The sequence below is a fragment of the Pirellulales bacterium genome, assembly GCA_035656635.1.
Taxonomy (GTDB): Bacteria; Planctomycetota; Planctomycetia; order Pirellulales; family JADZDJ01; genus DATJYL01.
The window spans coordinates 1-57,671 of the sequence record DASRSD010000145.1; the positions used below are offsets into that span (position 1 = coordinate 1).

Genomic DNA, 57,671 nt, shown 5'->3' on the forward strand with positions numbered 1-57,671 from the left:
GCTCCGCGATGGTGCCCAGCGAACCACCGACAAACTTTGGCAACTCTGCGGCAAAGTACTCGATCTATTCACCGAAAGCGAATGCCGCAACTACCTCCAACACTGTGGATGCCGCTACAATTAACCGACGACGGCACTAGATGCTGAGCTCAAGCACGAAATGATTTCCCGCGGCATGTCAGCGGAAGAAATCGAGCGGGTGTTAGCCGCCAAAAGCTCGTCCAGCAAGAAAGCCTGAGTGTGATCAGACAGGTGCGATTCTTACGGCGACAGTTGGAATTTATTTTCGCCGCTGCCGACGTCGTCGATCCACAGCGTACTGTCTTCGAGCGTCCCTTTTTGCGGCTTCCCGTTGACGAGCATCTGTTCTGATTTTCCGCTCGCTGGCAATCCCACCCGCGCCGTCATGTTGGCGGGAAGCGAAACCTGCAACGTCATTCCACCATGTTCGGCCTTGTCGATGCGTACGTGAATCGGCCCGCGAATCGTGGGCACGGTGGCCTCGGCCCATTTCAGCGGTCCCAATTGCGGCTGTATCATCACCTTTTCAAAGCCCGGCGCTACCGGCCGGACGCCAATCAAATAGCGCGAAATAATATTCGCCGGCGCCGCGCCCCAGGCATGGTTCCAATCCAAATTCGGCTTGAATTGCATGTCCCACGCTTCCAACGTCATCGTCGAGCCCAAGTCGAGCATGTGTAGCCAGCCGCGTGGGCCGGGATCGGTCATCAATTGGCAGGCGTAATCGGCCTGCCCCGCTTCGTACAACGCTTCCAGCAAATATTGGGCACCGTAAACACTGCAAGCCATACCGCGGGTTTTGATGAAATCGACGACCGTTGCCTGATGTTCCTGGGGCACCAATCCAAAATCTAGCGCGAACATATTGGTGTGCAGCGACGCGTGATCGGTCCCTTCCCCATCCACATACACGCCGCGCTGCGCATTGAAGAACATCTTATTGAACGCATCGTAAACCTGCTGCGCCATCGCTTTGTAATGCGCCGCATCGTCCGTTTTTCCCAAGGCTTCGGCAATTTGGCCCATCAACACCAGCGAGCGGTAGTAAAAGGCGTTCACGACCGCATTCACCGGCGTGTGCACAAAGCCATCGCGCTCGCCTGTTGGCCAATCGACAATATCGTCGTGGCTGACCTGCTGCTTATTGCTGCCGAGTAAACCGTCGGGCCGGGCCCGGTCTTGGAGAGTTTTCTTTTGCAGCGAGGCATAATTGTGGGCCAGTGATTCGCAGTTGCCGGTGTACAGGTAGTCGGCCCAGGCCATGAAAATTGAATGGAATTTCCACTCCGTGGGCCAGGTGGGGTGCTCCAGCAAATACTCATGGCTATGCCGGGCCAGTGCGTATTCGCGGTCCAGCACATAATGATCGATCTGATTAATGTACGCATCGGCCTCGTAGGGAATTCGCTCTCGATCGCCGTCAATGTACGTTCCCGCAAACGTGGTGGCTTCAATGGTGTGCTTGCACAACTCCCAAATTTTGTTCAGCCGCTCGTCGCTGCAAGAAAACTGCGCCGCCTGCTCATCGAAGGGGTAGGCCACCATCACTTGCCGCACATTCGCCGTGATTAACTCCACCGGGCAATCTTCAATTTCCACATACCGAAACGGCGTAAGCACCCCGGTGGCGGCAGGCAATTTGATTGCGGCGCCTGTGGTGTTTCGCTTGTCGGCCTGCGGATGCACGTCGTACGATTTTTTTTTAGGCGACAATTCCACTTTCGCTTCGGAATATCGAATCGTGCCGCCGGGTTTGCGGTCAATTTCATTCGGCGATTTCAGCTTTTCTCCAAAACGCACCGTCAGCGTTTGTTCCGCCGCTGGAACATCAATATTCAACCGCAAAAAACCGAATGCCGCCTGGCCGAAATCGATGAAATAGCTGTGCGGCCCGGTCGATTCCACCTTCACTGCGGCAATTTCCCGCGGCAGCGGCTCGAAGGTGGGCGTTTTATACCGATCAAGATTCGATCCGGTGCGAAATATCTGCGATGCTGACCAGGTGCTGGGCGCATCGTCATGATTCCAAGTCCGCACCTTCCAAAAATAATTCGTGTTGGCCGCCAGCGGCTTGCCGGCAAACTCGACACTAAGTGAAGCCGACGAATCAACCTTGCCGCTATCCCATACATCGCCTTGATTGCGGTCGAGCAAATCTTGACTGGATGCGACCAAAATCTGGTAGGCAGTTTGTCGATCGTTGGGCTTGGTCAGCGGCACAATCCAGCCCAGTTGCGGCTTCGGATTGTCAATACCGGTGACATCTTGCGCTCCGGCCAAATCTCGCTTCGAAAGCAATTCGCACATCAGGCCCGTCGGAGCCAGCTGTTTTTCCGATGCGATCGCGCAGCAACACGCCACGATTATCCCAATCCAGGCCAGGGCAATACGTTTCATGTCGCCTTTCCCACTCACTTTCCGTTTGGAGCGGCCACATCGGTTTTCGCCGCAGCGGAATCATTTTTCGCATCGGCCGATTGTGCAGGCACTGCCGCGTCATTGCTTACGGCCTGATTGAACGACCGTTCCAATTTGTCGGTGGCGTCGGTCGATACCGCATGATCGCGCCACAGCCAGCGCAGCATGTCGGGCAAAATGGCGCCTCCTTGTTTCTGCCCGTGCAATCCAATGCCCCAGGCATAATTTACGTCGTACCCTTTTTTTGTGAGCGCTTCGGCCAACCGCACATTTTGATAAAACCAATCTCTGCTTTGATCGTATGGGCCTCCATTGCGCCCCTCGCCTCGGTGATCGTTGCGGCCATCCTGCATAAAAATGCGAATCGGCTTTTTCTCGCTGGCCAAAACCTTGTCCGCATAACTACTGCCGCTGCCGGGACCGCGCAAATCGGTGAAGCTCCCCACGATAGTAATCACTTTGTGGAACACTTCCGGGCGCTCCCAGGCCACGGTGAATGCCGCAATGCCGCCGGAACTGGCGCCGGCGATGCCGTGCTGATCGGGATCGCGCGATAGGTTGTATTCCTTGTACAGCACCGGCAGTAGTTCATCGACAATCGCCCGCGCATATTTGTCGTTCAAATCGTTATATTCGGCCGGGCGATTTGTGTTCCGGTCTCCCCAATCTTTGGGCGTGGGCTCGGGCTGCTCCGGCGTGTGGCCGGGATTGATGAACACGGCAATCATCACCGGCAGCTCGCGCCGAAAAATCAAGTTGTCCAGCACGTTGGGCGCCCGAACACTGGCCTTTTCGCCCATGTCGACCATCGCCTGCCCGTCGTTAAAAATCATCAGACTGGCCGGCTTCGTCGGATCGTATTGGGCTGGCACATACACCCAGTACGTGTGGCTGGTGCCGGGAAACACTTCGCTGGGAAGCTTTAGCGGCCCAACCAGTTTTCCCTTCGGCACGCCTTCCTGCGGCGATGAATCGGGTCCCAGCTTGTAATAATCGTCTTCCCCTGCCGCGCCTGCCTTTCCGCACACGCCAATCACCAACAACGCCGCCAAGCCAAGCGAAAAATATTTCATGGCCGACTCCCCAAATAAAATGCGCCACATTAGTTGCTGCCTAACTCTCGGATTGTACAAGCGATGCATCCGCGTTGAAACCGTCTAGACACAATTCTCTCGCATGCAGCTGGGTTCAATACCCTACGGGCTGGCGCTCGCGCAGAGTTTGCCACAAAGAGCGCAAATGCTCCACGCTCGCAGCCGGCAGTGTGCCCGGGGCATAAGCGGCACGGCTGTACAATTCGGCCAACGCGCGGGCCGGCTTCGCGACTTCTTCCGCATGGCCCCCCACTTTCCGCGCGAACTCGTAGGCGGTTTGGTCGGCGTCGCGTGGCCAGCCGTTGTCTCGGGCCCAGGCTTCAAAGGCTTCGAATGTGTAACGCACAAGCTCGGCGGGAGAAAACTGTCCGGCCTGGCCGGAAGCAAACGGATCGGTGTAATCGTAAAAAGATTTATGCCGCGGGGCCGGCGGAATCACCTCTGCTTGTTTGCGATCTCGCCGTCGGCCCAACAGCCCCCACAAATCGCGCCAGCCTGTGAGAAACGCCAGCAGCCAGGCCAGCAATTCCTCTCGATGCTGCCAGGCCCACCACGCCGCAGTCAGAATGACCGCACCGTAAAATATCCATTTAAAAAGCGCCGCCAGCGAATCGCTAACGAACGAAACATCGGGCGTGGACGGCGTTTCCGGCGGCGAAGTTTCCCCTTGTGATTGGCTCGATTCCTGCTTCGATTGATCCGACTTTTGCTCCTGCAGATTTTGCGATTGGGCCGTCTGCGAGCTGTTCGATTTTTCTGCGCTGGACTGGTTTTCTGAGCTGGACTGGGCTTGTGAACTTTTCGCTTTCTCGCCGCTGGAGGCGGTCGACTGACTCTCTTTTGACGCTTCGCTCTTGCCGCTTCCGCCGTCAGATTTTCCCGATTGCGAGTCGCCTTTTTTACCATCGCCCGATTTACCACCGGCAAGTTTCGACTCGCCATTAGCCGGCGCGCCCGATTGATTTTTGCTCGTGCTGCTAGTTCCCGAGCCACTTTGCTTTTGCTCGCTGGCTTGCTCATCGTTTTCGGGCCGGCTGCGCTCGCCGGAGGCGTTTTTCGCCTGATCATCGCGCGTGCCTTCTTTTCCGACGGCCATTCGCGACGAATCGTGCTCCGTCGATCCAGCAGCGAGCGGCATTTGCGAAATGGCATATTCCGCATTCGGCCGTGGCAGCAACATCGTGATCACGAGTAGGCAGATAATTAACACGGTGCCTGTAATTAACCACGTGTTCGCCATGGCCAGCGGCATCTCCAGGCGCCGCTGCCGTAAATATCGCCGCAAGCCCAAGAAGCTGGTGGTCATCAGCAATCCCAGGCCGGTGGCCACGTACACGCACAACAACACGAACGTATATCTGCGGCTGCCGGTGTTGGTCGTGGGAATGAAAACCTGACCGATGCCGAAAATCGGCAGCGCCGCTAATGAGAAATACACAACCCACACGCCCGGCGCATGAGGGCGGCGGCGGCGTTCCAGAAATTTATCCCACCACGATTTTTCATCACTGGATTTTTTAGCAGGTTTTTTTGCGGGCTTTTTCTCGGTCGACCAGGCCATGTCGTCGTCGAACGGGCGATCCGTTGGCTGACCGTGGGCTTTCTTTTCAGCTTCGGCTGGCGCGACCACCGGTCGCGGCTTTGTAGATTCGCTTCCCGCGGTTTCATTTGTTTTTTCCGCAACGTCGGTTTCAGCTTGATCACCGCGGCTCTCCCGATCCAATCCCACGGCTTGCAGCAGCCCTTCGCCGGAAGCGTCCTGCGTTTCGTCAATCAGCGTGCAGTCCCACGTGAGTTGAATGGCGCACCACCAAATAATGGCAATCAGCCCGTAATTAATGAGCCAGCCGATCGTTTCGAAGCGGCTTCCGTCGTAACTCACAAACCGGTGCATTGCCAAACAAATAACGATGGCCAAGGCCGCGCCAAACGGGGCCGCATGATCCCACCCTTCTTCCATCGAAATTCGCGAGACAAGCACTGCGGCAAAGATGAACAGCGTCAAACAATAGTGCAGCCGCCCGGGATATTGCCCTTGGTAAAACATTTCCAGCAGAAAATAAATCAGGCTGCCAATCAGCATCATGATGAGCGCCGGGTTAATGGCGATCACCATGTAATCGAACAGCGTTGGTTTGAAGCGGCGAACCATGGCAATTTCTCAGCGGAGTGCAAACTGTCGGCAAACATCGGTGACCGAAACTTCATCTTTCAAATGCTGTACGCTGATGCCGCTAGCCGTCAGTGTGGCGGCGGCTACGCCAAATTCGTAATCGTCGTAAAAATTCAAAATCGCCGAAACGGCAAAGCCGCGGCGATGCAGCATTTGCAGCGCCAAAATGGTCGCTGCGCTGGCCGTGGGCAAAATCGCCACCACCGTGGCGTCACGCGGCATGCGGCTGATGGTTTCCGTGACCAGATGCGCAAAATCAAATCCGTCGGTCAATTCCGCCCGAGCCAAGGTTTGCAAAATCTGCATCAATTGTTCGGGCCCGCGCCGTGTGGGAATCACCAGCGGCTGCAAGCGATCGCTCTTTTCGAGCATGCCCGCGGCCTTTCGAGCAGCGCTGCGAGTACGGTAATCGTCCGCGGACCAGCCTTCTTGCCGAATGCGGTCGGCGGCGTCACGCCCATTGCAAATGAAGCCGATTTGCTGCCCCATTTCGTACACCGAATTGGCTAGCGAAGCGGTCGCCGTAATCGCCAGTTCCGATCGATACGGTTCATCTTTGGCAGCGTAGGAATCTTTATGAAAATCCAAAAGCAACGTCGCCCCGGCAATGGTCGATGCCTCGTACACCTTGCTGTGCAGCACACCGGTTCGGGCGGTGGCGCGCCAATGAACACGGTTCATCGGATCGCCCGCCTCATATCGCCGTACACCGCCAATCCGCGTTGGGTCCTCGTACAGCCGATGCTGCAAGCGAATTTCGCCAATCGGCCGGCGCGAAGCAATGTCGTAACCCGAAAGTGGAATCACTTGCGGATACACGAGCAAAAAATGCGGCTCGGTGGCTACCCGATACCGCCGGTGCAGGCCGAACAAATCTCCCGTTTCCAGCACGAGCGGTCCAATTTGATAATATCCGCGGCGATTGCACTGGAGCGTATAGAGCAAGATGCCCCGACCACGGCTACGGAGCATCAGCAGTTGCAAGCGGCGTCCTTCGACGCCCAAGTTGGGCGGCTTGTAAATTAGCGCTGCGATGGGAAGCAAATCTTCCATCAGCAGCCACGCAATGGGTATCGCGCCCCGATTTTGCACGCTGATGTTCACGGCCACCCGATCGCCAATGCTGGCCGAAAGGCGATTGCACTCTCTCTGCGCCGCCAGACTTTCAATCCACACCCGGCTAAGCACGCGGCTGACTAACATAATGCCCAATAGCGCGTACATGGCATAAGTCAGCAGGCCCAGGCCGAAAGCCAGCGAAAACAGCAAGATCAATACGGCGCCGGCAAACCAACGCATGGCAATTGCCTTGTCGATTCGATTTCAAACTACGGCTCAAACACCGCGCGCCCGGTTTGGGGCTGCATGGTCGGTACAGGCGTTTCGCTAATGGTCTCTTCGATGACTTTGGCCGCGGTGATTTTTCTGAGCCGGCTTTCGGGACGCAAAATCACACGGTGCACCAAAATGGCCGTGGCCACGCGCTTGATGTCATCGGGCTGAACAAAATTCCTTCCCAGCATAGCCGCCATGGCTTGCGATGCGCGAAACAGCGCCAGCGATGCCCGGGGACTGGCTCCCAGTGCTAAATCTTCGTTCTGCCTGGTGCGGTGGATGATTTCCACAATGTACCGCCGCACTTTGTCGTCGACATGAATTTGCCGCACGGCTTGTTGGCAGGCAATTATTTCCTCGGCTGACGTCACCGCTTTCAATTGTGAGAGCGGATGCACCTGCTTCAACATATCCAACATTTTGATTTCTTCTTCCGGCGTGGGGTAACCCAGGCTGAACCGTATCAGAAACCGGTCCAATTGTGCTTCGGGCAGGGGAAATGTCCCCTCATGATCGATGGGATTTTGCGTGCCGATGACCAAAAACGGCGGCGCAAGTGTGTGGGTTTGGCCGTCCACCGTGACGCGGCTTTCGGCCATCGCTTCCAGCAATGCCGCCTGCGTGCGGGGCGTGGCGCGATTGATTTCGTCGGCCAGCACCAGTTGCGCGAAAATGGGGCCCGGCCGGAATTCAAACTCCGTCGATTTCTGGTTGAACACCGAAACGCCCGTCACGTCGGTTGGCAACAGGTCGGGCGTACACTGAATACGCTTGAACGAGCAGCCAATGCTCGCCGCCAACGCCCGGGCTAGCATGGTTTTGGCGACACCGGGGACATCTTCCAGCAGAATATGCCCTTCGGAAAACCAGGCGACAAGCGAAAGCACAATTTGTTGCCGCTTGCCGACAATCGCTTGTTCGACATTGGCGATAATTTTTTTCGCCGTCGTAGTGACTTCTACCATGCTGCGGCCGGTGAATGAGTTGAGTTCCAGGTCGCCGAAAGGCGAACTTCAAGAGACCCACTCATTGTAACCGCGGCCCTGCTGCCAAGAAACCGGCCGTTAGCAATGGACAAGGCATTTCGCCAAGGTCAGCAGCCGAAACTGCTTCCTGGCAATGAGCAGCAGGCCCACGCCAATCGTGCCAAGCAGCCAGGTTGCGGGCTCCGGCACGGTGGCGGTTCCGTCAAATGTGCCGGCACCGCTGGCATTGGCGGAGGCGAAGAAACCACTGATAAGGTCTTGCGCTAGACCGTTGCCATCGCCAGTGTTGGTCCAGGAGCTGAACGTCAGCGAAAAATCTTTCTCCGCCGAATTATTGAATGTTAAAAAGTCGGAACTGTAAGTCACTGTGAATGCAGCTCCTAATCCGGTGTCGCTGCTGAGCTGCGGCGTACGGCCGTTAATCACCCCCAGCAGTTGCCCGGTGAAAGTTAACGTGAGCAAGTTGGTGCGCGTGTTGTTGCCTTCCGCCGCCGGCAAGTTGCGGGTAATGGTAATGGTGTCGCTTAGTGTTCCGGCCCCGGTAAGCATTTGATTTCCAACAATTCCGCCCAGCAGCGTGGTCGCGCCTTTGGTGCTGGAAGTCATGCTCAGTGTGGCATTCTGATTTCCCAACAAATCGGCCGGCAGCGAGCCCCCGACAGTCAGATAAGTGAAGTTCACAGGAACGGTGGCGCCCAGCGGTCCGCCAGTGCTGGTGCCAAATTGCGCCTCGGTGCTGTTATCCAGATAGGAAAATAAATTTCCGCCCGGATTCGCTTCCGCAAATTGGGCGAAGCTGATCGATGACGCCTGAACCCACGTCGGCGCCAGAACAGCCGCCAACAAAACAATTCCCGCGGTAAACAACCGCCGGGCTGTGCGCAAAGAAAGAAAATATGCGCGGACAGAGTACGATCCGACACGGTGCCTCTTCACAGTTGCCTCCATCTGTTGCGCCGCGGGTTCCAGCCGCAGCTAATCCGATTAGGCAATACAGTAACACATTCTGGTGGGGAAAGAAAGAACTTTTTTCGCGACGATTTTGCATAGTAGCTTCGGCAGCGATTTGCCGGGCGATGCCTGCCAATTCGACGGCGTTTCCACGCATTTTAATCGAGGAATATCGAGGGCAATGCTTGAAAACCATTCTAACGGTGGGGTAGATTGAATCGCTGCTGTCACCCGCTCTTCATCGCACATTCCGGTGCCATCATGGGCCCCTCCATCGTCCATTTCTGCAATTTTGGCCTGTGTGCGCGACGGTGGTTGCACGCCGCCTTGCTGTTGGCGGTTAGTTTGGCACTGTGCGCACAATCGGCAGCTCAATCGCCAGCCGAGTTTTTAGAACCCGCGCCGGCCCCACCACACGAATTCAATGTCGACAAGCAAGCCAAGAAAAATATCAAGCCGCTGCGCGAACTGGTGGGGCATCACGATCGCATCAACAGCGTGCAATTTGTTCCTCCTGATGGCAAACAAGCGGTTTCCTGCTCCGATGACGGAACTTTGCGGCTGTGGCAATTGGAAGACGGTCGCGAAGTGCGCAGCATCACGGGCCTGGAGGGCCAATTAAAAGCGTTGGTCGTTCTCGCAGGCAGCAAACAAGTCATCACGGCCGGATCCAGTAAAGTTCTGTATGTTTGCAATTTGGAAACGGGAACCGTGGAGCAATCGTTAGCAGGCCCAACGAGCTGCATCGTTCATTTGGGCGTCACGGTCGACCGCAACTACGTCGTGGCGCTGGACGACGCGGGCAACGCTTATACCTGGAAGCTGACCGATGCATCGCCGCAATGCACGCCGCTGCCAAAACATCCGGCCGCAACCGGCCCTCTGTTTTCCATTCGGTTCAGCCCTGATGGAAAAACATTGTGGGCCACCGGCGATTTTCTTGATGTCTGCCGCTGGTCGGTCGGCGATTGGACGCCGCTGGAAAAAGTTACTCTGCAAAGCGCCAGCCCGAACCGGAATTTCGCCATTTCCACTAACGGCAAGTTCCTGCTGACGGCCACCCATCACACCTTTTGCACGGCGGCACAAATTCCCGATTCTGATAAGTTCGACACCTCCATCCGTGTGATGCACGTCAGCAGCTTGTCCAACATCGAACGAGTGCTGCCGATCGGCAGCGATTACTTTGCGCTGCTCGGCGGCGACGGTGCCATTGAATTCTGGCGCGCTAAGGACGAGCAATTCGCCGGACAATTTCCCATGCCGGTTTCCGCCGTAACGGCAACCACGTTTGCGCTTCGGCAGCACCAATCGCTGACGGGGCACGTCAACGGTAAATTGTATTTGTGGGACGTGAATTGCCTGCGCGAACGGCCGGAAGATGACGTGTGGACCGCCGCGAACGAAACGCGCCAATGGCTGCAAGACAAGCAATTCGACAAACTCACAGCCAAGGCCGACGAATATCGCAAAACGCGCGGCTGCTTTGCCAGTGGCGAATCGACGCTGTCGGCGTTCTACATCAACCTCAACCTGCCGAAAGATAACGATTGGGCCGCTTTTCAGGCTCTGCTGGACGAGTGGCACACTGCAAAGCCCGATTCTATTGCGCCACTGGTCGAGAAAGCCGAGGCTTTGGTGAGCGAAGGCTGGGCGGCGCGAGGCAGCGGCTGGGCGAGCACGGTTACTCAGGAAGGGTGGCGCACTTTTCACGAAAAGTTGAATGCGGCGCTGGACGTCATTGCAGACGCCGAAAAACTGGACGAGAAAGATCCGGAACTGTATCGCATTCAAATGATCATTTGCATGGGCATTAGTCTTCCCCGCGAGCAAATGGATGCGGCTTTCAAAAAGGGAACCGACATCGACCCGTTTTACTTCCCATTGTACGAGCAGGCGGCTTCCGCTCGGCTGCCGCGCTGGAGTGGCGCAAATGGTGAATTGGCCGACTGGGCCAGCGACACGTGCGATACGCTTTTGGACCGCGGCGACGAAGTGTATGCCCGCATTGCCTTATCGCTGGCAGGCTATAACACGACCGATTACTTTGCCGAAATGCAGCTCGATTGGAATCGCATCAAGCGCGGCCTGAAACCGCTGTTGGAAACATACGACGATTCCAGTTACATCGCCGGTCGGGCAGGCATGCTGGCCCTGCTGAAGTACGATCACGAAATCGCCGCCAAAGCGCTGCCGATTTTGGGGTTCCATCGGCAAGAGGTCAACCTATTGGGTTCGGGAATACAATTGCGCCGTTGGCAAAAGTGGGCCGAGGCCGACGAGGCTGCTGGCGACGAGGAAAAGTTGATTGTCGTCGATCCCAAGGGCGTTTCTTGTGCGGCGCTGTCGGCGGACGGACGTTATTTGGTGACCGAAGGGGATGGTTACGGAATTCAATTCCGCTTCTGGGACACCAGTACGTGGCAGCCGTTCCGCCAGGAGCCGACGTTCGGTCGCGATTCAACCGTCATGGCGCTGCATCCCAGCGAGCCCATGATTGCCGTAGCCGGCGGACCCATTGCTCAGGCGCAAGCGGGCGTGCGGGCCGGTCTTTCGTTTGGCCTGGAATTGTGCGATTTTTCCAAAGGCCAGCAAGATTTCGCGGCCCTGCTGGGACATAACGACGTGATTCAAGCATTGGCGTTTTCTCCCGATGGCGCGCTGCTGGCCAGCGGCGGGAAAGATCGCCTCGTCTGCTTGCGAAAAATTCCGCTGGAAGCGCACGCCGACACGCTCAATCTGCCTTCTGAAGTTATGGGCGTTGTTTTCACCGCCGACGGAAAAACTTTGGCGGTGGCCACAAAAAACGACGGCGTCACGCTATGGGACGTCCCCTCGAGAAAACAAATCGACAAGCTGCCGGACGCCGCCGCCAAATACGTCAGCGGCAAGGCCCTGGCCACCTCCCACAATGGCTTGAAATTCGCTTACCTGAATGCGGACCGCCGTGTGACCATTTACGATTGGCAAGCGAAAGCGAACATCTCTACCCTCCGGCATGTCGGCGGCGAAACATTGGTCATCGCTTTTTCGTCCGACGATAAACTATTGGCCACCGCCGGCGATTCCGCCAAAGTGCAACTCTGGGATGTCGCCACCGGCAAGGAGTTGCACGGCTTTTTCGGCCACTTCCAGCCCATCCGCAATCTCTTCTTTTTACCCGATGGAAACAAATTGGTTTCCGTGGCCGACGACGCCACGCTGCGTGTCTGGGATATTTCCGCCTATGCCGGAAACTAGCTCGCAGGTTGGTGTTGATTTCTGCCGTGCATGCTACGAGCCCAGGAATTCGTAGGCCAACAAAAGCGTCCCCGGAATTGCAAGATCGAGGGCGATCAACAGAGAATTCCGGTAAAAACCCTGCCCTGGGGCGCCGCATGGCAATGTGCATGTAGATTTTCCCGCGACCATGCGCTTTCCGGAACGGCAGCCAGCATCAGTGCCAGGCTCAGGAGAAAATGCCCAGCACCCAGCGAATAATTCGTGCCACCACGCTCCCTCCCAAGTCAAAATTTCGGGAGGGACGAGCAGGCTGAATATTGCTTTCAATCAATTCCGCCTCCGCCTTGGCCTGGGATTGCTGTCGGGCTTGCTCTGCGGCCTGCCGCTGCGCCGCTTGGTTGTTCATCCACACCAGTCCGCCGGCATGAATCCAATCGATAATCCGCGGCAAGGCATCCGCATCAAGCCATACTCCGTGCTTGCCGCACACATCAACGAGTACGCCGCTATGGCTGTAATTTTGCTTCAACATCAGTTGATGGCACATCACGCACGGTCGGTAATGTACGCCATCGTGGGGAAGGGGCACGTCGACTTGCGGCGCGCGAGCCAGCGCTGGCGTCCAACGCGGATCGTTCTGCACGCCTTCCTTCGCTGCCTGGTCGGTGAGCTGCTTGAATGCTTCGTTGCTCAGCCACAAACCGGCACAGCGCTGGCACTCCAGGGCAGAAACGTTGCCGTAGGCCCGGCTGGTAAGGGTGTGCCCTTCGCCGCAGGCTGGACAAATCAACTGCGAAGTTTCGCCCGCCGACATTTCCGGATGAATCGCCGTTCCGCAAAACTCGCAAAACCGAGCCTGGTTGCTCACCCGCGCAAAGCAGTGCGGGCAAACGGTATCCAAATCGCGATCGTGCAGTGTAAACTCGGCCCCGCAATAGGCGCAGCTCAGCGCGCCTTCTGGCCGTGGGGCACCGCAGTGCGAACAGCACGTCACCGCCGCGGCATGGGCCTGCGGCGATTGCACCGTGAGTACTTGCCCACAACGGCAATGGAAGCGCGTGCCCACCCCGAGTTGGGTTGCATCATACTGGCGCTTGCATTGCGGACAGGCGACAAGCAGACGCATAAATCATTCGCCGTGAGACTTGCGAATTGTCAACATTCCGTCATCAAGAAAATGAGGATGCCAATGCTTCTGGAGCGACCACTCTCTTGCTGTTCGCTATTTCCGAAGCAATCTTGCCCTTTGGGGAAGTACGCGGGATAAACTATTTCGTTCGTTCATCATAAGCTAGCGATCGCTGCATGGCAGGCCCCTCAACCGCCGCCACGCAGTGGAATATTTCAACCCAGGGCTGATCTCAACGAACATTGTATTCTCGCCGCCGGCCGCAAACTCAGGGCTTTTGTGTCGGATGCGGAAGCGGAGCCATCGATGATGGAGCCGGCACGCCGTCAATCGTTTGCGGCTCCATCAATTCCACTCTCGTGCCGTCGGGATCGTAAATATTCATTTGCCGCTTGCGATTCACGCCCGTCTGAATTTGCATGGGCCGCGTGTAATTGATTTTTTCGGCCCGCCCTTCCAAAGTTTTCTGCGCCGCTTCCACGTCGGGAACTTCCAGACACAAATGGTGCTGGCCGCCGCGCTTATCGGCATCGGGTAGCTGCGCGTACAGCATCAGTTCCAAATATCCAGTGCCCTCGGGCACTCGTTCGTTCACCCACGACAAAGCGTCCGGGCTTTTCGCTCCCCGCCAAAATTCTTTGCAGCCCAGAGTTCCCTCGTAAAATTGCTTGGCGGCTTCCAGGTTCCCCTCCAAAATGCCACGTGCGCCAGAGTTTTCGAAATGCGCGTGTCGGGCAAAAACTTGCCTTTGTTTTGCACCGTCATGCCGTCCGGCAAGTACTGCACAATTTCCACCGTGCGACCGTCCGGATCGGTAATGAAATAATTCGCATTGCCGATTCTCCCCTTGGGCGTTTGGTCCGGTACTTTGACGCCTTGCGCGGCGAGATACTGCCGCATTGCTTCGGCATCGTCGGTCTCCAGCGCAATATGATACAGCCGATCGGTATTCGGCTCCTTTTCCGGAAATAGCTCGATGCTTTGTCGATCGTTGATTTTGATGAACGTTAGGTGCAGCGTGCCGTCGGGGTTTTTCAACGAATACGGTTCGTCAAATCCCAAGAAGTCTTTATAAAACGCCCGCGACTGATCGAGGTCGTGGCAGTACAATGCAATGTGCGAGAGGCCCGTAATTGGTGGCCTTGTGGGCATTGCCGTTTGGGCAGCCACCGATGTCACGGTCAACAAAACCGTCAACACAGCGGTCAATCTCATACTCATCTCCCAATAAATCGCTCATGCCAAAATGCACCAAAGCAGGTGAATTATACTAGATCCTTTAAGACGGTCGAAAGGATCGGTATTCGTCGCAGCGCACATCCGCCTGGTTAGAATTGATCAATTAGGAGAAGTTACAATGGCTGGCAAAACGTCCAAAAAGCTGTCACCAAAGCAATGCGAGGAACTCCTCCGAGCATTGAAAGCCCGATTTGAGAAAAACATGAACCGTCATCAAGGTCTCAAGTGGGCTAATGTCGAGGCAAAGCTGGAAGCCAATACCGAAAAACTCTGGTCGCTCCATGAAATGGAACGTACTGGCGGTGAACCGGACGTCGTTGGTCGTGAAAAAAAGACGAGCGAATTCATTTTTTATGATTGTTCAGCGGAAAGTCCCCAAGGCCGTAGAAATGTTTGTTACGACCGAGAGGCCCAGAAGGCGAACATTAAAGGAAGACCGGATGCATCAGCCAACGTAATTGACATGGCAGCCGCGATGGGCATCGAGCTGTTGACGGAAGAAGAATATCGTCAACTGCAGAAGCTTGGCGTCTTCGATGCGAAAACATCGAGCTGGGTAAAAACACCTTCTGCTATTAGAAAACTTGGCGGCGCCCTGTTTTGTGATCGCCGCTACGACCACGTCTTCGTGTGTCATAACGGACCGCAGTCTTACTACTCAGGCAGAGGCTTCCGCGGCTGGCTCCGGGTCTAAGAAAATGACCTTTCGGCAATTTACTGTCAGTCGGGGCGAAAGGATTTGAACCTTCGGCCTCTTGGTCCCAAATGTCAAACTCTAGGCGACCTGCGGAAGAGGATAACGCTTTAACAGATAAATAGTTGCGTTAATTCTTGCCGATTTTGCGTCTCATTCCTTCGTCACTCTAAGTGCTTATTCGTCACTGTTCGTCACAACCAAGCTCTGACATTCTCTGACGTCGCGTATATCGTACTCAACTTCAAACGCGATGCAACTAGAGCGCTTGGTCAGGAATCAAGCGCTCTCCGTAGCTGGTTTGGTGCTACGGAGCTTCGTTGTCTGGAACCCACTGTATCCATTTCGCGTAGTCCTCGTTGGGCAGGAAAACGTCATAATTCTGAGTCACGTTTCTCACGCAACCACGACCGAGTAGCGCCACGATCAAATCCGAATTTGCGCGAGTCACGCCCCATATTTGGCCGGTAATTTGCCAGTTGTTCGTGACGTTGAAATGCGCCGGTGTGCCCGGACTCGCCGCTAGATTTTCGATTTCCAACTCAAATACTCGACTATTTGCATACTGAATGTTGTTCTGAACGTCATTGTTGTTAGACCAGCCGACCGTGACGCGAAGTATCGTTTCACCAGTTACGTAGACTGCCATCGGTGTATACGGCACGCCGCCAATTGGTTGTAGGCCGAGTTCAATGCCAGTAATACCACGCATCAAGTCGCCCACGTTCAATCGGTTAGTCCCATTCGTCCGAACAAACCTTAACGTATCGCTGTCACAGGAGACGAGAACGCCTGCGCGGTAATACAATTCATTGGGTCCGCCTGCTCCGTTAGGTTGCTTTATCGGACTGTAGTCACCTTGGCTAAGTTGCTGGTTCCATACCAAGTTCCAAAGACTGCTGTTCCCGGAAGCCCATAGCACTCCGTCAAGCGTCGCAGCAATCCCAGCCTGTGGTCCAGAATTCCCACCTGGTCCAATCAACGATGTTAGAATCGGTGTGAGCGGACAACCGTTCTGACTCCAAAAGAAAAGACCCTCCCCATTGGTCACGAAGATGCGCTTCGACGCGATGGTGAAACCCCACCTGTTCGGATCACCTGCGGCCTTGGCGACGTATGGAAACTGAGGAAGAACGAATCCATTTGCGGGATTGAAATTGTCGGGCAATTTCCAGATGCCAGTATTTGGACCTGCGACATACAGCATTGGATTATCTCCGTTGACGTGAGAAGCCAGGGCTTTCAGCCGTATTTTTGCGGACTCAGCCTTCCACTGCAATATCCTAAACGGGCCTCGGAATGGTTAGCCGGAATTGTTGCCTCCTCTTTTGGCTACTGTTAGAATGCCGGGCTGCCGTGCGGTTTGTCGTTTCCTGGCAGTTCTCTTGTCCCCAAACGTCTCGTCACGTAACTGGAGATTCGACCATGTTCGGTTCGCCTCGCTACTTAATTGTTCTGGCGGTCGGATTTGTACTAGGACTTCTTGCGTCGAATCTCAGTATCATCTCTCTCGCTTTCGCTTTCACACGGCACTCGGAATGCGTCTGGACTGAAAATAGCCCGCAGTACCTTGTAACGTTCGGCCAAAAGTGTCCGCATTGCGGGGAAAAGCAACCCGACCGCTGCTTCATCATGGGGCAAATTAAGGGAACTAGGGACCTAGACGGCGCGGTCTTTTACACTTTTTTGGTTGACGAATTCTATGATAAAAAAATTCCTCATGATCTCGCCGCTAATCCAAATCGAACATGGGACCATTGGAACCAAGTGAGTCCAACCGTGAACTTTTGGGATGAAGCTAAATTCAACACTTGGTGCAAGACCGGGAAAAACCCCACCGAAGATTTGGAAAAAAAGTGAAACTGTATCATGCAATCCAATATCTACTGAGGAACATCAATGCGACACCGCAAGTTTTGCATTTACTTTTTAGCGATTTCCGTATCGTCCCTATTTTCGGCAGCCGCATATGCTCAGACCTACAAACCTGGCGACAAGGTAATGGTCAAAACCTGGGACGCCAAGCTGGCCGAGAGCGGCAAGGATGTGAACACGCACATTGAACTTGGCGACATATTCACCGTTACCAAAACCAACGGCGACTGGCTTTGGGTGAGCCACGGTTGGATTCAGAAAGCAGATGTGGTGCCGCTGGCTCAAGCCATCGCATACTTTACCGCAAAAATCCAAAATGATCCCAATGACTATCGCAATTATCACAACAGGGCTTGGGCTTGCAAAAAAATGGGTGAATTAGATAAAGCCATCGCCGATGAAGGGGAAGCAATTCGGCTCTATCCCACGTGGGCCTATTTCTATAACAACCGAGGCATGATGTGGAATGCCAAGGGCGAGTACGACATTGCAATCACCGACTACAATGAAGCGATCCGGCGTGCTCCGGGCGATGCGCTGTGCCGCAATGATCGTGGAGAAGCCTATCGCCACAAAGGAAGCTACGAAAAAGCGATAGCGGATTATAATGAAGCGATTCGTCTCGATCCAAAGCACTACTGGGCGTACGCCAACCGCGCTTGGATTTTGGCGACCTGCCCGGATGAGCAATTTCGTGATGGAGTAAAAGCCATCGAATCCGGCTCCAAGGCTTGTGACTTGAGCGATTGGCGATTTGCCGATCCAATTGACACTCTCGCCGCAGCCTACGCAGCAAAAGGAGACTACGATTCTGCCATCAGATGGGAAACTAAGGCGATTGATTTGGGGCTTGAGTCCGAAAGCGACAAAAAGCCCGAGGACCTCCGCGCCCGGCTGGAACTCTACAAAGCGGGCAAACCGTACCGTGAAGAACCTAAAGCGAAGTGAGACGTTGAAATGAAGGCAGCCATTTCATGTGGGCACTCAATCCTATGCAATACCAAGCCCTTTGATTTCACGTATGCTTGTAGCTCATCGCGACGCCGCTTTTTCACCTGAAACGGAGTGAAATATCATGCCAAGAACCCTAACAACCGACGACTTGGACTATCTAAACAGTGAATACTTTTTGGTTCGCAAACAAACCAAAATCCTCTTGGTTTGGCTATTCGGAATTGCCGGTTTAATCGTAACGCCAGCCGCCGCTTTTACAGCGGCGTTCGCGGCCGCCAAGTTAGCGATCAATAATGGTGCTGCCGCGATAGCGACCAATGAGATCGAGAAGATGAGACAAACTGCAAAGACAGACTGTGATAAGATTCGAGACAGCCTCGATCAGCTCACTCTTCCAATTGTTACTACGGGTGCGGTGAGGGCGGGCAATTTCCAAACTGGAAGCCCCAGTGTGACCACGAATGCAGGCACACGGACGGGCGAGACAAACGTAAAGTTCGACCCTACCCCATTTACAAAACCGCCGCAGGTTGTCGTGACGCCGCGCGTTTCCGATTACATTGCGAACTACGCGGTATCGATTTACAACGTCTCGAACAAAGGTTTCTCTGTTTGTACAGTGGACATGGCAAATCATCCCACCAACATAGACTTCGACTTTGTTGCCATCCAACCAAAATGAAGTTCCCTGCTTGACAGGCCACTGCTCTAATGGCTGGCCTAGCCATCAAGTTTCTTCGGCCACATCGACCCCCCCTGGAGAGAAAAGAGGACATTATGGCTTTCCGTAGAATGTCCCCCGTGGTCGGGGAGACAGGATTTTAACCTGCGACTTCCAGCTCCCAAAGCTGGCGCTCTGCCAGGCTGCAAAGTGCCCGCTTCCGGCTAATCTCTGACGAACTCTGACAGGCATCGTCGTAAGTAGTCGGGGCGAAAGGATTTGAACCTTCGGCCTCTTGGTCCCAAACCAAGCGCTCTGCCAGGCTGAGCTACGCCCCGGAGGAAACTGCAATCTTATCTGATTGACCCAGAAATGACAACGGCCATTAAGTGTTCATGTGAACACTTAATGGCCGATTAAACAATCGCATGAACTGAAGCGATCCAGCGAATGACCGCTCCGCTTGCGCGTCGCGGCTAAACGGCTCTCCGAAAATCTTTTCCGCTCCGTGGCCTCTGTGCCTCCGTGGTGAAATTAGCGGTTCACCCCGTTTGCGCTTGCGGCTGAACGCCATGCGTCAACTGCCCGCGGAGGCGTTCAAATTCGTCGTGGTTGGCAAAGTGGATCACAATTTTCCCTTTGCCTTTGGCCGTTTGGCTAATTTGCACTTTGGTGCCCAACGCCCCTTTGAACTCCTGCTCCAACGACGCCGTTTGCCGGCTGCGGGTTCGTCGGCGCGAAGCTGCGGCCGGATGCGATTCGCCGTTTTCATCCACTACCGTCAACTGCACCTCGCCGGCTTGGTCCAACGTTTCCTGCACCAATTGCTCGGTGGTGCGGACACTCAATTCCTCATTTTTAATTTTTTCACAAAATTCTGCTTGGCGCTGCTGATCGCCCAACGGCAGCAAAGCCCGGGCGTGCCCAGCACTGATGGCGCCTTTGCACACGGCTTCCTGCACCACTTCGGGCAATTCCAACAAACGGATCAGATTGGCCACGGTGGAACGGTCGACCGCCAATCGGCCGGCCAGCTCTTCCTGCGTGCAGCCGTAGTTGTTGAGATATTGCTGGAACGAAGCCGCTTTTTCAATGGCGTTCAAATCCTTGCGCTGCAAGTTTTCGATGATGGCCAGCTCGGCCACTTGCCGATCGTCGGCCTCGCGAATTTGGGCCGGCACCTGCGACCAACCGGCTTTAATGGCCGCGCGTAAACGACGTTCGCCGGCAATGAGTTGATACCGATCGCCCAACCGGCGAACCACAATCGGCTGGATCAGCCCATGATCGCGCAAGCTTTGGGTTAGCGATTCCAAGTCGGCATCGTTAAAATCGTCGCGCGGCTGGTGTGGGCTGCCGTCGATATCGTACACGCTAAGCTGCGTCATGCCGCTGGGCAGTTGCGTATCGGCAATGGCTTCGGGCTGCACGGCAACCAGCGCTTCGACAGAAATTGGCGTGGATGACTCGGCCGGTGCATTTTCGTTGTTTTCTCCCGTGCTGCCAAAGGGATGGCCCAGCAGCGCTTCCAATCCGCGGCCCAGTCGACGTGTGGTGCTCATGAAAAAACCTCCGGGTTAGTTTGATTTAGTGATTCGCTGTTTTGAAAATCCCGCTCCGCTAGCGCGTCGCGGCTAAACTTTTATTTGGCAATCTGCTTTCTGCCGGCCGCCTGCCGCCCACTGCATTTCCCTACGCCGCTTCCAGCACTTCGCGGCAAAGTTCCACGTAAGCCCAGGCGCCGCGGGATCGAGGGGCGTATTCAATCACGGCCAACCCGTGGCTGGGGGCTTCGCAAACCGCCACGTCGCGGGGAATGACCGTGCGGTACACAATTTCTCCAAAAAAATCGCGCACCTGATCCTCCACCTCACGGGTCAATTCCAAGCTGTCATCGACCATCGTCAGCACGATGCCGCCAAACTGCAGGCGCTGGTCTTTTTCTTTCATCACCTGGCGAATCACTTCAATCATTTGGGCCAAGCCTTCCATGGCGAAGTATTCGCATTGAATGGGCATGACCACTTCGGTGCTGTTGGCCAAAGCCGTGCGCGTCAGTTGCCCCAAGGATGGTGGACAATCGATCAGCACAAAATCGTACGAACTCAACCCGCTGGCCATGTGCTGCCGCAAAGTAGCCGCCTGGCTGTTGGGACCGGCCAAAGCTTCCACATCTTGAAAGCTGCGACTGCCCGGCAGCAGCTCCAATTTCGCCAACTTCGTTGGCAGCAGCGATTCCTTCCAGGGCGCTTGCGAAACCAGCGGGTGCCGTGCGACCGGTTTTTGCCCGACGCCGCTAGTGGCGTTGCACTGCGGGTCTAAATCGATCAGCAAGGTCTGCCTCCCTCCGAGCGCCAGCCCGACGGCCAGGTTTACCGCGGTGGTCGTTTTGCCGACGCCACCCTTTTGATTTGCCACACACAAAATTCGGCCCACGTGGGAATTCCTTTTCCAACTGATAAAGCCGTGACCCAGCAGTGGCGCTGTAACGCTGGAGTGACAAGAAGGTGTCAGCCCCGCCGTAATGCTTTTCGGACCGCCGCGGGGTCAGGTTATAACGAGCTTGCCGAAGGCAGCGGATATCCCATAACCGGACGTTTCACGTGAAACCCTACGGTTCCACAAAAGCGCCTGTTCCACGTGAAACACCCAAAATATGCAAGCATTGCTGGCGTGATAGCCGGTTCCACGTGAAACAGGGGGGAAATGCAGAAGGCAGAAAGCTGAATGCAGAAAGCAGAAGACGGAAGATAGAAGGTAGAAGGCGGAGCCAAACCAGTAGCTTTTGAATTCTGCCCTCTGCCTTCTGCTTTCTGCCTTTTATTCACTCCAGCGGATTAATCACCAGGCCGCTGACCAGTTTCGGATAGAAATATGTGCTTTTCGCTGGCATCCGTTCGCCGTGCTGGCTGATCTGCCGAATATGCTCGACCGTGGCGGGCATCACTAGGGCCGCGAATTCAAACCGGCCCCCCTGCCCCATCACCCCGGTGGCATCGCGCGTAGCGGCATCTCCCTGTTCCAAACTTTGCACGACTTCGTCCACCGTGTGCACGTACTTGGGCTTGGGCAAATCCTTGGCGGCCAGCAGCGTGTCTACGACCAAGCGATGCAGCAGCGATACGCCCAGGCCTTGCCAATCGGCCGAATGCTCGGCGGCAATTTCCGCCATCCGCTTGCGGCCCGCTTCGGTTACTTTGGCCACGGTCCAACGTTCATCCTGGCCGGTGAAGAAACCCAACGTGCCTTGCTGCTCGGCCGCTTCGATTTCGTCCCACACGGTCGGCGCTAAATCGGCCCCTTCCCCGGCCACCCTGGTTGTGAAGTGCGGGCCAAGTTTGTCCGCCAACTGTTTGGAATCCATTGCCGCCAGTCCGCGAAACAGCCTGTGCGTGGGGAGCACCAACAGGCCGGAGTCGTTCATGCCCACGCACATCATCAGCACGTAGTTGGCCGGATGATCGGGCGTCAGCTTGCCGGCGGTCTCCAGTTCGTCTCGATAGTTGCATGCCGTTTCGTAGCGATGATGCCCATCGGCAATGAACATCGGCTTGGGTTCCATCAGGTCCGTGAGCCGCTTGATCACGGCCTCATCGGTCACCGTCCACATGCGGTGCACCAAGCCCAAGTGATCGGTCGCCTCCACCGGTGTCTGCTCGGCCACGGCCTGTTCCAGCAATTCCTGTGCGGCATTTTCTGCATCCGGATACAGGCCAAAAATTTGGCTCAGGTTGGCACGACAGGCGCGCGTCAGCAACAGCCGATCGGCCTTCGGCCCAGAGAGCGTTTCCTCGTGCGGATAAATTTCCCCCTCGCCAAACCGTTCCAGCCGACAGCGCACCATGAAGCCCCGCCGGGTGTGCTTTTTCCCGGCGTACTCAAACGATTGATGATACACATACACCGCCGGCTTGGGCTCCTCGTACAGCACGCCTTCGCTCCGCCAATTCTTTAGGAACTTCGCCGCCCGAGAATAGCGCTGGTTGGCATCCGGGTTGTTGATGTCCCCATCCCCCGGCTCATCGCGATTCAATTCCATGCGAACAACATTCGCCGGATGCAGCTTGTAGAGTTTGTTTTGCAAATCGGAATCGATCACGTCGTACGGTGGGCAGATGACGTTCGACAGCGAATCGACCTGCTTCAGGTCGTAGCGAAGTGCGCGGAACGGAGCGATGGTGGGCATGGCATGTAGTGATTGGTGGTCAGTGGTCAGTGCACTGAGGTTGAAATCAGTTTTCGCGGTCAGTAATCCGCTTGCGGTTTCGTCCTCTTGCGCCACGTTTATCTCCCAACCCTGCCCCTCTGTCAAACCCCCGCCGATGCTGCCAAACTCTTGATTTTCTGTTACAATGCCATTGTGCGATAACAATGGAGGCTGCCGTGGGAATTGACACAATGGGCCGAGTAACGGTTACGGCGTTGATTGAAAACTTGGAAGACCTCACGCTGGCCGATAATGGCAAACTTGCGGGTGCTGACATCCGACGAATTGAAGTTTCCGATGCACTTGTCGACACAGGCGCATCGACTCTCTCCATGCCGATCAGCATGATCCAGAAACTCGGGCTCAAACTTCACCGTAAGAGACGTACCATGACAGCCGGAGGAGCACGAGAGATAGGCGTATTTAGCGGTGTTCGCGTTACGATTCAAGATCGGGATTGCATCGTCGAAGTGAACGAATTACCAGACGGATGTCCTGTCCTAATTGGACAGATACCATTGGAAGCCATGGATTGGGTTGTCGATCCAAATCGTCAACGGCTAATTGGCAATCCAGCCCATGGCGGAGTATGGACGACTGAACAGTATTAGTCGAACGAGAGTTTCAGGCAGAAGTATGTACTTGGCGATTGCGAGAGATAATTTTAAATCTCAATTGCAACCCTGCACTAGTACCGGTAATACTCCGGCTTGAACGGCCCTTCTTGCGGAATGCCCAGGTAGTCGGCCTGCTTGGTCGAAAGCTTCGTGAGCTTCACGCCCAGCTTGTCCAGATGCAGCCGGGCTACTTCCTCATCCATTTTCTTGGGCAGCACGTGCACGCCCAGCGGGAATTTTTCCGGCTCGGTCCACAGGGCAATTTGAGCAATCACTTGGTTCGTGAAGCTGTTGCTCATCACGAATGACGGATGCCCCGTCGCGCACCCCAGGTTCACCAACCGCCCTTCGGCCAACACCAAAATCGATTTGCCGCTGGGCAGCGTGTACCGATCGACCTGCGGTTTAATCTCCAGCTTCTTCACGTTCTTCTGGCCGTTCAGCCAGGCCATGTCAATTTCCAAATCGAAGTGCCCAATGTTGCACACAATGGCGTCGTTGGGCATGGCTTCCATGTGATGGCCCAAAATCACGTCGCGGCAGCCGGTGGCCGTCACAAAAATATTTCCCCGCGAAGCGGCTTCGTCCATGGTGGTCACTTCGTAACCTTCCATCGCTGCTTGCAACGCACAGATGGGATCGATCTCGGTGACGATCACCCGGGCGCCCAGTGAACGCATGGCATGGGCACACCCTTTGCCGACGTCGCCATAGCCGGCCACCACGACTACCTTGCCGGCCACCATGATGTCGGTTGCCCGCTTGATGCCGTCGGCCAGCGATTCGCGGCAGCCGTAGAGGTTGTCGAACTTGCTCTTGGTGACCGAGTCGTTCACGTTGATGGCGGGCACTTTCAGCTCGCCCCGTTCGTGCATTTGGTACAGCCGATGCACGCCGGTCGTGGTTTCTTCGCTCAGCCCTTTGATGCCCGACAACAGCTCCGGATATTTTTGATGCACCATCGCGGTCAGGTCGCCGCCGTCGTCCAAAATTAAATTCAGCGGTTGGCCATCGGGGAAGAACAGCGTTTGCTCAATGCACCAATCGAACTCCTCGTTCGTCTCGCCTTTCCAAGCGAACACCGGGCAAGTTCCTCTCTTGGTGATGGCCGCCGCCGCATGGTCTTGCGTGGAGAAAATGTTGCAACTGCTCCAGGTCACTTTCGCGCCCAGTTCTTCCAGCGTTTCGATCAGCACCGCCGTCTGAATGGTCATGTGCAGGCAGCCGGCAATCCGGGCACCGGCCAGCGGCTTACTCTTGCCGTATTTTTTCCGCAGCGACATCAGGCCTGGCATTTCGTTCTCGGCCAGCATAATTTCCTTGCGCCCCCAATCGGCCAGGGCGAGATCGGCAACTTTATACGGCAGTTTTTTGGCTTCGACAGTGGCCACAGTGAACTCCTGAAATCGGTTCGAGTGCAAAATCGATGCTAACTCTTTACGGTGCAAGTGCTTCCGAAATTGCGTAAACGATCCATTCTAAACGCGGACAGGCATTTTCGCAAGCGTGGCGATTGAACGCTGCGTCCTAACCCACGGCCGTTTAAGACACTGCAGCGAAAGCGCGTTTGGCTTCCTCGATGAATGCTTTCACCCGCGCCGGATCTTTTTTGCCCGGAGTGTTTTCACGTAGCCGAGTTTCTCCGAAACTCGGGTCCGCGTCTCGGAGAGGCGCGGCTACACTAAATTCCACGCCGCTGGCGGTGTCCACCGCATCGGGCTTCACGATCCGAATTGCCTCGGCCACATTTTCCGGCGTCAATCCGCCGGCCAGCACCAGCGGAACATCGAACTGTTTTTTTTCGCGCCATCGGGCAATCGCTTCCCAATCGGCGGTCTCGCCCGTGCCACCATATTCGCCCGGCTTGTGCGCATCGATCAGCACCGCATCGGGCAAACAATTCAGCGCCGCACACTGCTTCAGATATTCATCAATGGGCGTGCTTCCTTCCGGCCCCCAACGCAAGGCGCGCATGATTGGCAAATCCACCGCCTCCTTCACATGCTTGATTACCTTAGGCAATTCATCCCCATGCAGTTGCACCCACGTGGGTTCGACGTGGGTCACAATGCTGGCGATCTCGCTGACCGTGTGGTTCACAAACACGCCAACAACTGCTAGCTCGTGGGAATCGACCCGCGCGATATTTTGCGCCTCCAATGGATCGATGTGTCGCCGGCTGCCAGTAAAAAAATTCAAACCGATCGCGCCGGCCCCATGTTCAATCGCGACCGCCGCATCTTCCGACGACGTCACCCCGCAAATTTTGATTTGAAACGGCAATCGGCTCATCAATACACCCGGCGAAATTCACAAAGCATGGCGTCCAAAAATCGGCAGCCCACAATTATACGCTAGCACTCCCCTTTCGTTAGCCCGGGCGGCCACGCCGGGCGGCGTTACAACGCGGCCAGGGCAAAACCCTTTCATGCTGTCTGGATTGACCGGCCGATACCGAACGATGTGTGATAGCGTTCGCCTATCGATCCCGTTCCGAATGACACCCTGCCCGTCTGACACAGTCGGGCTATGTAATATCTGCCCGCTGTCTACCGCCAGCCGCCTGCAATGCCTACTACAACCCAAACCGCTTGGCGACGCCTGTACGTGTTTGTGGCCGTGGCGCTGGCGGTGTTTTTGTTGGCGCTGGTTGGCGTGGGATTCATCTGCCATGGTTTCGCCATGCCAGCTGAAGGCACGCCCACGATCTCCACCGGCGCGGATTCCTCGGCCGATGCAATCGCAGAGAACGATTCACAACCGCTATCCATTCCGGCGAAATTGATCTCCGCCGTTGCCGCCGCCAACGAGGAGGGATCGACCGCCTACCGTGCCGCGCAGCAAGCGGTCGATCATTACCAAACGACCGAAATTGAATTGCAAGATTTGCTCAGCCAGCATTTCGACGACTTGCTGCGCACAGCCGCTCAATACAGTGCCCCGCCCGCCGAGGCGCAACCGGCCAGCTCGGGCGAGGAAATTCCTCAACCGCCGCTGGCACTCGAACGGGCTGCTGCTCCTGCCGCTACAGCACAGCCCGCTGCGTCAGCAATTTCACAGCCTGCCGACAAAGTGACCGATCAACCGGCTAATGAAAACTCCTCCGGGCCGCTTGTGGCCATCAACCCGCAGTGGCAGGACTTGCACGACAAGCTGGATGATCTGGAAGCGCAACATACCAAGCTCGCCGCCAACATGCTGCCAACCCACCCGGCATTGCAGGCGTTGGAACAATCGATCGCCGATCTGCAGGAGCGGCTGAAAAACGTGCCCAAGGAAGTGGCGATGAAACAGGATCCATCTGCCGCTATGCCAGCCGCGGAGCAAAAGGCCGTCACCCAGACAGCCCCGCCGCAAATTTCACCGACGCTGCCTACAACTGCCACGCCTAAGACGCCCGCGACGGCGAGCATTTTCACGATGCTACTCCCCGAATGGAAAAGCACCGCCGATCAATACCGAGAGCTAACCGCTCGTCTGCAAAACGAGAAGGGAATCTGCTACCAGGCGCTGAACACCGAAAGCGCCGCCTGGCAGCGCAAAGCGCAAATTCCGGTCGATTATTTGGCCACGCTTAAGGTGCCCAACCCCGTTATCATCTCGTCGCCCACGACGACCATGATCGGCGCCAGTCCGCAGTTGGCAATTTACTGGTGCGGCGCGCTGGCATTCATCGCGGCGGCGCTTGTTGCCCGGTCGGCGCGCGTTTCCGAAGCCGTGTTCAACACCGCCGCCGAAGTAGGGCAACGGCTGGCGATTTCGATTCTGGGTTTTCTGCCAACCAGGCCGGCGAGTGCTGCCCGCGAAAATCGAGGCCGCGAGCCCCGCTGGATTGCCCGCACGCTGCTCTTGGCGGAACTATCTCTGGTAGCGATGGTGGCAATGTTGACGATTGTTTCGCTGATGGATCAGCAATTTTTCAATCATTTGCTGGCCAATCCGCTGGCCGCTTGCTCGCAGAAATTCTTTTGCTAGCACGACCCTGCTGTCCGGCCCTAATCTGCCCTGCTGCCAAACGCCGAAGCTATCTAACAGCGCCCCGGTGAGAATGACCAAGCACCAATTGACCAATCGCAGGTACATCATTTTTGGCCATTGGGATTTGGTCATTGGTTATTGATTCGCCAGTCGCCCATACCATCACTTAAGAAGAGACTTCATGTACGAAGCGTGTTTTGGTTTCAACGAGCGTCCGTTTGCCGCGGCGGTTTCGGCGAAGCGCTATTTTCCGGGCGATTCCATCGACGCGGCCCGCGAAAATTTGGCCCGCTGCATCGATCGGGCCGAAGGGGTGGGTCTGCTCGTGGGTCCGGCCGGAACGGGCAAATCGCTGTTGTGCCAGGTGTTGGCGGAACAGTTTCGCCGCGCGCTGCAGGTGGCGCTCTTGGCCAGCGGTCAACTGTGCACCCGCCGGGCGCTGTTGCAAGCCATTTCGTTTGAGTTGGGGCTGCCATACCGTGGCATGGAAGAAGGTGATTTGCGGCTAGCGCTGGTCGATCATCTTTCGCCGCGCAGCAAGGCAGGCGAAACGACAAGTCCGGATCAGGCTTCATTGGCCGGCGCGCCGCTGTTGCTTATCGTTGACGAAGCGCACACGCTTCCCATGCGGCTGCTGGAAGAGTTGCGACTCATTACCAATTTGATTCGCAATGGCCAGCCGCGCGTCAGGCTGGTGCTCGCCGGCAGCCCGCAATTGGAAGATCGCTTTGCGCATCCGAAAATGGAATCCTTCAATCAGCGCGTGGCCACGCGCTGTTATTTGGAAGCGCTCGATCGGCAGCAAACGATCGAATACGTTCGGCACCAAATACGCCAGGTGGGAGGCGAGCCGGAGCGCATTTTCACCCCCGACGCGCTGGAAGCCATTCCCAAAGCCACCGACGGCATTCCGCGGCTCATCAACCAAGTGTGCGATCACGTGCTGCTGTTGGCGTTTGCTGGCGGCATGCAACAAATTACCGCTTTGGGCATCGAAGAAGCCTGGGCCGATTTGCAGCAGTTGCCCACTCCCTGGAATGCGGCGCAGGGCGCGCCGGCGCCAGTCGATGGAAAAAATGTCGTCGAGTTCGGCACGCTGGATGACGAGCTGCTGGACGATTTGCCCGCAGCGGTTCCATTTCGCTCCGCCACACAACCGGACGATGCGCCCGCCGCCACGGAAACCGATGCGCTCGCCAGCCTGCGGGAAGTAATTGCCCCGCCGCACGAATATCACGACGATTTCCACCCGGCCGGCAGCATTGGGCCCGAAGTAGAATTAATATTTCCGCAAGGGTCGAATCCGTTTCGGAACGATTTCCGCGAAGAAGAAGTGGTCCTCGATCGCTATACCAGCCTGGAAACCAATGCGCTGGCCAATCGGCCGCTGGTCCGTAGCCCCGAAAGCCGAGATTTGGCCGCGCTGTTGAAAGCCGCCAACGCCACGGTGAAAGAGCTCGCCTCGCCACGTCCCGCGATGGCCGTGGCGCCCGCCACCTGGCCGGGCGGAGTTCCCACTGCGGCCGAACAACCATCGGCCGCGTCGCAGGCGGCGGCAGCTTCTGGCTTCGAGCCAATGAGCGATTCGGCAGCGAGTTTACCGCAAGTGCCGGCGGCCAATGAAAGTGTCGCAGCGGCAATTGCCAATTCGAGCGAATCGCCGGCAGCGACGCCGAAAGTCTTGGCGCAACTTTCCACCACTTCCATCAACGACGACGATTTAATCGTCATCGAAGATCCCCCGGAAATGAGACCGCCGGTGCAGCAACCACCGGCGCGCGTGCGTCGCCAGGAGTATCGTCAATTGTTTGCCAAACTGCGGCGCGGGTAAAATTTCGCTGGCGTCTTGCGCACCTAAGGAATTCCGACTTCTGCCATGGGCCTGTTCCTCAATTCGTTGACGCGAATCGAATCTCGCTCGCCGAATGCGCTGGGCGAGGCCAACTCGGCTTCTCCCGTTGCGCCTGCTGCTAGTAGTGAGAATGCGCCAAACATGGCGTTGCCGCCCGAAACCACGACGCCGCAGTTGCCACAGAGCCCAGTGCCGGCGGAATTGGCCGGCACAACGGCGGATCATCCCTTCCCGCTCGAAGAATTGACGCCGCTGCCGGACATTTTGTCGGCGCTCGATGAGCCGGCTGCGCCCCAGCCAAGCAGCGAAGTGCGCGCCCCCGTCGAACTCGGTGGCGAGCAATCGGCCGCGGACCTCGATTGGCGCCGCCTGGAAGAACTGCAGAAAATGGTGCTGGCCGACCTGGCAGATCTCAAGTCGCCAAAATTCGATTTCGCAGCATCGAAAGCCGATTGCGACCCGCCCGGCGCGCCGCCACCAGCCGCGGCCTCGCAGCTTAGCGACAGCACAGCGGCGCCAGCGGAATTTAGCCCCAGCGTCGAAATCGTTTCTTCACTCGGGTCTGAAGTTACACGGTTGGATGTCGCAGCGTCGGCGGAAGAAGATCCCTCTCCGCTGTTGCAGCCCTGTTGCACGGTGATTGAACCGCCCCCGCCGCTGGCCGACCTGCCGTGCGAACAAGCTTCCCGCCCAAAGCCACCGGAAACGGCGCCCATTGTTAGCCCCGCGCCGGCAGTTGCGCCGAAAACGTGGCCCAGCGGCACACCCTTGCCTCCGGTGGTTCCGCCAGCGGAGGCAGCACCAGCGATGGCAACATTCGCTGCTGCCTCGCCCACGCCAACAATACAACCGCCGTTGAATCTCCAGCCGGAATTTCGAGAACTGCGCGATCAATTGCTCGCCCAGCTCGATTTAACCACACACCCCACGCTGCTGCTGGTAGATGCTGGCCGTGAAACAAACAACGCGGCTTGGCTATGGCCGCTGGCCACGGGCGTGGTCGACAAACTGAACGCCGCCCGTCGCGATGCTGAATCGCGCATATTGCTGGTGGAAGCGGCCGGCCCAAATTGCGGATTGGCCAACACCCTGGGCATCGACACGCATGTGGGATTGAACTACGTGCTCAACGGCCGATCCGAATGGCCGGGGGCCATTCAATCCACATTGCATCCGCAAATCAAATTGCTAACCCGCGGATCGGAAGCGCTCGAGCCGGGCGCAATGCAGCGGATGAAAGCTGCCTGGGCGGAATTATCGCGCCAGTTTGATTTGCTGTTGGTGGCCGTGGGATCGATCATCGCCGAGGCGCACTCCGACCATTCGACTGGGCCAAAAAACCTCGCCTGCGATTTGTTTCTGCCGCTGGCGACCGCAGCCATGCTGTACGTGGAGCTTGGCTGCACCTCACCGGAAGCGGCCGACCACGCCAAACGACTGCTCGACGCGCAGGGCATCAAGCTGCTAGGCTGTGTCATTCAATCGGAGTAGGCTTACGTTCTTTTCCTCCGCTTCGGCGCAGGGAAATATAGTTCGCTCGGACCGCCTGCACAAGTCGTAGGTCATCTTCCATCGCATGGCATCGGTAGTTCCAAAGCAGCCTGTTGCGCAAGCCCCTGTCGATGAGCCGCGTGCGCCGTCTGGCAAAACGCTGGTGATGTGCGCCACTTATAACGAGATTGAAAACTTGCCGCAGTTGATCGCGGAAATTTTCGCGGCCGCTCCGCAGGTCGATTTTTTGGCCATTGACGACAACTCCCCGGACGGCACCGGCCAATGGTGCGATGCCCAGGCCGCCGCCGATCGCCGCATTCACTGCCTGCACCGGACCGGCAAACAGGGCCTGGGAACCGCGATTGTCGCCGGCATGCAGTACGCCATGCAGCACGGCTACGATTACGTGCTGAACATGGATGGCGATTTCAGCCACCACCCGCGCTACTTGCCAGCCATGCTGGCCGGCATGGAAGGAAAGCATCTTCCTCGCCCTTTGGGAGAGGGTCGGGGTAAGGGTGCTGTGCCCGTCGATGTGATGATTGGCTCGCGCTACATTCCCGGCGGCGGCACGGTCGGCTGGCCGCTGAAGCGGAAGCTGATGAGTCGGGCTGTCAATTTATACGCACGGTGGATGCTCTGGCTTATGCCCAAAGACGTCAGCGGCGGTTATCGCTGTTATCGTGTGGCGAAGCTGCGGGAGTTGCCCTTCGATCAAATTCGTTCCCGCGGTTATTCATTTCAGGAGGAAGTGCTTTGGCTGTTGCGCCGCCGCCGGGCGCGCTTCGGCGAAACGCCCATTTTGTTTGCCGATCGTGAACGCGGCCAATCGAAAATCAACCGCGGCGAAGCCTGGGAAGCGCTGCGGATTATTTTACAGCTGGGTCTGGCGAACCTCTGCGGCCGTTCAGCGTGAAATTGTCGTTCACGCTCGGTGCTTCCGAACCGCAAACAGCGCGAGCATTGCCAGACCCAGCAAAGTTGCTCCGGATGGCTCGGGAACCAAGATGTCGTAAATCGCCACGTCGTTGCCGCCGGTCAGTGTGCTGGTGGCCTGGTTGCCGGTCCAATTCGCGTGATAGGTGACCTTTCCCGTAATCCCATTGCCGAGGCTGATGGTCGTGCCTTCGTTGATGGCGTCAAACGGCTGATTCTCTTGAAATATACCTGCGTCCGACCGTGTCAAAATGTAAAACACGTCATGGAAAGCGGGCAGAAAGCCGTTCACCAAGCTCACACTCAGCCGCGCCGTTTGCAAGGTTACTTTGCCGGCGTCGACCTGATCGTAAAACCCCGCGCCATCGCCGGGTGTTGTGCCACCCAATTCCGCGACCAGCCGTCCGGTTGTGGCAAACGTCAACGATCCGTTGATATTCAATACGCCCGAACCGTTGTCGCCGGCCGCCAATATGCCGGAGCTGACGGTGACTATCTGATTAGCATTGGCCAAATTAATTGTGCCAATGCCACCTAACACGGCGGCGCTGGTGGTCACAATGTAGCTGCCCGCCGAGTTGTGCGTGCCATCGACCAGCAGCGTGCCCCCGGAAATGGTCGTCGTGCCGCGATAGCTGTCCGTGCCCGACAGCGTTTGTGTGCCGGTGCCCGTTTTCAAGATGCTCAATGTGCCCGCATTGGTGGGATTCGTAATTGACCCGGCAAATGCGGCCGTGGCGTTGTTGCCGCCCAGCATCAACGTCGTAGCAAATTGTCCCGATGAATTCGTCACGACGGCCGTTGTGGAAGTGGCGGATAGCCCGTTAATGGTTTCGGCCGTGGCCGCACCAATCTGCAACAACCCATTGCCTTGCAAAACCACATTGCCGGCGGTGCTGCCGCTGGGAAGCACGTTGTTCAAATCAAGCTTGAGAATCCCGCCATTTCCAATCGTGGTATCGCCGCCGTAGATTTCCGGGGTGGTGGTAAAGTCAACGATGCCTTGACTGTTGCCCACAATTTGCACGCCCCAGGTTTGTCCCAGCGGCGACTGCGAGATTCCCCCGCTAATCGTAAACGTCGAATCCAAACTATTGATCACCGCCGCCAGCGATCCGCTCACACCGTTGCCCAAAACCAGTGGGGCGGTAATCGCATTGCCACTACCGGATTTCACGTTGATCGACACAAACTTCGTGACGCCGTCGGCGGTGGCCGGGTCGGCGCTAAGCAACGTCAGGCTGTTGGTTAATGCGGCGCCCGAATTGACGTGAATGGTTTTGCCGCTCCCGGGATCCAGCGTTAATCCGTATGCCGTTTGATTCGCATCCAATGTCACGGATGCCGGCGAACTGGGCTGCGTGGCGGGTTGGCCAATCGTGGCATCTTCCAAAATGGTTGGCGTGTGTCCGTTTTCCCAATTGACCACACTGTTCCAACTACCACCTTCTGGAAGATCCCAGCCATTTACCGTCGGAGTGACCGCCAATGCGCCTGATGCAGCGACAGATAAAAAACCGGCGGCCAAATAGGCTACGGCCCAAGACAATTTCAGTCCCCTAGGCGACGCGCCTTCCGCTCGCCGCAAAACGTATTTCAGCCAACACTGCCGATCAACCACTGAATACATCCGCGCGCTCCAAAGAAAAGAGTGCTCGTCCGTTGCGATGTCGGACTTGGTATCTATTGCCGGCGCGGCCGGTTACTATCACCCTTAGACGCTAGTGGGAAGCGGATCGTTGGCGCATTTTTTTTTCAAAATTTGCGCCAACACTCGGCGTGTGCCCTGCGTCTAAACCCATAGCTGGCTGGAAAGCAACCGGTGACACAACCGTCAGAAAACGCTCTTGTGAAGCGCATCCTAGCGGGCAACCGCGAGGCATGCGCTGAATTGATTGGGCAATACCATGCGCCCATCTATCGGCTGTTGGTCCATCTGTGCCGCGATGCCCACCTGGCCGAAGACTTGGCCCAAGAAAGCTTTCTGGCGGCCTGGGCGAAAATCGGCAGCTTCAACGCCGCCAGCTCGCTCAACACTTGGTTGCACACCATTGCCTACCGTAAATTCGTCGACAACCATCGCCGCCAGGAGCGCGCGGTCGCCGCGCACTCCGACACGCCACTGGAACAGGTACAATCCAACACACCAAATCCCTATGACAGTGCGATGTTCAACGATCAAAGCCGCCGGCTGTATCAAGCGCTCGATGGTCTGGCGCCGGCCGAGCGCGATGCGGTCATTCTGCACTACTTGCAGGACCTAAGTTACGAAGAAATGGCCGCGGTCCTCGGCCAACCCAGCGGCACGATAAAGTGGCGCACCCACCAGGCATTGGAAAATTTGCGAAGCATTTTAACCGGCAAACGAAATTCACTCGAACCATGAGCCAGGCCGTGCCCCCCTCGCCGCAGCCCGATCTACACCAGCGTCCTCTGGAATCACTGGAGGAGCAATTGCGCGCACTGCCGCCTCCCACGGTGCCCGCGGCACTGCCTGCCAAGCTCATCGCCGCCCTGCCTGCCACGGCGGCCACGGCCACTTTCGCCGCTGGCTCAGCCAAACTTTGGCTTTGGCTCGTCGGCATTGGCGCGGCAGTCGTGTTGTTAGCGGCATTGATGATTACTGGGCTGACGCATTCCGGTTCCAACGCTCCGCCAGAACCCAAACCCGCCGCCGCTAATTCAGCCGCCACAGCGAATTCAACGCTGGTCCCCGCTGCAGTTTCTAAAACAATCGAAAATTACCAGCAGGCCGTGACCGTCGATCCCTACAACGCCGATGCCTGGTTCAATCTGGCCAAAGCGCAGGCTGCGGCACAGCTTTCCGCCGATGCCATTTCGTCGGCCAAAAAGGCCATCGACATTGCCCATTCCCGTAACCAAACAACATTCGTTAGCACTATCGAAGCGTGGCTCCGATCCTATCGTGCCACATTGCCGGGGCAATCTGCAAAATAAATTGCCACGCTGACCGGATTCGCCAATGTTGCTTGCAATGTTCCCCGGTGCAATGCAAAATCAACTGCGCCATGCCAGCCTTCACACGCCATCATCGCGCTTGTTATCGTGCAGCGACATTCCACCGCCTGCCCAGAGCATTTACGCTGGTGGAATTGCTCGTCGTCATTGCCGTCATCGGCATTTTAATTGCAATGCTGCTGCCGGCGGTGCAATCGGCGCGCGAAGCGGCTCGGAATGTCGAATGTAAAAATCACCTCAAGCAAATTGGTCTGGCCTGGGAAAACCATCATACGGCTCAAAAGTTTTACCCGACCGGCGGCTGGGGATCGAACTGGGCCGGCGATCCCGATCAAGGCTTCGATAAGCACCAACCCGGCGGTTGGGCATACAATATCTTGCCTTATCTGGAAGAACGTTACATTCATGACGTGGGCAAAGCCATGCGCTATGGCGGCACGCCCGACAAAAAAGACGCTCTGTCCGCAGCGGCCCAATCCGTGGCCGCAATTTTTCTGTGCCCTTCGCGCCGGCCGCAAGCCAGCCTGTTTGCGTTCACCCAGCAAGCAAATTCTTACGCCAACATCAACCTCCGCAATGTGTCGACCGTTTGGCGCGGTGATTACTGCGCCAACGCGGGCGATCAGGCCTTTAATGGTGAATTGGCCAGCCCCCCCACCGCCAATCAAATTGACGATTCGCAGTTCCCTTTCGATCGCACCGATAATCCCGCGCTGCGCGGCTATTCCAACGGCGTATCGTACTATCAAAGCACGATTTCGCTGCGGCAAATCACCGATGGCGCTTCGCACAAATACATGGTGGGCGAAAAATTCCTCTACACCGATAAATATTTCACCGGTGACGATCCTGGCGACAACGCTTGGCTGTGGACCGGATGGGATGATGATCTGTATCGCACCGCTGGCATCAATTACCACGGCAGCACAGGGCCCAGCCCTAGCACGCCCTCCCCCATTCCGCCGCAGGCCGATATGCCTTCCACGCACGCCGATCCAACCACAAAAACTTATGAAGCCGACATGTGGGGCAGCCCGCATCCGACCGCCTTCAACATGGTGTTTTGCGATGGTTCGGTTCACTCACTCCCCTACGGCATCGATTTGCTCACCCACCGCCGCCTGCACAACCGTGCCTCGGGATATTCGGACTCTCCACCCGAGTGACTCTCTTACCGCGACATGGGCTGCCCGGACAGTTTCCAGTGCCTGAACATCATCCACTTGCCGCCGATTCGAATTGGCAGGTGGTGGTCATTGGCGCCGGCGCTGCCGGACTGGTGGCGGCGGAACGGGCGGCTTCGCGCGGGCTGAAAACCCTGCTGCTCGAGCGAAATCGCAAGCCGGGCGTAAAAATTTTGATGTCCGGCGGCACGCGCTGCAACCTCACACAAAATACGGACTGCCGGGGCATTGTGGCCGCTTACGGTCCGCCCGGCCGCTTTTTGCACTCGGCCCTGGCGGCACTGGGCCCGCAAGAGTTGGTGGCCTTGGTCGAAGGCGAAGGCGTACCGACGAAAATCGAAGAAACCGGCAAGATTTTCCCGGTCAGCGATAAAGCCACGGACGTGCTGCAGGCATTCATGGAGCGATTGCACCGCAGCGGCTGCGAGCTGGCGCTGGAAGAATCGCTGATCGAACTGGAGCGAATCGAAAACTCAAGCGCCGAACACTGCTTTCGCCTGTCAACCTCTAAACGCACTTTGACCGCCGGCCGCGTCATCATCACCACCGGCGGACAATCGTATCCCGGCAGCGGCACCACCGGCGACGGTTACCATTGGGCCGCGGCTTTCGGCCACACGATTGTTCCGCCCCGGCCGGCGCTGGTGCCCATCACCACTTCCGCACCCTGGGTACGCAAACTTTCGGGCATCACCATTCCCGACGTGGCGCTACGTTTGTTGGAACCCGATCCGAACCAATCCAGTCCTAAACAAAAAATTTTGGACATCCGCCGCGGATCGCTATTGTTCACCCATTTTGGATTGTCCGGCCCGGTGGTGCTCGACATCAGCCGCCACGTCAGCGGCCACCCGCAGCCGCAAACTTTGCAACTGGAGTGCGATTTTCTGCCCGACATTAAATTGCATGAGTTAGATCATCAGCTTCACCAGCAAGCTGTCAGCGAAGGCAAGAAGCAACTTCTTTCGCTAGTGCCGGAAGTTTTGCCGCGCCGTTTAGCGGAAGTGTTGCTGCAGGAGGTCAGCCTGCCCGCCGACAAAAAAGCAGGTGAACTCAGCAACGCCAACCGCGCCGCCCTGCTCCGCGCACTCAAGCAACTGCCAATTTCGGTCACCGGCACGCGCGGCTTCGCCAAGGCGGAAGTCACCGCCGGCGGCGTGCGGCTGGATGAAATCGATTCCAGCACGCTCGAAAGCAAGCTTGTGCCCGGCCTGTATTTTGCCGGCGAAGTGCTCGACCTGGACGGCCCCATCGGCGGCTACAATTTCCAGGCCGCCTTCAGCACCGGCTGGCTAGCGGGCATGAGTGTGTGACCAAATACGGCACTGTCTGTGCGGTTTGCATCGTGTCCGCAAGTTTAACTTTCCTGCCCGACGCTGCCGACTGCAAACGACGGCGTCTGCTTTGTCGTGAGACTTGTGTAGATGATGCAACTCGTAAGGATTCCGGCCAGTACCAGCGTGGAGCCGATGGTGCCAAAGCCCACTCCGCCCTTTTCGGCCGGTTTGGTCAGCAAATCGCCAAACGTGGCCCCAAACGGCCGCGTTAACACGAATGCAATCCAAAACAACAGCACGTGGTTTAACCGGGTAAACATGGCAGCCAGCGCCACCAGTGCAATCAATCCGCCGATGAGTGCCGCTCCGCCTAAAAATCCCAGGCCTGAATTGTCGGCCAAAAAATCTCCCAGTGCCGTGCCCAAGGTGTTGGAAAACAAAATCGCGATCCAATAAAACAGCTCCGCTTTGGTAGTGCGAATGTTGCTGACCGACAGGCTTTTCTCACTCAACCGCCACACCAGCAGCACGACAGCTAAGCACGTCATCAAAATGAGCGACCCTTTGGCATAGCCCAGGCCCAGCGTGCGGTCCATGAAGTCCGACATGGTAGTGCCGGCCATGCTGGTCGTGAGAATCACCGTCCAATACAACGCGGGAATGAAGCGGCTGGCTTTCAACTGCGCGACCAGCGAAATGAAAAACAGGCTGATGAGAATGACCGAACTGAGCCCGTAGCCCACGTTCAGGGTCATGGAAATCAAATCGCCCGCCGTTTCTCCCAGCGTGGTGGCGCAGATTTTCATGATCCAAAACGCCAGCGTAACCTGCGCAACTTTATTGGCATGAGCCGGCATTGTTAGCGCTCTACATTTGCTATTCCGCATTCCCCATTCACTTCTTCTCGCCCAACACTTCCGACACTTTGGGTTCAATCGCCGCGGCCCAAATTTCGTAGCCCTTAGCATTGGGATGCAAATGGTCGGGCATAATGTCGTCGGGCAACGTGCCGTCCGCTTCTAAAAATTTATCGCCGATGTCGATGTAAAAAATCAATTTGCCGTCGGCCAGCTTGGAAATGATGGCGTTGGCGTCGGCGATTTTCTTCCGCTGCACTTTGGTGACTTCCTTGGCGGCGGCAATTCGCGCCGGCATGTCCGCCGGATCTACCGTGCGCTTGCCGTTTTGCGTTACCACGCCTTCCAATTGGGCATCAGAGGTGGCGCCGCGGGGGAAGATTCCCATCAACAGAATTTTGGCGTCGGGCAGCTTTTGTCGCATTTGCTCCACAATGGCCTTCACGCCGTCGGCAATTTGCTCAGCAGTATTTTCGCTCCCCGGTGCGTTATTGGTGCCAATCATAATGACGGCGAGTTTGGGATGAATGCCGTCGATGTTGCCTTGCTCGTGCCGATACAAGACATGCTGCGTGCAGTCACCGCTAATGCCGTCGTTCATGGCCTTGCGATTGCCGTAATACTTTTCCCACACGTCCTTGCCGCGCGTTTCCCAACCCTGCGTGATGGAATCGCCCACGAACAGCAAATCAACATCCCCTTCTTTGGCGCGCTGGCTGATTTTATCGATTCGCGATTGTGTTCCCGAATGAATCACCGGCGCCACGGCGGTATTTTTCGCCGGTTCGGTGGCGGTGGCCGTGCCGGAATCGTCGGCGGCCGAGGCGAAACGGCTGTTTAACAAAACCAGCGAGATCGGCAGTGCCAGCAACAACACACGGCGGTGCAGCAATTTCATGGTTGGGCTCCAATTTTGGCGTGAAAAGGTGGTCCGTAGGCGCTTCCCCCAAGCGGCTGTCAACCACAAATCAGCATAAACGCCGCGCACTGCCAAGGGAAGCCGCCGATGCCTGCCGGTCAACCGATGCCTGCCGGCCAGCGGAACGGCTGCCTCTGGCAACCTTCGCGATTCTAGCCCCGTAGCTAAATTTAGAATGAATCTTTTAATCCCGCTTGCAAAACGCATCGGAATAGCAAACGATAGTAGAGAAGGGCATCCGGCGATTGAGTTGCGCCGGGAATCAGGGTATGCTATTTGGATTGTCTGTCGCTCCCGGGGGGGAGGCTGTCAGAAATTGTTTCCCTCCATCTTTTGCGGAGCATGTGCCATGCGTTGCATGCCGGTCGGTTTTGTGCGGACCTGGCGGTGGATTGCAGTCGTAGTTTTTTTACACGCTGCGGCAATCACCGCCGAGGCTGCCACCAATTCCATCAGCCTGTCGATTGCTGCCGGCGATCACAACCGCTTGAACACACCGGTCTGCGTGGAGTTGGCCGTCGATAGCGCGCTGAAAAACGCCACTTGGGCCATGCTCAGCGATGGCGCCGGCCACACCTTGGTGGGGCAAGTGACGCCGCCCAGCTTGCTGGCCGCGCCCGGGAGTGCCAAGGGAGACACGGTCCGCCGAGAGCTGCACTTCATTCTGCCCGATTTGAAGTCGGGCCAAACCGCCAACTATACCGCTACGTTGTCGGAAGCACCTCCATCGGATGTCGAACATGCGACGGTCTTCCGCTGGGAAGATACCGCCGGCGATCATGACGATTTGCTTTTCGGCTCTCGCCCCGTAATTCGCTACATGTATCAAAAGCTGGACGAAAGCTCCACTGATGCGCGGATGGCCACGTTCAAGCCGTACCATCATGTGTTCGATCCGGAAACCGGCACGCAGCTCCTCACCAAAGGCGCCGAAGGAGCCCATGACGAATGGCCGCATCATCACGGCGTGTTTTACGGCTTCCGGGAAGTCACGTACGATGGCGGCAAAAAATGCGATATTTGGCACTGCCCCGCCGCGTTTCAGGAGCATGCCGCATTTTTATCGACAGCCGCCGGCCCGGTGTTAGGTCGTCAGTTGATGGAAATCAATTGGGTCGCGGAGCCCAGCAAGGGAGATGCTCTCAACCATCACCCGGCCACGCCCGATGCTCCCAATGCCACCTTCGCCAAAGAAAAGCGCGAAGTCACCGTGTACAACATTCCCGGCGGCACGCTGTTGGAATTTGCTTCCAGCCTGAACGCCATTTTGCCCCCGGTGCATCTGGATGGCGATCCGCAACATTCCGGCTTCCACTTCCGCGCCAATAACGAAGTGATGCAAAAAACCAAAGGCGAAACCTATTTCCTGCGTCCCGACGGCCAAGGCCCGCTCACCGTGCACGAAGGCAAGGGAGCCACCGGCGATGAAACCCGCAATTGGGATCCCAAATCGAAAAATCCCGACCCACGCACCATCAACATGCCGTGGGATGCCATGAGCGTGATGATCGGCGGCAAGCGCTACACCGTGGCTTATTTGGATAACAGCCACAATCCCAAGCCTTCCCGCGGCAGCGAGCGCGAATACGGCCGCATCGGCAATTACTTTGTGGCCGATTTGACCAACGAAGAACGGCCGCTGGATGTCGATTATCGCCTCTGGATTCAATCCGGCGAAATGAACATTCCGCAGTGCACCGCGCTGGATGAAGACTTCAACGATCCGCCGGTGGTGACGGTTAAATAGCCCGCAGTGAAATCAGGCGTTTGTACAAAGCCGCGGCCGTCGATCGCGCCACACGAAGGCATTTCGTCCGCCGGAGGGTGGCCAAGGTTGAGCGCAGCGGGCCCCCGGAGAATCCGGCGGTTTGACCGTCCGTCCCGGCAACTCTAAAATCGCCATTCTCTGGCGATTTTCGTTCCTTTCTCGTGGGGAGCCCGCTCATGGCGCAACAGGCAAAGGCACCGTCTGAAAATCTTCCCTCCGGGCAGCTCGATACGGTGATGCAGGAAGCACGGCTCTTCCCGCCGCCGCCGGAATTTTCTGCGAAGGCCCGCATCAAATCATTGGCCGAGTACGAAAAACTCTGGAACGAAGCGGCCGCCGACATCGAAAATTTCTGGGGCAACTTGGCGAGCGAGCTTCATTGGTTCCAGCCCTATACCAAAGTGCTCGAGTGGAACGAGCCGTTCGCCCAATGGTTTGTCGGCGGGAAAACGAACGCTTCGTTCAATTGCTTGGATGCCCACCTGAAATCCGCCACGCGCAACAAGCCGGCCCTGGTTTGGGAAGGGGAGCCTGGCGAAGAGCGCACGCTCACCTATGCGGAACTTCATCAAGAAGTTTGCAAATTCGCCAATGCACTAAAAAAACTCGGCCTGCAAGCCGGCGACGTGGCTTCCATTTACATGCCCATGACGCCGGAACTGGCCATCGCCATGTTGGCCTGTGCTCGCCTCGGCGTGGTGCATTCGGTCATCTTCGGCGGCTTTTCCAGCGAAGCCATTGCCGATCGCAACAACGACGCCCAGGCCAAGCTCATCATCACTGCCGATGCCGGCTGGCGGCGCGGGCAGCAATTGCCGCTGAAGGCCAACGTCGATGCCGCGCTGACCAAATGTCCCACGGTCAAGCATTGCATTGTGCTGCGGCGCGTGGGCAACCCCATCACCATGCAGCCCGGCCGCGATCATTGGTGGCACGACTTAGTGTCCGTCGCTTCCGCCGATTGCCCGGCCACGCCGCTGGATAGCGAAGCGCCGCTTTTCATTCTGTACACCAGTGGCTCTACCGGCAAACCCAAGGGCATTAAGCACACCACGGCCGGCTACAATCTGTTCGTCAAAAAAACGTTCGAGTGGGTGTTCGATCACCGCGACAATGACGTGTTTTGGTGCACGGCAGATTGCGGTTGGGTCACCGGCCACAGTTACGTGGTGTACGGCCCACTTTCGGCCGGAGCCACCGTGTTCATGTACGAAGGGGCTCCTAATTGGCCCGACGAAGGCCGCTTTTGGCGGCTGATCGAAAAGTACAGCATCACCGTGTTTTACACCGCCCCGACGGCCATCCGCGCGTTCATCAAATGGGGTGATCACTGGGTCGACAAGTGCGATCTCTCCAGCCTCCGCCTCTTGGGCACGGTGGGCGAAGGAATCAATCCCGAGGCCTGGATCTGGTACCACAACAAAATTGGCCGCCAGCGCTGCCCCATTGTCGATACCTGGTGGCAGACCGAAACCGGCGGCATCATGATGAGCCCGTTACCCGGCGCCATTCCCACCAAGCCTGGCAGTTGCACCAAGCCGCTGCCGGGCATCATTCCCGACATTGTCGATCACACAGGAAAGTCGGTCCCCCCGGGCCAAGGCGGATGGCTGGTCATGACCAAGCCCTGGCCTGGCATGCTCCGCGGCATTTGGGGCGATGACGCTCGCTACAAGGAGCAGTACTGGTCCAAGGTGCCGTACATGTACCTGGCCGGCGACAACGCCCGCTGCGACAAAGACGGTTACTACTGGATCATGGGCCGCATTGACGACGTGCTGAACGTGGCGGGCCACCGGCTCAGCACCATCGAAATCGAAAGCGCCCTGGTCAGCCACCCGGCCGTTGCCGAAGCCGCCGCCGTGGGCCGCCCCCACGAACTGAAAGGGGACGCCGTGGCCGTGTTCGTTGTTCTCAAAACCGGCGAAGCCAGCGAAAATCTCCGCAACGAACTCAAGCAGCATGTCCGCAAAGAAATTGGCTCGCTGGCCGTGCCCGACGATGTGCGCTTCACCGCCACGCTGCCGAAAACTCGCAGCGGCAAAATCATGCGCCGCCTGCTCCGCGACATCGCCGCCGGCAAAGAAACCGTCGGCGACACCACCACGCTGGAAGATTATTCCGTCCTGGCCAAACTGCGGGGAAATGAGGAGTAAAGATCGATGATCAGCTACGGATTGATCGGTCTTAAGGCGTCAGAGAATGAATCTGCTAGCTTACAACTCCATTCGCTGAGGTTCGCGATGATATTTGGCGTTCCAAAATCCTTCCAATTCTTCGTGGCGAATACTGCATCTGGAGTTTGACGTTGTTTGAGATCCTCAACGATGCTACCCCAGGATGATCGCATCTTGTGGCGAGAGGCCATGACGAGATTCCTGGAGCAATGCCTCTGCGAATTCAAGTTCGGTTAACGGGATAGATCGGCCTACGTTAATGAGCCTCGAAATAGTCTTCTCAAGCTGGTTCCTTTCGGATTGCTCGATTGCGGCTAGCTGAGATGCCACCATTTCAACCTTCTTAGTCAACGGCACATGGAGCCAAGATCGCTGCAAATCCTGTAATTCAACTGAAAGCTGGCTTATAAGTCGCTGTCTATTACGGCTACGTTGCGATATCGTAGAAAACGGCTCACAGAGCGCAAATACTGGTATAGCGAGTTCTATCGTTCCTTTTTCCGCAAGTGCAAGGAGTTGTTCTGCTTGATTGCTTTCCTGCTGTTGCAATGCAAGTTCTAAGACAAAATTCGATTCGAGGTAAAGTCTCAATTACCTACTCCGCCGATACGGAACTACCTCGAACTGCTGAAATGAATCCTAGAGATTCAATTTTCTTTTCAGAATCAGAGAGAGCTAGTCGCGAGTCTCCAGAAAGATCAATTAACCATTGTTGAACTAATAGCTCTAATTCTCTTCCCCGCAGTCGCTTTGACCGGTCTATGTTCTCCGAATAACGAGTCAGAATCGGCTGCATGTCGACCTCCAAATCCGGTAGGGAATCTATACTGGATTCCGCACGATTCTTCCACAAGAACAAATGGTCCTCGGAAGTTAGAAGAAAAATAGGGTGCGTTCCCGGGCATTCCATGCGAGAGTAAATTCCTGCGAATCGCAGTTGCGGCCTCTTTAGAAAGTCGTTCCTGATTTTTTACTTCAACGAACGCCAGCGGTTCTCCGTTTTGAGAACGTACGACTAAATCAAATGTGGGCGAACTAGTTGACATAATGATGTGCTTTCATTTCTCACCGTATTATTCATTATCTCATACAATTCATCAAATAGATATTTTTCTCTCGGAATTTCGACTCGGCTGCAATGGGGTATTGGAAAGAGCATGAATGCCCACATTTATACGTTCTTATAGCTAAACCACCGACATCTTTGTTGCCGTCATGTTCCTGAGGGCCGCCCTACCCCATCTTCTGCATCCGCGCAATTGCAGCGACATCGCCGCCGGCAAAAAAACCCGACGAATTGTTCTTACGCATCGAAAAAGCTAATCCTTCGCGCTCTTCGCGCCTTCACGGTTCCTAACCATTCTGCAAGCTTACACCGTGCTGGCCAACTCTGTTTCAGCCGCTATCTCTGTGTTCCTCTGCGTCCTCTGTGGTGATCCGTTCGATTCGGTGAAAGAGGCTAAGCTGAGCGAATGCGATACAGTCTGATGCGCCATAGCTCGACTCAAATTATTTGGTTCCTCGGTCGCTCTCCACACTAAGTGCGCCGTCGCTTTATTTCCGATCTCGCGGCAGCGGTGGCACAATCCTTGCACTTGAACGCCTGGGTTACTTTCTGTTTTCGCACCTAGGGCCGCACGCGCCTCACCATATTCCACGCAAGGACTCCTGCCATGAAAATCGCTATTAGCACTTTTTGCCTTTTCGCAGCAAGTTTTGCCTTCTCGCTGAATTCTGCTTTTGCCGCCGGCGCAGCGGCTAATGGAGGAACTGCTGCCGCTGCTCCAGCTAGTGCAGGAGGAACTGTCGCAAGCACCCCAGCCACTACCGGAACAGCTGCCGCCACAGGCGCTCCAGCCACGGGAGCAACGGCGGCGGGCGCAACAGGCACATCGGGGGCTACACCAGGCCGCGGACCATTCGGAGCCGGGAACGCTCCCACCGGCCGTGGCCCTTTCGGCAAAATACCGGTTAATCCGCCAATTCCGGGCGCAATCAATGGCGGCGTGCCCGGGACAAGTACTATCCCTGGGATGAATAACAATAAGACCACCAACAATGGCGCTACCAACGGCGCCAACAACAATGGCGCAATCAACAACGGCACCGGCAACAACGCAACTAACAATGGCGCTCAAAGCACCGGCACCATGGGTAGCACTCCAGCCACTCAACAAGCTGCTCAAGCGATGGGTGCAGTTGGGACTCCATCCACCACTGGCACCGTGGGTGTCAACGCGGCCGGAAATGCTGCCGCAGCTGCGTCGACAGGCACGGGAACCTCCAATACGTCTTCGACCAATGGCGTTCCTGGCGCTTCAGGCAACACGAACTTTGCCAATGGAGTGCCGGGCGCTTCAGGCAATACCAACTTTGCTAATGGAGTGCCGGGCGCCTCAGGCAACACGAACTTCGCTAATGGAGTGCCGGGGACTTCCGGAAACACTGGCACTGGCAATGCAACAAACGGCGTGAACAATGGCGGACAGAATCCCACGAGCAGCAGCACCCCCACTTCCGGTGCGACATCTGTCAATATGAATACCGGCGCAACCACCGGCGGTACATCCACCCCGGCTGTGTCCGCCTCCGGCTCCGCCGTGCTGGATGGCTCCGCATCCGCCGGTCTGGAAACAGCTTCCCCGACCGATGCAGCCGCTGCACGTGCCAGTCAATTCCCCGCCGCGGCGCATAGCAACAACACGAATGTGGATATGTCGAATGGCACCATTACCAATGCCACCAGCAACAGCGGTGTCATCGGCGGCCCAAATGGTACACCAAGCAGCATCACAGGAACCCAAACCACCGGCACGGGAACCAATGGTGCGAACCCCGGGCCATTTCGCAGAGTTCCTGCCACCATGAACCCCTTCAATGGGTCCGGCACCGGCACGATCCAGAGCAATAATACCACCGGCACCACGCAAGGCGCTGCCACGAGTACCGAAAATAGCAAATCTCAAACTACCAGTGCCAATGGCATCGGTATCACTTCCGGCAATACGGAAAATGGAACATCAGCCACTGGAACAGCCGGAACCCCTGCGAACAATTCCGCCAACAGCAATTCCACGAATGGCACTTCCCCCAACAATACTAATTCCACCAGCAGCAATTCCAACAGTAACACCAACACCGGCACGGTAGGATCGAAAGTCGGCGCTTTTATCGACCGTCTTACAGGCAACGCGAACGCAAATGGGATGGTCAACGTAAATGGCAGCGCAAGTACCGGGCTCAATGGCAAAACGAATACCGTTTCTGGCAGCGCCAGCGGTAATACCTCGGGCAGCAACGGCACCGGAACGAACAACTCGAGCACAAATGCGGGTATTCAATTTGTTCCCGCGAATGGGAATACAGGCTTAAATCCGACTAATGCGAATTCGCCCACCGCCACGCAAAATCCCGCGGGTAGTGATCCGCGAATGATCTTTCGCGATGGTCACTGGTTATATCACAACCAGAACAACACTTGGAGCCGTTACAACAACGGCCAATGGAGCCCGCTGATTGGAGACCCACCGCACCTGATGAATGGCACATCATCCAGCAGAACCTCCTCTCCTACCACGACACCCAACAGCGCGGCCACTCCTAGTTCCGACAATTCCAGCTCGATGCTCCGGAACGATTCGGGGAATCCCACGAATCCTACCGATCCCATCTTGCAACTCCCCAAGTCTTCGGATGCTAAGACCAATCCTTAAAGGTCGGCCATAAGAATTGCCACTGTTACGGCGACTTTTATTCCGTACGAACGCGGCTTGTGAGAGAGATCGTTCGCCCCTCAAGGCGGCGAAGTCTTAGCCATTATTTTCCGGCCTGTCGACAAATTATGAATACCATCAGAGTGGAAAGCCCAACCAAGGATAAAGCCCCTGTCGAAGGCTCCGGCACTGGCAACACGGTGAAGTTTGCGAAGCCCGTTTCAAACGTCGGATAAGAAACAAAATTGTCATCTGCATTCGTTGTCGTCACATTCATGGTCAGGTGGTAATCCCCTACATCTAAGCCGCCAATCGGGAGCAAATATTCTTGGGGACCATAAAGCGTATTGCCGACAATGTCACCGAACCGCATCGTCGCATTCACCGTGATGACGTTTCCAACAATCGTGTCCGACACACTTACATTTGCATACGAGGGAAGATGCGATAATTGTGGGATGACCACTGTCAGCGGCGCGCCAGCCAGCAGCGAGAAACTGCTTTGAGCAGGCGAACTTGGCCCTACATATGAAAGTGCCTCGTCGAAGGAAGTTACAATGCGGGGCGGAAAAAACCGCCAGGTATGGTCAGCTTCGACAGGGTTGCTCGGTTCGATCGTCAATTGCAGACCACTGCCGGTGCTAGTGAGATCGCCCAAATCATAGGTTCCGCCGCCTTCTTATGCCTCGGCGGGCGTATGGCCGACGACTGCCAGAAGAAAACCAGCGACGGCAATCGCCATTCGACCCGCGGAAATTTGCCGTGCCATGAGAGCCCCCATATTCCGGCAACTGAAAAATAAAGCCAGCCACAATCTTCGCCGAAGGCGCTCGTGGTGTCAATTGATTTTATCGGGCCAAATCTCAGGCGATTGCTAAGAAGAGGCTGTTTCAAAACTGGACTTCCTTCAAGGGTGGCTGGGGTCGAGTGCCGCCGAGCCCCCAGTGAATAGGCTGCTGGGGGCTCCCTTCGGTCGACCCCAGCCACCCGATTCCTAGTTTTGAAACAGCCTGTAAGTAAATGGTTTGCCATGGTCATCCGGCGATACCATCGCCGGCTTAGTGCGTGGCCCAAAAAGTGTGTTGAGCTTTCCGAGCAATGCCGCTATAGTGTACACATGTTCCGAAAGTGTTTTATCGCTGTGATGTTTTTGAATCCGCGCAGGGTGGACTGCGCGCGGCTTGGCATGGGCATAAGTCTTTCGCCCAGATACTCACAACGCCCGCCGGTTAACGACAATCGATCAGCGGAACAAGATCACACCGAGATCTACAATTCACCGAAAATGCTTGTTCCCAGCCTGAAACTCCCCGTGCTTTGTCAGCAGCAGTCCGCAAGCGGCACTGTGTTTTCGCGGCCAATTGGCAAACGTCGCAGACTAGATTATCCCTTTTTGTCCGAAAACTTTTTCTCGTGGGCAAAAACAAAAAGTTCTCAAACACTTTCGGCCCAATCAGTTGGTGAAAAACAGAATCTTCATACTGAAGTCGTTTTGCAAACAAAAAAAGCCCGGGGATCAAAATCCCCGGGCTTGATTGTGTGGATTGCTTGTTCCAAGTTTGGACTGTTGCCATCATTCCGGAAACAATTTTGTGGAGAGATACCGTTCGCCCAGGTCGGGCAGGACGACGACAATCAGTTTGCCTTTGTTTTCCGGGCGTTTGGCCAATTCAATAGCAGCCCAGGCGGCGGCGCCGGAGCTAATGCCGCACATCAGGCCTTCCTGCTTGGCAAGTTGGCGGGTTGTTTCCGCGGCGTCTTCGTCCTGGACTTGAATCACATCATCGATAATGTCGACATTCAGCACGTCGGGAATGAACCCGGCGCCCAACCCTTGAATGGTGTGCCGACCTGGCTTCAGCGGTTCGCCTTTGCGACGCTGGGTAATTACGGGGCTGTTGACCGGCTCGACCGCAATCATTTTCACGCCCGACTTTCGTTTCTTCAGCACTTCGCCCACGCCGGTAATGGTGCCGCCGGTGCCCACGCCGCTGACCACAATATCGACCTGGCCGTCAGTATCTTTCCAAATTTCCTCGGCCGTGGTTTTGCGATGCACTTCCGGATTGGCCGGGTTCTTGAATTGCTGCGGCATGAAGTAGTTTTTGTTTTGAGCGATCAACTCTTCCGCCTTGCGAATGGCGCCCGGCATTCCTTCGGCAGCCGGGGTGAGCACCAATTCCGCGCCCAGCGCTCGCAGCATTCGGCGGCGTTCCAAGCTCATGCTCTCCGGAAGAGTAACCACCAATTTATAACCCCGGGCTGCGCACACAAACGCCAGGCCGATGCCGGTGTTGCCGCTCGTGGGCTCGATGATCACGGTGTCTTTGTTGATTTTGCCATCGCGCTCTGCGGCGTCGATCATTGCCCGGCCGATGCGGTCTTTCACGCTCCACAATGGGTTGAGGTTTTCCAGCTTGGCAACCACCGTGGCTCCGCAACCTGCCGTCAGCCGGCGCAGCTTGACCAACGGAGTATTGCCGACGCAACGGGTAATATCTTGCTTGATGCCGGCGGGAGTCAATGCAGTGGCAGTGGCCATGTTCAAACCTCACAGTCTGGGAACAATAAAAAATCGGGCATTTCAACGGCGGTTGCCCGCAATTCCAGCCCGATTATAAAACTTTGCCAAACCGCAGGTCAACCGCGGAAGCGGGCGATTATTCGCCGGCGCGGTGCAGAAAAATTGCTCAATCAGCCGGTAAGAAATGCGTTGCGGCGAATAAATTACGCCAAGTGGGACCGCAGGAATGACCGCAGTGGATCGATTTTCAACCCGCTGCAATTGCCGGCGCACCGGCGGATTTCCGGGCGTCAAACTCTGGCCCACCTAGTTGCGGAACTGCAGCAAGCCGACGCGGAAGCCCAAATCGTGGAGTTCTTCCTGCATTTGCAGCAATTCCCATTCGGCGGCTTCTTGCGGCGAGATTTTGTTGAGCAGCGAAGCGGCATCGTATCGGGCTTTGGCCAAATCGACATCGGCCTGGCGGCGGTCCAACTCCACTTTGCCAATGGCGCCGGGCACTTTTGTATTCACGCTTTGCGCCTGCTGCAAATTCTCCTGAGCGAAGGCCAGCGCATCTTTGGCCGCAATCATATAGGGGTTCTCGCCGCCTGGCGTTGCGTCGCCTTTCATCACACTCACTCGAGCTTGGGCCACGGCTACGTCGTTTTGCAAACCACGAACCACGGAACTGGGAATGGTTTCCGCCGCCCGAGTGTTTGCTGCGCGAGCTTTCGCCAGATCGGCCTGGGCGACGGCCAGTACCGCTTGTGCATAAGCGATTTTCGCTTGCTTCCACTGGTCATTGTTTTTGTTGTCTTGGCCGGAAACGATTTTGCCCACGCCGCTGTAGGACAAGAAACACACGACCAGCAGCCCAACAAACACCCACACGATTTTTGTGTTCATGATATTTTCCTTAGCGCATTTTTAGCAGCGGCCAGGGGGGCTTCCACCAAAGGATCGCGGCCTTGCTGTAGTATTCGTTACAATTCCGGCCGGCAGGCAGCCGCAACCCGTCATATTTGTTACAAGCGATACCACTAAACCCCATGTTCGTCACAACTGCAAGCCTAGCACACTTTGCAGCCCCCAAGTTAAGACAGCGGGCCGGCACAAGCAGCGTAGACAGCGCTCGCCTGAGTGCAGAAAGCGCCGGGCAAAATGCGACGTGGACTGATTGCTATTCCACGGGTGGCAGAACGACGTGGTCCGTTGGGTGTGCGGTTGCCGCCGGTGCAAATAGGGGCTTACGACGATGCTGAACGAATTCCCAGACCGCCAGATCGACAAATTTTACGAAGTAGTACAACACGGAAATGATCACAAAATAACGAAGCACCATGAGCGCCCCGTAGTGATCGGCAATGAATGACTGAATAGCCTGATGCGCCAAACGCTGCGGTTTGGTGACAATATCCCAGGTATTCAAGCGCAAGTAACGGCCCCAGAATACCCCGATGGCACACAAAAAATTCAGGGCCAATTCCTCAAAAACAACCCATTTCCGATGATGACGCCAACGCAAGTAATTACCGACCAAGATCAGCGAGATAACATGGGCTTGGAATCCCAGAAAAATGAACAGCGCGTACTTGGGAATGACAATGTAGGCGACGCTCCATTCCGGCAGCTTCGTTTCTTCGTCGCGCACTTCATCGATGAAATGAATGATGTCGGTCAGCGTGTAGGCGGCATTCGGCAAAAACAAAATGAACGCCACAAACAGCGGCCACCACAGCCAACCTCGCTGCTGAGTGCGCCGGAACAGCCACAAAGCCAAACCCAATGGCACCAGCGCCAGAAACAGGTTCCAGCCCAAATGAAAGTGCGGCCGCAGAGCGAGATAAATCCAATCCATCATGGCACAGGCTTAATGACGAATGTCGACCAAAATGGCAAACGGAACAGATCGCGTCATTTAGCGGCTTGGATTTTTTTCAGCGCCTCTTGGGCTGCGGCACGGACTTTGGGCGATTCGGCTTCTTGGGCTGCTTTTTGCAGCGCAGGAATGGCCGATTTCGCTGCCGCCCCGATCATTCCCAAAGCCGATGCGGATTCTTCCTTTACCAACTCCCGGTCCGACTCTTCCAGCGACTTGGCTAACAACGGCACCGCCATTGTTTGCAAAGCCTTATCGGTTGGTTGGATGTGTAGCAGTGCCCAAACGCTGGCCACTTTCAAGAACTTGTCATCGCTGGTCACGTTATCGCGCAATTTCGGGATGGCAGCGGCGGCATCTGGCCCGATCTTGCCCAGCGCGTAACAGGCCGTGTAGCGGACGCGCGGTTCGTCGCTGGTCAAATGCTCAATCAACGTCGGAACAGCGGCCTTAGATGCCGGGCCGATGGCCGCTAGGGCGAATTCCACTTCGCGGCGATATTCCGGATCAGGATCCTTCATCTCCAAAATTAAAGCTGGCACGGCATCCTTTGCCTTGGGACCCAACCGCCGTAAAACTTCTACGGCTAACGCTTGCATGTCGTCGTTTTCCAGCGCTTTAATGAGTCGTGGCACCGCCGCCTCGCCTAGAGACGAAATGGCATCGACCACATTGGCACGAACGCCGGGGTCTTTGTCGGCCAATAAGTCGGCCATCGCCGACATGACTACATCCTGCGGAGCATGCAACTCCAACAATCCCCGAGCAGCAGCGCCCCGGACATGCTGGTTGTCGTCCTTAAGGCCAATGACCAACATCGAAACCGCCCGATCTACGCTCTTCCTATCTTCCGGGTTGATTTTCGCGAGCGACCAGGCGGAAATCATTCGCATGAAGTGATCGTCGCTATCCAACAACTTGGTCAAATCGGGCGTGGCTTCCTTGATGCCAATACGACCAACGGCAAACGCCGCCGCGTACTTCACAGAATTTTGAGAGTCGGAAAGCGCCTTCACCAATTGCGCGGCAGCGGGCTTAGCATCGGGCCCAATTTCGCCTAGCGCCATGATCGCTTCTCTTCGTACTGCAGGATGCCTATCCTGCGTCACACGAGCAAGCTCTGGAACTGCCTCTTTGGCTTTCGGACCTGCGTCAGCCAAGGCAATGCAGGCTGAGAATACCGCTTTGTCGTTTTTGAGTTCGCCGATGAGTACTTTGATGCCTTCATCGCCGGCATCTGCCAGCGCGTTGAGGGCGGGAACTGTGAGCGAGGGATCCATGTTGCCTTCTTCTAACGCACGCTTCAAAATCGGGATCAACGTCTCGGGCTTGAGATGGATGCCCACAATCGCGTCCATGGCCGCCCGGCGAACATCACCATTTTTGTCGGTCAACAGCGATCCTAGAGCTGGCGCTGCGGGTTGGCTGGCATCGCCAATGTCTTCTAGCGCGTTGGCCGCATATCCGCGGACCATGTCGTCGTTGCTATTCAGCGCCGTAATCAAAGCCGGCACTGCCTCTTTTGCCGCAGGGCCGATTGCACTCAAAGCGCGGGCAGCATGCCATTGCACTTTCGGATCGCCTCCAACAAGTGCCTTGATCAGCGCCGGCACGGCTGACTTGGCCGCCGGTCCCAGCGCGACAATATCGTCCGTGGCTTTTAATTGTGCAGCAGTATCGCCGGTTTCCAAAGTTTTCATCAAATTCGTGAGTTTCGGATCATCTGCAGCGATGGCCCGTCCCTCACGAATTGTTAACTGTGACAGAAGGATAAGAAGCAGCAAAGACAGCTGTACCGCCTTCCGCGAGGACATATTTCACTCCTAAGATGACCAAATGTCTGAAAAGATACAGGCAAAAATGACTGCCAGCGCCTGCGGAGTTGATTCACAAGTGCCTTCCATTATAGTATTGAAGGGCTGGCAGGATTGCAAACCACCGCTGACACAGCACTGGCTTTTAACGTCAAAATGAGGAATGTGTTTTGTCACCGAGGAATGTACCTAATAAAATGAGTGAGGCGGTATATCGCGATTAAGCACAGTTGCTACACCCAATGCCTCTTCGGAGGTTATCTATGAATCGCACAACCACGTTCGCGCTGGCTTTTGTTTTGACCGCAGTGTCTCGCGCTGCTCACGGGCAATATCCGTATTCGACATATCCCTATCCGTATTACAACGGCGGCGGTGCAAGCACCGTCGGACAAAGTTACGCCATGGGCATGGCCGATTTAGTGCGCGCTGCCGGTGACCGAAACTTGAACAATAGCCAAGCGTCCATCAATTACGAACAGGCCGATTCAATGGACCTCGATAACCAGATGAAGGGCGAACAAACCTATTTTGAAATGCGGAAGATGAACCGTTCCTATCGCAAAGCGGAGGAAAGCCCGGGCCTGACTTCTGAGGACTCCTGGCGCTATGCGCAAATGTTCTCACCCAAGCGGTTAACTTCAACGCAATTAGATCCCGTCACCGGCAAAATATATTGGCCAATGTTTTTTCAAGATCCGCGGTACACCAAGTATTGCGATGAACTCAATAATCTATTTGTGCAACGCGAAGCTTCGCATGGTGGAATCGGGTACCAATCTTACCTGGAAATTCAAAAAATTACCGATACGCTTAAAGCAGAGTTACAAAAGAATATTAATCTGTATCAGCCCAACGATTACATCTCTATGAAAAACTTCGTCGAAAGCCTGGCATATGAAGCCAAGTTGCCGGCGGTCTGATCGGACATAGAGCGGCGTTCGTTGCCGGCTGTTCTTCCGCCCGCACAATCGTTACGAACATTCTCATCGAAGTGCGGATTCTGGGGGCAGTATCAATTGCACGGTCGATGGTGTGAAAAAACAACGGCTGCGTTGTCTTTTCGCTACACGTTGCCAAAACGCATGCTACGCTTTCCAGTGAAGGAATTTATAGTTTGTCTGCGCGCACATGTTTGTTGAACCCGCGCATATTTACACGCTCCCCGTGGAGCATGGAGGCGAAAGGGGGCGACACCAACTCGAAGCTCGTTTCGCCAGCGCAGACGAAATTCGAATGAAATCCCTAAACCGTAATTTGAACGTCTTTGCTAGCCATCGATGGCTTATGCAGTTATGCGCTATCGCAATGCTCTTGGCCGGCCGGATTTCGCTCGCTCAGCAAACAGCGCCTTCGGGGCACAACTGGTTTCATTCCTCGGCCGTCGAAACGATGGAGTATCCGGGCGAAAAGCACTTTTGGAATCAGGCTGGGTTGGTGATTAGCCCAGCACGAATTCTCGCACAAGTTGGCACAGAAGTGCCAATGTTCGCGGCCGTGTGTGATGGCAAAGGGCAATTGCAGCCGTACGAGAAAGTCGAATGGATGTTAGATCAAAGCAGCGTCGGATCGCTGGTATCGGTCAACGAACCGTATCGCCCTTTCTATCTCGATTTGTTTTCGAACACACCTAAAAAAATCGACAACAGCTATGCCTGGTCGGAAACATTGCCGATCAATGTCATTCTCACTCGTGGTACACTACAAATTAACGACGACATGGTTATGCCTCGCGGCTATGCGTGGGTGACGGTTACCTCGCCGCGCGAAGGCATCAGCTACATTACCGCCTATGCCCCCGACGTGTATTCGTGGGAAGTACGGCAGAAGTCGGCGACCATTCGCTGGATCGATGCCGAATGGGTTTTTCCTGAACCCGCCTGTGTTCCCATGGGCGAACACGCCTTGCTAACGACCTGCGTGCGGCGGCATACGACCAAGGGACCGGTTAGTGATTGGATTGTAAAGTATTGCATTACCGGCGGAGCAGAAGCGACGTTCGGCCATGATGGAAGCAAATCGACAGAAATAGCCACCGATGCGGACGGCAAAGCAACGATCGAAGTAATCCCGGCTGCTGCTGCAAACGGAGCAACCTGCATTTCGATGGAGTTAATTCGTTCCGAGTGTGCGAATCCGAGTGAGCAGGAACGAATTTCGATCGCGAGTGCCGCCACCCAAGTAAGTTGGGCAATTAAAGACGGTTCAGGAGCTGCTACCACTCCTGCACCCGTCAATCAACCGTCGACTGGAGCAAGCCCCCCGCTTCCACGACCGACCTTACCGTCAACTCCGCCTCCAACTGCCCCGCCCGTCACGCCGCCCGCTACACAACCGCCACAGCCTGCCGCAAGTCCAAAAATCTCGCTCAACGTCACCGGCCCCGAAACAGCACAACCGGGAAATGATATCGAATTTGTGATGGAAGTGGCCAACCAAGGCAATGCCCCGGCCGAAAATTTAATCATTACCGATCGCTACGATCAGGGCTTGGAGCATGAATCCAAGAATAATCCGATACAACGGAAGCTGGGAACGCTCGACCCTGGAAAAACCACCAAAGTTGGAATCAAGTTCCGAGTGATTCGCGCCGGCAAGCTGTGTCATGTTGTGGATGTGATCGGTCCGACCGGCATTCACGAGACAAAAACAGTATGCGTCAATGTGACCGGTGAGCCGGCTGTTCAGCAACCTGCCATGGAACTTAACATTGCCACGCCGCAAAAATCCTACACAGTAGGCAGTCGTGTGCTCTTCACAATCGAAGTGACGAATACAGATGCCAACATTGCCGGTCACCAGATTCGGTGGGTCACTAACTTTGATCCAGCGCTGCGTGTGGAGCAGGGAACATCCGGCGCACAATGGACCAGTAACGGTGGCGTGCAGTTCACGGTCGAGAATCTTCCACCGGGAGACAAAGAGACACGGCAAATCGAATGCACTTGCATTACCCCTTCACCACATGCCTGCGGTCGTGCAACGCTTTCGAATATCAATATTGCTCATGAAGCATGCATCGAAATTCAGCCAGTGCCACCCCGCGCGGCGCCGCAGAGTAATTTGCGATTGACCGTGACGCCGCTGAATAATCCTCTGAAGTTAGGAGGCACAGAAACGTTTCGCATTACCGTAACCAATGCCGGCGCCAATCCGGAGTCCAATGTGCGGCTGGCGATTGTAGTTCCTGATTCGATGACGTATATGAATACGACGTCGGCAGTGAACGTTGCCGCCATCGATGCGCCCAATATTCGGTTCGATCCAATTCTGGAGTTACGTGCCGGCGAACCGATTATTTTCGACGTGCAATTGAAAGCGAATGGTGCAGGTGCTGCTCAATTGAACGCTCAAGTCACAAGCGTCAACCAAACGCAGCCATTGACGGCCTCAGGAACTGTGACTATTCTCGCGCAATAGGAGAGAACCCGCCAGCTTTAAAGTCCATATCGTTCCGGAAGTAACCTCATGCCGCGTTTTGTGATTTTGCGCCACGAACTTCCAGGACCCCAACGCGGTGGTGTCCATTTTGATTTCATGCTGGAGCACGACGGGATATTGCTCACGTGGGCTTTAAAAGAAGAACCGATTGTGGGACGCGAACTGCATGCTGACAGGCTCGCCAATCATCGAACCGTTTATTTGGACTACGAGGGCCCAGTTTCCAATAATCGCGGAAGTGTTTCACGCTGGGATTCGGGAAAATATGAGCTGATGGGCGCTAAGCTAGATCTAAATGTTCCGACGGAAATGGTAGTTCGTCTTCATGGCCAGCGTTTGATAGGTACGGCGCGCCTATGGCCCACGGACGTTGAATTTCAGCGCTGGAGATTCATTGTTTCCGTATGCGTTTCGGCGGAGGATGTCCGTTGCGGATCGGTAGAGGCATCTCGTCCGGAAAATTGTCCGTCAGGCAATTCGTGATCCGACGGCGTCGATTTGATGACTTCCCGGCTTGCCAATTCATGACCAATTGGCTCTCGATTGGTCAACGGTCGTTGTGCAACCGTGCTGAAAGGCTCGCCATTTTGGCTGTGCCCAGCCAAAAAAATCTCCCCGCCATTTATTTCTAGCGATTCTAAGCTTAGCGACAGTTTGTCGCCAGAAGTATCCGCCCAGGGCATAGTAATCACTAAAAGTGGATCGCCTTCAACTTGCTCCGCTTCTATCTGCAAACCAGCTTTCTTACCAGAAACAATCAAATCAGTTAGTAATCCGGCCAACGGAAGGGGCAAAAGCCCGGCCCTAGCTTTGCAAATGCGAATAGCAACCACATTCGTTTCGCGCAGATAAACTTCTGTTTCCAGTGAAACGACCGCCGTCCATCCAAACTTGCGCCAGAGAAACGCAATTTGCGCCCGATTATTTTCAATCGATACGCGGGGATCTTTAACGCTTGGCGGAAATAAATGCGGATGATTTTGCAGTACATCGTAAGCCAGCCAGCCGTTGATTTGATCAGCCGTAAATAACGCATGCCATTGTCCCGGCCGACGAAGATTGCTGGCCAGATGCGCCGCTTCTCTCAGTAACGCATCGCTTGCTTCCTTCACTGCATACTGATCGCGAACCAACGATTGATCGTAGAAGGCTGGTGATTGCTGACAGGCCCAATATGCGGCCGCGATCAATGTCGCCAAGAAAAATGCCGCGACCATTCCGAAAATCAAGCTTATTCGGATTCTTTTTGGCACAGGAAGCGCGCATCCGTAGGGTAAAGACACCCCTGCAAAAAAATGAAATCCGCCATTTCTCCTTAGAA

44 protein-coding genes and 1 tRNA gene are annotated in these 57,671 nt (G+C 56.0%); 19 read left to right on the plus strand and 26 right to left on the minus strand.

The genetic code is table 11. From position 1 onward, the window contains the following. Positions 1 to 261 precede the first annotated feature (261 nt). The 6 genes from VFE46_13690 to VFE46_13715 all read right to left on the minus strand — a co-directional run bounded on the left by VFE46_13690 (position 262) and on the right by VFE46_13715 (position 8,963). Positions 262 to 2,418: a family 78 glycoside hydrolase catalytic domain gene (locus VFE46_13690; protein HZZ29046.1), complete on the minus strand. Its 2,157-nt coding sequence runs from the start codon at positions 2,416 to 2,418 to the stop codon at positions 262 to 264. A 14-nt stretch (positions 2,419 to 2,432) separates the two neighbouring features. Continuing rightward, positions 2,433 to 3,512: an alpha/beta hydrolase-fold protein gene (locus VFE46_13695; GenBank protein HZZ29047.1), complete on the minus strand. Its 1,080-nt coding sequence runs from the start codon at positions 3,510 to 3,512 to the stop codon at positions 2,433 to 2,435. Between the two features lie 115 nt (positions 3,513 to 3,627). Continuing rightward, entirely contained in the window at positions 3,628 to 5,685 is a 2,058-nt protein-coding gene (locus tag VFE46_13700) for a DUF4129 domain-containing protein (protein HZZ29048.1), read from the minus strand. Between the two features lie 9 nt (positions 5,686 to 5,694). Beyond that, entirely contained in the window at positions 5,695 to 7,005 is a 1,311-nt protein-coding gene (locus VFE46_13705; protein HZZ29049.1) for a DUF58 domain-containing protein, read from the minus strand. Positions 7,006 to 7,034: 29 nt separating this feature from the next. Further along, positions 7,035 to 8,006 carry a MoxR family ATPase gene (locus VFE46_13710; protein HZZ29050.1) on the minus strand — a complete coding sequence of 324 codons (972 nt, stop codon included), beginning with the start codon at positions 8,004 to 8,006 and terminating at the stop codon, positions 7,035 to 7,037. A 99-nt stretch (positions 8,007 to 8,105) separates the two neighbouring features. Further along, positions 8,106 to 8,963, minus strand: a complete 858-nt coding sequence (locus VFE46_13715) for a PEP-CTERM sorting domain-containing protein (GenBank protein HZZ29051.1) — start codon at positions 8,961 to 8,963, stop codon at positions 8,106 to 8,108. 276 nt (positions 8,964 to 9,239) lie between these two features. On the opposite strand from VFE46_13715, the gene VFE46_13720 reads away from it, so the two are divergent. Then, positions 9,240 to 12,218, plus strand: a complete 2,979-nt coding sequence (locus VFE46_13720) for a WD40 repeat domain-containing protein (GenBank protein HZZ29052.1) — start codon at positions 9,240 to 9,242, stop codon at positions 12,216 to 12,218. 208 nt (positions 12,219 to 12,426) lie between these two features. Here VFE46_13720 and VFE46_13725 read toward each other — a convergent pair whose 3' ends face one another. From VFE46_13725 to VFE46_13735, 3 genes are all read right to left on the minus strand, one after another. After that, positions 12,427 to 13,326: a zinc ribbon domain-containing protein gene (locus VFE46_13725; protein ID HZZ29053.1), complete on the minus strand. Its 900-nt coding sequence runs from the start codon at positions 13,324 to 13,326 to the stop codon at positions 12,427 to 12,429. Positions 13,327 to 13,597: 271 nt separating this feature from the next. Further along, complete coding sequence (locus VFE46_13730; GenBank protein ID HZZ29054.1) at positions 13,598 to 14,023, minus strand: VOC family protein; 426 nt, start codon at positions 14,021 to 14,023, stop codon at positions 13,598 to 13,600. Next, positions 13,921 to 14,544 carry a VOC family protein gene (locus VFE46_13735; GenBank protein ID HZZ29055.1) on the minus strand — a complete coding sequence of 208 codons (624 nt, stop codon included), beginning with the start codon at positions 14,542 to 14,544 and terminating at the stop codon, positions 13,921 to 13,923. The genes VFE46_13730 and VFE46_13735 overlap by 103 nt, the downstream gene beginning before the upstream one ends. Positions 14,545 to 14,686: 142 nt before the next feature. Between VFE46_13735 and VFE46_13740 the strand changes: the two genes are divergently transcribed. Further along, positions 14,687 to 15,262 (plus strand): DUF4256 domain-containing protein, encoded by a 576-nt coding sequence (locus VFE46_13740; protein ID HZZ29056.1) that lies wholly within the window; start codon positions 14,687 to 14,689, stop codon positions 15,260 to 15,262. Between the two features lie 307 nt (positions 15,263 to 15,569). On the opposite strand, the gene VFE46_13745 is transcribed toward VFE46_13740, so the two are convergent. Then, on the minus strand, positions 15,570 to 16,469 hold the full coding sequence (locus VFE46_13745; protein HZZ29057.1) for a hypothetical protein: 900 nt from the start codon (positions 16,467 to 16,469) through the stop codon (positions 15,570 to 15,572). A gap of 218 nt (positions 16,470 to 16,687) precedes the next feature. Between VFE46_13745 and VFE46_13750 the strand changes: the two genes are divergently transcribed. From VFE46_13750 to VFE46_13760, 3 genes are all read left to right on the plus strand, one after another. After that, positions 16,688 to 17,122 (plus strand): hypothetical protein, encoded by a 435-nt coding sequence (locus tag VFE46_13750; GenBank protein HZZ29058.1) that lies wholly within the window; start codon positions 16,688 to 16,690, stop codon positions 17,120 to 17,122. A gap of 39 nt (positions 17,123 to 17,161) precedes the next feature. Then, positions 17,162 to 18,085, plus strand: coding sequence for a tetratricopeptide repeat protein (locus tag VFE46_13755; GenBank protein HZZ29059.1), 924 nt, complete (start codon positions 17,162 to 17,164; stop codon positions 18,083 to 18,085). 127 nt (positions 18,086 to 18,212) lie between these two features. After that, positions 18,213 to 18,773 carry an H-type lectin domain-containing protein gene (locus VFE46_13760; protein ID HZZ29060.1) on the plus strand — a complete coding sequence of 187 codons (561 nt, stop codon included), beginning with the start codon at positions 18,213 to 18,215 and terminating at the stop codon, positions 18,771 to 18,773. A gap of 243 nt (positions 18,774 to 19,016) precedes the next feature. On the opposite strand, the gene VFE46_13765 is transcribed toward VFE46_13760, so the two are convergent. The 4 genes from VFE46_13765 to VFE46_13780 all read right to left on the minus strand — a co-directional run bounded on the left by VFE46_13765 (position 19,017) and on the right by VFE46_13780 (position 22,938). Then, positions 19,017 to 19,090: transfer RNA gene (locus VFE46_13765), tRNA-Pro, on the minus strand. Between the two features lie 204 nt (positions 19,091 to 19,294). Then, complete coding sequence (locus tag VFE46_13770) at positions 19,295 to 20,314, minus strand: ParB/RepB/Spo0J family partition protein (GenBank protein ID HZZ29061.1); 1,020 nt, start codon at positions 20,312 to 20,314, stop codon at positions 19,295 to 19,297. A 130-nt stretch (positions 20,315 to 20,444) separates the two neighbouring features. Continuing rightward, positions 20,445 to 21,188 (minus strand): ParA family protein, encoded by a 744-nt coding sequence (locus tag VFE46_13775; protein ID HZZ29062.1) that lies wholly within the window; start codon positions 21,186 to 21,188, stop codon positions 20,445 to 20,447. A gap of 388 nt (positions 21,189 to 21,576) precedes the next feature. Continuing rightward, positions 21,577 to 22,938 (minus strand): DUF1015 domain-containing protein, encoded by a 1,362-nt coding sequence (locus VFE46_13780; GenBank protein HZZ29063.1) that lies wholly within the window; start codon positions 22,936 to 22,938, stop codon positions 21,577 to 21,579. 197 nt (positions 22,939 to 23,135) lie between these two features. On the opposite strand from VFE46_13780, the gene VFE46_13785 reads away from it, so the two are divergent. Continuing rightward, the gene (locus VFE46_13785) at positions 23,136 to 23,570 is read left to right on the plus strand and encodes an aspartyl protease family protein (GenBank protein ID HZZ29064.1); all 435 of its coding nucleotides are present in this window, start codon (positions 23,136 to 23,138) and stop codon (positions 23,568 to 23,570) included. 77 nt (positions 23,571 to 23,647) lie between these two features. On the opposite strand, the gene ahcY is transcribed toward VFE46_13785, so the two are convergent. Both ahcY and VFE46_13795 read right to left on the minus strand, forming a co-directional pair. Beyond that, positions 23,648 to 24,967: an adenosylhomocysteinase gene (ahcY, locus tag VFE46_13790; protein ID HZZ29065.1), complete on the minus strand. Its 1,320-nt coding sequence runs from the start codon at positions 24,965 to 24,967 to the stop codon at positions 23,648 to 23,650. A 151-nt stretch (positions 24,968 to 25,118) separates the two neighbouring features. Further along, positions 25,119 to 25,868, minus strand: a complete 750-nt coding sequence (locus VFE46_13795) for a phosphoribosylanthranilate isomerase (GenBank protein HZZ29066.1) — start codon at positions 25,866 to 25,868, stop codon at positions 25,119 to 25,121. Between the two features lie 276 nt (positions 25,869 to 26,144). On the opposite strand from VFE46_13795, the gene VFE46_13800 reads away from it, so the two are divergent. From VFE46_13800 to VFE46_13815, 4 genes are all read left to right on the plus strand, one after another. Beyond that, complete coding sequence (locus VFE46_13800; GenBank protein HZZ29067.1) at positions 26,145 to 27,551, plus strand: hypothetical protein; 1,407 nt, start codon at positions 26,145 to 26,147, stop codon at positions 27,549 to 27,551. 184 nt (positions 27,552 to 27,735) lie between these two features. Then, positions 27,736 to 29,385: an AAA family ATPase gene (locus VFE46_13805; GenBank protein HZZ29068.1), complete on the plus strand. Its 1,650-nt coding sequence runs from the start codon at positions 27,736 to 27,738 to the stop codon at positions 29,383 to 29,385. A 45-nt stretch (positions 29,386 to 29,430) separates the two neighbouring features. Next, positions 29,431 to 30,897: a hypothetical protein gene (locus tag VFE46_13810; protein HZZ29069.1), complete on the plus strand. Its 1,467-nt coding sequence runs from the start codon at positions 29,431 to 29,433 to the stop codon at positions 30,895 to 30,897. A gap of 85 nt (positions 30,898 to 30,982) precedes the next feature. Next, positions 30,983 to 31,816 carry a polyprenol monophosphomannose synthase gene (locus VFE46_13815; protein HZZ29070.1) on the plus strand — a complete coding sequence of 278 codons (834 nt, stop codon included), beginning with the start codon at positions 30,983 to 30,985 and terminating at the stop codon, positions 31,814 to 31,816. 9 nt (positions 31,817 to 31,825) lie between these two features. On the opposite strand, the gene VFE46_13820 is transcribed toward VFE46_13815, so the two are convergent. Continuing rightward, entirely contained in the window at positions 31,826 to 33,466 is a 1,641-nt protein-coding gene (locus tag VFE46_13820; protein HZZ29071.1) for an autotransporter-associated beta strand repeat-containing protein, read from the minus strand. Between the two features lie 219 nt (positions 33,467 to 33,685). On the opposite strand from VFE46_13820, the gene VFE46_13825 reads away from it, so the two are divergent. The 4 genes from VFE46_13825 to VFE46_13840 all read left to right on the plus strand — a co-directional run bounded on the left by VFE46_13825 (position 33,686) and on the right by VFE46_13840 (position 37,312). Further along, positions 33,686 to 34,222, plus strand: a complete 537-nt coding sequence (locus VFE46_13825) for an RNA polymerase sigma factor (GenBank protein ID HZZ29072.1) — start codon at positions 33,686 to 33,688, stop codon at positions 34,220 to 34,222. Then, positions 34,219 to 34,794: a tetratricopeptide repeat protein gene (locus VFE46_13830; GenBank protein HZZ29073.1), complete on the plus strand. Its 576-nt coding sequence runs from the start codon at positions 34,219 to 34,221 to the stop codon at positions 34,792 to 34,794. Before VFE46_13825 ends, VFE46_13830 begins: the two co-directional genes overlap by 4 nt. Before the next feature lie 71 nt (positions 34,795 to 34,865). Beyond that, positions 34,866 to 35,981: a DUF1559 domain-containing protein gene (locus VFE46_13835; GenBank protein ID HZZ29074.1), complete on the plus strand. Its 1,116-nt coding sequence runs from the start codon at positions 34,866 to 34,868 to the stop codon at positions 35,979 to 35,981. 38 nt (positions 35,982 to 36,019) lie between these two features. Continuing rightward, the gene (locus VFE46_13840) at positions 36,020 to 37,312 is read left to right on the plus strand and encodes an NAD(P)/FAD-dependent oxidoreductase (GenBank protein ID HZZ29075.1); all 1,293 of its coding nucleotides are present in this window, start codon (positions 36,020 to 36,022) and stop codon (positions 37,310 to 37,312) included. Positions 37,313 to 37,356: 44 nt separating this feature from the next. On the opposite strand, the gene VFE46_13845 is transcribed toward VFE46_13840, so the two are convergent. Together VFE46_13845 and VFE46_13850 are read right to left on the minus strand one after the other, a co-directional pair. Further along, the gene (locus VFE46_13845) at positions 37,357 to 38,133 is read right to left on the minus strand and encodes a hypothetical protein (GenBank protein HZZ29076.1); all 777 of its coding nucleotides are present in this window, start codon (positions 38,131 to 38,133) and stop codon (positions 37,357 to 37,359) included. Positions 38,134 to 38,170: 37 nt separating this feature from the next. Then, entirely contained in the window at positions 38,171 to 39,031 is an 861-nt protein-coding gene (locus VFE46_13850) for a GDSL-type esterase/lipase family protein (protein HZZ29077.1), read from the minus strand. A 370-nt stretch (positions 39,032 to 39,401) separates the two neighbouring features. Between VFE46_13850 and VFE46_13855 the strand changes: the two genes are divergently transcribed. Both VFE46_13855 and acs read left to right on the plus strand, forming a co-directional pair. Next, the gene (locus VFE46_13855; GenBank protein HZZ29078.1) at positions 39,402 to 40,799 is read left to right on the plus strand and encodes a DUF6807 family protein; all 1,398 of its coding nucleotides are present in this window, start codon (positions 39,402 to 39,404) and stop codon (positions 40,797 to 40,799) included. Positions 40,800 to 40,996: 197 nt separating this feature from the next. After that, positions 40,997 to 42,976: an acetate--CoA ligase gene (gene acs, locus VFE46_13860; protein HZZ29079.1), complete on the plus strand. Its 1,980-nt coding sequence runs from the start codon at positions 40,997 to 40,999 to the stop codon at positions 42,974 to 42,976. A gap of 174 nt (positions 42,977 to 43,150) precedes the next feature. On the opposite strand, the gene VFE46_13865 is transcribed toward acs, so the two are convergent. Continuing rightward, on the minus strand, positions 43,151 to 43,588 hold the full coding sequence (locus VFE46_13865) for a hypothetical protein (GenBank protein HZZ29080.1): 438 nt from the start codon (positions 43,586 to 43,588) through the stop codon (positions 43,151 to 43,153). Between the two features lie 1,082 nt (positions 43,589 to 44,670). On the opposite strand from VFE46_13865, the gene VFE46_13870 reads away from it, so the two are divergent. Beyond that, positions 44,671 to 46,710 (plus strand): hypothetical protein, encoded by a 2,040-nt coding sequence (locus tag VFE46_13870; GenBank protein ID HZZ29081.1) that lies wholly within the window; start codon positions 44,671 to 44,673, stop codon positions 46,708 to 46,710. A gap of 103 nt (positions 46,711 to 46,813) precedes the next feature. Here the strand turns inward: VFE46_13870 and VFE46_13875 are convergent, their stop codons facing one another. From VFE46_13875 to VFE46_13895, 5 genes are all read right to left on the minus strand, one after another. Further along, entirely contained in the window at positions 46,814 to 47,368 is a 555-nt protein-coding gene (locus VFE46_13875; protein ID HZZ29082.1) for a hypothetical protein, read from the minus strand. Positions 47,369 to 48,283: 915 nt separating this feature from the next. Then, complete coding sequence (cysK, locus tag VFE46_13880) at positions 48,284 to 49,252, minus strand: cysteine synthase A (GenBank protein ID HZZ29083.1); 969 nt, start codon at positions 49,250 to 49,252, stop codon at positions 48,284 to 48,286. Positions 49,253 to 49,540: 288 nt separating this feature from the next. Beyond that, positions 49,541 to 50,122 (minus strand): hypothetical protein, encoded by a 582-nt coding sequence (locus VFE46_13885; protein ID HZZ29084.1) that lies wholly within the window; start codon positions 50,120 to 50,122, stop codon positions 49,541 to 49,543. A gap of 274 nt (positions 50,123 to 50,396) precedes the next feature. Next, a complete protein-coding gene (locus VFE46_13890) occupies positions 50,397 to 51,077 on the minus strand; it encodes a DUF1361 domain-containing protein (GenBank protein HZZ29085.1) in 681 nt (226 codons plus the stop codon). Between the two features lie 53 nt (positions 51,078 to 51,130). Then, positions 51,131 to 52,795 (minus strand): HEAT repeat domain-containing protein, encoded by a 1,665-nt coding sequence (locus VFE46_13895; protein HZZ29086.1) that lies wholly within the window; start codon positions 52,793 to 52,795, stop codon positions 51,131 to 51,133. A gap of 377 nt (positions 52,796 to 53,172) precedes the next feature. On the opposite strand from VFE46_13895, the gene VFE46_13900 reads away from it, so the two are divergent. Then, the gene (locus VFE46_13900; protein HZZ29087.1) at positions 53,173 to 53,832 is read left to right on the plus strand and encodes a hypothetical protein; all 660 of its coding nucleotides are present in this window, start codon (positions 53,173 to 53,175) and stop codon (positions 53,830 to 53,832) included. A 364-nt stretch (positions 53,833 to 54,196) separates the two neighbouring features. Beyond that, positions 54,197 to 56,329 (plus strand): hypothetical protein, encoded by a 2,133-nt coding sequence (locus tag VFE46_13905; protein ID HZZ29088.1) that lies wholly within the window; start codon positions 54,197 to 54,199, stop codon positions 56,327 to 56,329. A gap of 398 nt (positions 56,330 to 56,727) precedes the next feature. On the opposite strand, the gene VFE46_13910 is transcribed toward VFE46_13905, so the two are convergent. After that, positions 56,728 to 57,567 carry a hypothetical protein gene (locus tag VFE46_13910; protein ID HZZ29089.1) on the minus strand — a complete coding sequence of 280 codons (840 nt, stop codon included), beginning with the start codon at positions 57,565 to 57,567 and terminating at the stop codon, positions 56,728 to 56,730. Positions 57,568 to 57,671 lie beyond the last annotated feature (104 nt).

Bases quoted from the DNA above. Each gene is read 5' to 3' on its own strand.
- VFE46_13835 (HZZ29074.1), top strand. From the start codon at position 34,866: ATGCCAGCCTTCACACGCCATCATCGCGCTTGTTATCGTGCAGCGACA.
- VFE46_13755 (HZZ29059.1), top strand. From the start codon at position 17,162: ATGCGACACCGCAAGTTTTGCATTTACTTTTTAGCGATTTCCGTATCG.
- VFE46_13810 (HZZ29069.1), top strand. From the start codon at position 29,431: ATGGGCCTGTTCCTCAATTCGTTGACGCGAATCGAATCTCGCTCGCCG.
- VFE46_13750 (HZZ29058.1), top strand. From the start codon at position 16,688: ATGTTCGGTTCGCCTCGCTACTTAATTGTTCTGGCGGTCGGATTTGTA.
- VFE46_13800 (HZZ29067.1), top strand. From the start codon at position 26,145: ATGCCTACTACAACCCAAACCGCTTGGCGACGCCTGTACGTGTTTGTG.
- VFE46_13700 (HZZ29048.1), bottom strand. From the start codon at position 5,685: ATGGTTCGCCGCTTCAAACCAACGCTGTTCGATTACATGGTGATCGCC.
- VFE46_13885 (HZZ29084.1), bottom strand. From the start codon at position 50,122: ATGAACACAAAAATCGTGTGGGTGTTTGTTGGGCTGCTGGTCGTGTGT.
- VFE46_13740 (HZZ29056.1), top strand. From the start codon at position 14,687: ATGGCTGGCAAAACGTCCAAAAAGCTGTCACCAAAGCAATGCGAGGAA.
- VFE46_13735 (HZZ29055.1), bottom strand. From the start codon at position 14,544: ATGAGATTGACCGCTGTGTTGACGGTTTTGTTGACCGTGACATCGGTG.
- VFE46_13725 (HZZ29053.1), bottom strand. From the start codon at position 13,326: ATGCGTCTGCTTGTCGCCTGTCCGCAATGCAAGCGCCAGTATGATGCA.
- VFE46_13760 (HZZ29060.1), top strand. From the start codon at position 18,213: ATGCCAAGAACCCTAACAACCGACGACTTGGACTATCTAAACAGTGAA.
- VFE46_13895 (HZZ29086.1), bottom strand. From the start codon at position 52,795: ATGAAAACTTTGGAAACCGGCGATACTGCTGCACAATTAAAAGCCACG.
- VFE46_13780 (HZZ29063.1), bottom strand. From the start codon at position 22,938: ATGCCCACCATCGCTCCGTTCCGCGCACTTCGCTACGACCTGAAGCAG.
- VFE46_13690 (HZZ29046.1), bottom strand. From the start codon at position 2,418: ATGAAACGTATTGCCCTGGCCTGGATTGGGATAATCGTGGCGTGTTGC.
- VFE46_13890 (HZZ29085.1), bottom strand. From the start codon at position 51,077: ATGATGGATTGGATTTATCTCGCTCTGCGGCCGCACTTTCATTTGGGC.
- VFE46_13695 (HZZ29047.1), bottom strand. From the start codon at position 3,512: ATGAAATATTTTTCGCTTGGCTTGGCGGCGTTGTTGGTGATTGGCGTG.
- acs (HZZ29079.1), top strand. From the start codon at position 40,997: ATGGCGCAACAGGCAAAGGCACCGTCTGAAAATCTTCCCTCCGGGCAG.
- VFE46_13850 (HZZ29077.1), bottom strand. From the start codon at position 39,031: ATGAAATTGCTGCACCGCCGTGTGTTGTTGCTGGCACTGCCGATCTCG.
- VFE46_13820 (HZZ29071.1), bottom strand. From the start codon at position 33,466: ATGTATTCAGTGGTTGATCGGCAGTGTTGGCTGAAATACGTTTTGCGG.
- VFE46_13900 (HZZ29087.1), top strand. From the start codon at position 53,173: ATGAATCGCACAACCACGTTCGCGCTGGCTTTTGTTTTGACCGCAGTG.
- cysK (HZZ29083.1), bottom strand. From the start codon at position 49,252: ATGGCCACTGCCACTGCATTGACTCCCGCCGGCATCAAGCAAGATATT.
- VFE46_13855 (HZZ29078.1), top strand. From the start codon at position 39,402: ATGCGTTGCATGCCGGTCGGTTTTGTGCGGACCTGGCGGTGGATTGCA.
- VFE46_13770 (HZZ29061.1), bottom strand. From the start codon at position 20,314: ATGAGCACCACACGTCGACTGGGCCGCGGATTGGAAGCGCTGCTGGGC.
- VFE46_13710 (HZZ29050.1), bottom strand. From the start codon at position 8,006: ATGGTAGAAGTCACTACGACGGCGAAAAAAATTATCGCCAATGTCGAA.
- VFE46_13905 (HZZ29088.1), top strand. From the start codon at position 54,197: ATGCAGTTATGCGCTATCGCAATGCTCTTGGCCGGCCGGATTTCGCTC.
- VFE46_13870 (HZZ29081.1), top strand. From the start codon at position 44,671: ATGAAAATCGCTATTAGCACTTTTTGCCTTTTCGCAGCAAGTTTTGCC.
- VFE46_13745 (HZZ29057.1), bottom strand. From the start codon at position 16,469: ATGCTGTATGTCGCAGGTCCAAATACTGGCATCTGGAAATTGCCCGAC.
- VFE46_13845 (HZZ29076.1), bottom strand. From the start codon at position 38,133: ATGCCGGCTCATGCCAATAAAGTTGCGCAGGTTACGCTGGCGTTTTGG.
- VFE46_13910 (HZZ29089.1), bottom strand. From the start codon at position 57,567: ATGGTCGCGGCATTTTTCTTGGCGACATTGATCGCGGCCGCATATTGG.
- VFE46_13720 (HZZ29052.1), top strand. From the start codon at position 9,240: ATGGGCCCCTCCATCGTCCATTTCTGCAATTTTGGCCTGTGTGCGCGA.
- VFE46_13795 (HZZ29066.1), bottom strand. From the start codon at position 25,868: ATGAGCCGATTGCCGTTTCAAATCAAAATTTGCGGGGTGACGTCGTCG.
- VFE46_13815 (HZZ29070.1), top strand. From the start codon at position 30,983: ATGGCATCGGTAGTTCCAAAGCAGCCTGTTGCGCAAGCCCCTGTCGAT.
- VFE46_13805 (HZZ29068.1), top strand. From the start codon at position 27,736: ATGTACGAAGCGTGTTTTGGTTTCAACGAGCGTCCGTTTGCCGCGGCG.
- VFE46_13830 (HZZ29073.1), top strand. From the start codon at position 34,219: ATGAGCCAGGCCGTGCCCCCCTCGCCGCAGCCCGATCTACACCAGCGT.
- VFE46_13705 (HZZ29049.1), bottom strand. From the start codon at position 7,005: ATGCGTTGGTTTGCCGGCGCCGTATTGATCTTGCTGTTTTCGCTGGCT.